This window comes from Thermoactinomyces daqus (genome assembly GCF_000763315.1).
Lineage (GTDB): Bacteria > Bacillota > Bacilli > Thermoactinomycetales > Thermoactinomycetaceae > Thermoactinomyces_A > Thermoactinomyces_A daqus.
This window is the reverse complement of the sequence record NZ_JPST01000018.1, coordinates 1-42,998: the sequence shown is the minus strand read 5'-3', so window position 1 is coordinate 42,998 and position 42,998 is coordinate 1. Positions and strand designations below refer to the sequence as shown.

The 42,998-nt window shown below is 44.4% G+C and carries 56 protein-coding genes and 2 pseudogenes; 7 read left to right on the top strand and 51 right to left on the bottom strand.

Annotated features, from left to right (window positions below; genetic code table 11):
• Positions 1-281: 281 nt before the first annotated feature.
• The 5 genes and pseudogenes from JG50_RS21060 to JG50_RS0109140 all read right to left on the bottom strand — a co-directional run.
• Positions 282-542, bottom strand: a pseudogene (locus JG50_RS21060) (VVA0879 family protein); the annotation flags it as partial.
• A 26-nt stretch (positions 543-568) separates the two neighbouring features.
• Positions 569-841, bottom strand: coding sequence for a hypothetical protein (locus JG50_RS0109155; protein WP_033100818.1), 273 nt, complete (start codon positions 839-841; stop codon positions 569-571).
• A gap of 62 nt (positions 842-903) precedes the next feature.
• The gene (locus JG50_RS0109150) at positions 904-1,221 is read right to left on the bottom strand and encodes a hypothetical protein (protein ID WP_152568532.1); all 318 of its coding nucleotides are present in this window, start codon (positions 1,219-1,221) and stop codon (positions 904-906) included.
• 100 nt (positions 1,222-1,321) lie between these two features.
• On the bottom strand, positions 1,322-1,528 hold the full coding sequence (locus JG50_RS0109145) for a hypothetical protein (protein WP_033100816.1): 207 nt from the start codon (positions 1,526-1,528) through the stop codon (positions 1,322-1,324).
• A gap of 96 nt (positions 1,529-1,624) precedes the next feature.
• Positions 1,625-1,921, bottom strand: a complete 297-nt coding sequence (locus JG50_RS0109140) for a hypothetical protein (RefSeq protein ID WP_033100815.1) — start codon at positions 1,919-1,921, stop codon at positions 1,625-1,627.
• 256 nt (positions 1,922-2,177) lie between these two features.
• Between JG50_RS0109140 and JG50_RS0109135 the strand changes: the two genes are divergently transcribed.
• Entirely contained in the window at positions 2,178-3,608 is a 1,431-nt protein-coding gene (locus JG50_RS0109135; protein ID WP_033100814.1) for a helix-turn-helix domain-containing protein, read from the top strand.
• A gap of 293 nt (positions 3,609-3,901) precedes the next feature.
• On the opposite strand, the gene JG50_RS0109125 is transcribed toward JG50_RS0109135, so the two are convergent.
• The 16 genes from JG50_RS0109125 to JG50_RS20050 form a co-directional block, all read right to left on the bottom strand.
• Positions 3,902-4,627, bottom strand: coding sequence for an N-acetylmuramoyl-L-alanine amidase (locus tag JG50_RS0109125; protein WP_052154148.1), 726 nt, complete (start codon positions 4,625-4,627; stop codon positions 3,902-3,904).
• Entirely contained in the window at positions 4,624-5,046 is a 423-nt protein-coding gene (locus JG50_RS0109120; protein WP_033100832.1) for a phage holin family protein, read from the bottom strand. The genes JG50_RS0109125 and JG50_RS0109120 overlap by 4 nt, the downstream gene beginning before the upstream one ends.
• A 56-nt stretch (positions 5,047-5,102) precedes the next feature.
• Positions 5,103-6,020: a hypothetical protein gene (locus JG50_RS0109115; protein ID WP_033100812.1), complete on the bottom strand. Its 918-nt coding sequence runs from the start codon at positions 6,018-6,020 to the stop codon at positions 5,103-5,105.
• 4 nt (positions 6,021-6,024) lie between these two features.
• Positions 6,025-7,173, bottom strand: a complete 1,149-nt coding sequence (locus JG50_RS0109110) for a siphovirus ReqiPepy6 Gp37-like family protein (protein ID WP_033100811.1) — start codon at positions 7,171-7,173, stop codon at positions 6,025-6,027.
• 1 nt (position 7,174) lies between these two features.
• A complete protein-coding gene (locus tag JG50_RS0109105; protein ID WP_033100810.1) occupies positions 7,175-8,053 on the bottom strand; it encodes a phage distal tail protein in 879 nt (292 codons plus the stop codon).
• 11 nt (positions 8,054-8,064) lie between these two features.
• The gene (locus JG50_RS0109100; RefSeq protein WP_033100809.1) at positions 8,065-9,552 is read right to left on the bottom strand and encodes a phage tail protein; all 1,488 of its coding nucleotides are present in this window, start codon (positions 9,550-9,552) and stop codon (positions 8,065-8,067) included.
• An 8-nt stretch (positions 9,553-9,560) separates the two neighbouring features.
• Entirely contained in the window at positions 9,561-10,883 is a 1,323-nt protein-coding gene (locus tag JG50_RS0109095; protein ID WP_033100808.1) for a phage tail protein, read from the bottom strand.
• A gap of 15 nt (positions 10,884-10,898) precedes the next feature.
• Complete coding sequence (locus JG50_RS0109090; protein ID WP_033100807.1) at positions 10,899-11,171, bottom strand: hypothetical protein; 273 nt, start codon at positions 11,169-11,171, stop codon at positions 10,899-10,901.
• A gap of 14 nt (positions 11,172-11,185) precedes the next feature.
• Positions 11,186-11,683 carry a hypothetical protein gene (locus tag JG50_RS0109085; RefSeq protein WP_052154147.1) on the bottom strand — a complete coding sequence of 166 codons (498 nt, stop codon included), beginning with the start codon at positions 11,681-11,683 and terminating at the stop codon, positions 11,186-11,188.
• Positions 11,684-11,696: 13 nt separating this feature from the next.
• Entirely contained in the window at positions 11,697-12,503 is an 807-nt protein-coding gene (locus JG50_RS0109080) for a hypothetical protein (protein ID WP_052154150.1), read from the bottom strand.
• Entirely contained in the window at positions 12,503-12,700 is a 198-nt protein-coding gene (locus JG50_RS0109075) for a hypothetical protein (RefSeq protein ID WP_152568531.1), read from the bottom strand. The genes JG50_RS0109080 and JG50_RS0109075 overlap by 1 nt, the downstream gene beginning before the upstream one ends.
• Before the next feature lie 5 nt (positions 12,701-12,705).
• Positions 12,706-13,062: a hypothetical protein gene (locus tag JG50_RS0109070; RefSeq protein ID WP_033100804.1), complete on the bottom strand. Its 357-nt coding sequence runs from the start codon at positions 13,060-13,062 to the stop codon at positions 12,706-12,708.
• Positions 13,059-13,502 carry an HK97 gp10 family phage protein gene (locus JG50_RS0109065; protein WP_033100803.1) on the bottom strand — a complete coding sequence of 148 codons (444 nt, stop codon included), beginning with the start codon at positions 13,500-13,502 and terminating at the stop codon, positions 13,059-13,061. Before JG50_RS0109065 ends, JG50_RS0109070 begins: the two co-directional genes overlap by 4 nt.
• A complete protein-coding gene (locus JG50_RS0109060) occupies positions 13,489-13,866 on the bottom strand; it encodes a hypothetical protein (RefSeq protein ID WP_152568530.1) in 378 nt (125 codons plus the stop codon). Before JG50_RS0109060 ends, JG50_RS0109065 begins: the two co-directional genes overlap by 14 nt.
• On the bottom strand, positions 13,851-14,306 hold the full coding sequence (locus tag JG50_RS0109055) for a DUF3199 family protein (RefSeq protein WP_081943809.1): 456 nt from the start codon (positions 14,304-14,306) through the stop codon (positions 13,851-13,853). The genes JG50_RS0109060 and JG50_RS0109055 overlap by 16 nt, the downstream gene beginning before the upstream one ends.
• A gap of 155 nt (positions 14,307-14,461) precedes the next feature.
• A complete protein-coding gene (locus JG50_RS20050) occupies positions 14,462-14,632 on the bottom strand; it encodes a hypothetical protein (RefSeq protein ID WP_160173835.1) in 171 nt (56 codons plus the stop codon).
• Between the two features lie 111 nt (positions 14,633-14,743).
• Here JG50_RS20050 and JG50_RS20880 point away from each other — a divergent pair, with 111 nt between their 5' ends.
• Positions 14,744-14,965: a PQ-loop domain-containing transporter gene (locus tag JG50_RS20880; protein WP_258560262.1), complete on the top strand. Its 222-nt coding sequence runs from the start codon at positions 14,744-14,746 to the stop codon at positions 14,963-14,965.
• Between the two features lie 43 nt (positions 14,966-15,008).
• Here JG50_RS20880 and JG50_RS0109050 read toward each other — a convergent pair whose 3' ends face one another.
• From JG50_RS0109050 to JG50_RS20975, 27 genes are all read right to left on the bottom strand, one after another.
• A complete protein-coding gene (locus JG50_RS0109050) occupies positions 15,009-16,049 on the bottom strand; it encodes a phage major capsid protein (RefSeq protein ID WP_033100800.1) in 1,041 nt (346 codons plus the stop codon).
• A gap of 16 nt (positions 16,050-16,065) precedes the next feature.
• Entirely contained in the window at positions 16,066-16,464 is a 399-nt protein-coding gene (locus JG50_RS19710; RefSeq protein WP_033100799.1) for a hypothetical protein, read from the bottom strand.
• Between the two features lie 6 nt (positions 16,465-16,470).
• Positions 16,471-17,661, bottom strand: a complete 1,191-nt coding sequence (locus tag JG50_RS0109040; RefSeq protein WP_033100798.1) for a hypothetical protein — start codon at positions 17,659-17,661, stop codon at positions 16,471-16,473.
• A complete protein-coding gene (locus JG50_RS18800) occupies positions 17,658-19,889 on the bottom strand; it encodes a phage minor head protein (protein ID WP_052154146.1) in 2,232 nt (743 codons plus the stop codon). The genes JG50_RS0109040 and JG50_RS18800 overlap by 4 nt, the downstream gene beginning before the upstream one ends.
• Before the next feature lie 4 nt (positions 19,890-19,893).
• The gene (gene terL / locus JG50_RS0109030) at positions 19,894-21,312 is read right to left on the bottom strand and encodes a phage terminase large subunit (RefSeq protein ID WP_081943807.1); all 1,419 of its coding nucleotides are present in this window, start codon (positions 21,310-21,312) and stop codon (positions 19,894-19,896) included.
• Complete coding sequence (locus JG50_RS0109025; RefSeq protein WP_033100797.1) at positions 21,284-21,823, bottom strand: hypothetical protein; 540 nt, start codon at positions 21,821-21,823, stop codon at positions 21,284-21,286. Before JG50_RS0109025 ends, terL begins: the two co-directional genes overlap by 29 nt.
• Before the next feature lie 2 nt (positions 21,824-21,825).
• Positions 21,826-22,758, bottom strand: coding sequence for a ParB N-terminal domain-containing protein (locus JG50_RS0109020; protein ID WP_033100796.1), 933 nt, complete (start codon positions 22,756-22,758; stop codon positions 21,826-21,828).
• A complete protein-coding gene (locus tag JG50_RS0109015) occupies positions 22,722-24,029 on the bottom strand; it encodes a putative antirestriction adenine methyltransferase (RefSeq protein WP_033100795.1) in 1,308 nt (435 codons plus the stop codon). The genes JG50_RS0109020 and JG50_RS0109015 overlap by 37 nt, the downstream gene beginning before the upstream one ends.
• A 68-nt stretch (positions 24,030-24,097) precedes the next feature.
• Positions 24,098-24,394 carry a hypothetical protein gene (locus tag JG50_RS0109010; RefSeq protein ID WP_152568529.1) on the bottom strand — a complete coding sequence of 99 codons (297 nt, stop codon included), beginning with the start codon at positions 24,392-24,394 and terminating at the stop codon, positions 24,098-24,100.
• 187 nt (positions 24,395-24,581) lie between these two features.
• Positions 24,582-24,995 (bottom strand): DUF488 family protein, encoded by a 414-nt coding sequence (locus JG50_RS20455; protein ID WP_052154145.1) that lies wholly within the window; start codon positions 24,993-24,995, stop codon positions 24,582-24,584.
• A complete protein-coding gene (locus tag JG50_RS0109000) occupies positions 24,995-25,375 on the bottom strand; it encodes a hypothetical protein (protein WP_033100793.1) in 381 nt (126 codons plus the stop codon). Before JG50_RS0109000 ends, JG50_RS20455 begins: the two co-directional genes overlap by 1 nt.
• A gap of 590 nt (positions 25,376-25,965) precedes the next feature.
• Positions 25,966-26,112: a hypothetical protein gene (locus JG50_RS20040; RefSeq protein ID WP_160173834.1), complete on the bottom strand. Its 147-nt coding sequence runs from the start codon at positions 26,110-26,112 to the stop codon at positions 25,966-25,968.
• The gene (locus JG50_RS0108995; protein WP_033100792.1) at positions 26,109-26,369 is read right to left on the bottom strand and encodes a DUF3846 domain-containing protein; all 261 of its coding nucleotides are present in this window, start codon (positions 26,367-26,369) and stop codon (positions 26,109-26,111) included. Before JG50_RS0108995 ends, JG50_RS20040 begins: the two co-directional genes overlap by 4 nt.
• 82 nt (positions 26,370-26,451) lie before the next feature.
• Positions 26,452-26,802, bottom strand: a complete 351-nt coding sequence (locus JG50_RS0108990) for a hypothetical protein (protein ID WP_033100791.1) — start codon at positions 26,800-26,802, stop codon at positions 26,452-26,454.
• 548 nt (positions 26,803-27,350) lie between these two features.
• On the bottom strand, positions 27,351-27,626 hold the full coding sequence (locus JG50_RS0108985) for a hypothetical protein (protein WP_152568527.1): 276 nt from the start codon (positions 27,624-27,626) through the stop codon (positions 27,351-27,353).
• Positions 27,627-27,700: 74 nt separating this feature from the next.
• Positions 27,701-28,132: a RinA family phage transcriptional regulator gene (locus tag JG50_RS0108980; RefSeq protein WP_033100789.1), complete on the bottom strand. Its 432-nt coding sequence runs from the start codon at positions 28,130-28,132 to the stop codon at positions 27,701-27,703.
• Positions 28,133-28,302: 170 nt separating this feature from the next.
• Positions 28,303-28,668, bottom strand: coding sequence for a hypothetical protein (locus JG50_RS0108975; protein WP_033100788.1), 366 nt, complete (start codon positions 28,666-28,668; stop codon positions 28,303-28,305).
• Positions 28,669-28,673: 5 nt separating this feature from the next.
• Complete coding sequence (locus JG50_RS0108970) at positions 28,674-29,990, bottom strand: replicative DNA helicase (protein WP_033100787.1); 1,317 nt, start codon at positions 29,988-29,990, stop codon at positions 28,674-28,676.
• Positions 29,962-30,777, bottom strand: a complete 816-nt coding sequence (locus tag JG50_RS18795; RefSeq protein ID WP_200880750.1) for a helix-turn-helix domain-containing protein — start codon at positions 30,775-30,777, stop codon at positions 29,962-29,964. Before JG50_RS18795 ends, JG50_RS0108970 begins: the two co-directional genes overlap by 29 nt.
• Positions 30,778-31,065: 288 nt before the next feature.
• Complete coding sequence (locus JG50_RS0108955) at positions 31,066-31,614, bottom strand: host-nuclease inhibitor Gam family protein (RefSeq protein ID WP_052154143.1); 549 nt, start codon at positions 31,612-31,614, stop codon at positions 31,066-31,068.
• A gap of 82 nt (positions 31,615-31,696) precedes the next feature.
• On the bottom strand, positions 31,697-31,873 hold the full coding sequence (locus JG50_RS20035; protein ID WP_160173833.1) for a hypothetical protein: 177 nt from the start codon (positions 31,871-31,873) through the stop codon (positions 31,697-31,699).
• Complete coding sequence (locus JG50_RS0108950; protein ID WP_033100786.1) at positions 31,870-32,070, bottom strand: hypothetical protein; 201 nt, start codon at positions 32,068-32,070, stop codon at positions 31,870-31,872. The genes JG50_RS20035 and JG50_RS0108950 overlap by 4 nt, the downstream gene beginning before the upstream one ends.
• On the bottom strand, positions 32,057-32,515 hold the full coding sequence (locus JG50_RS0108945; protein WP_033100785.1) for a hypothetical protein: 459 nt from the start codon (positions 32,513-32,515) through the stop codon (positions 32,057-32,059). The genes JG50_RS0108950 and JG50_RS0108945 overlap by 14 nt, the downstream gene beginning before the upstream one ends.
• A 57-nt stretch (positions 32,516-32,572) precedes the next feature.
• Positions 32,573-32,755 (bottom strand): hypothetical protein, encoded by a 183-nt coding sequence (locus JG50_RS0108940; protein WP_033100784.1) that lies wholly within the window; start codon positions 32,753-32,755, stop codon positions 32,573-32,575.
• On the bottom strand, positions 32,727-33,734 hold the full coding sequence (locus JG50_RS18790; RefSeq protein WP_052154142.1) for an ERF family protein: 1,008 nt from the start codon (positions 33,732-33,734) through the stop codon (positions 32,727-32,729). Before JG50_RS18790 ends, JG50_RS0108940 begins: the two co-directional genes overlap by 29 nt.
• Before the next feature lie 218 nt (positions 33,735-33,952).
• Complete coding sequence (locus JG50_RS0108930; RefSeq protein ID WP_033100783.1) at positions 33,953-34,255, bottom strand: helix-turn-helix domain-containing protein; 303 nt, start codon at positions 34,253-34,255, stop codon at positions 33,953-33,955.
• The gene (locus JG50_RS20975) at positions 34,246-34,512 is read right to left on the bottom strand and encodes a helix-turn-helix domain-containing protein (RefSeq protein WP_052154149.1); all 267 of its coding nucleotides are present in this window, start codon (positions 34,510-34,512) and stop codon (positions 34,246-34,248) included. Before JG50_RS20975 ends, JG50_RS0108930 begins: the two co-directional genes overlap by 10 nt.
• Before the next feature lie 219 nt (positions 34,513-34,731).
• Between JG50_RS20975 and JG50_RS20030 the strand changes: the two genes are divergently transcribed.
• From JG50_RS20030 to JG50_RS0108910, 3 genes are all read left to right on the top strand, one after another.
• Positions 34,732-35,106 carry a helix-turn-helix domain-containing protein gene (locus JG50_RS20030; protein WP_052154141.1) on the top strand — a complete coding sequence of 125 codons (375 nt, stop codon included), beginning with the start codon at positions 34,732-34,734 and terminating at the stop codon, positions 35,104-35,106.
• 130 nt (positions 35,107-35,236) lie between these two features.
• A complete protein-coding gene (locus JG50_RS18780; RefSeq protein ID WP_052154140.1) occupies positions 35,237-35,683 on the top strand; it encodes an ImmA/IrrE family metallo-endopeptidase in 447 nt (148 codons plus the stop codon).
• A gap of 267 nt (positions 35,684-35,950) precedes the next feature.
• Complete coding sequence (locus tag JG50_RS0108910; RefSeq protein WP_033100782.1) at positions 35,951-37,120, top strand: site-specific integrase; 1,170 nt, start codon at positions 35,951-35,953, stop codon at positions 37,118-37,120.
• 440 nt (positions 37,121-37,560) lie between these two features.
• On the opposite strand, the gene JG50_RS0108905 is transcribed toward JG50_RS0108910, so the two are convergent.
• The 3 genes from JG50_RS0108905 to JG50_RS0108895 all read right to left on the bottom strand — a co-directional run bounded on the left by JG50_RS0108905 (position 37,561) and on the right by JG50_RS0108895 (position 41,250).
• Positions 37,561-38,076: a hypothetical protein gene (locus JG50_RS0108905; protein WP_033100781.1), complete on the bottom strand. Its 516-nt coding sequence runs from the start codon at positions 38,074-38,076 to the stop codon at positions 37,561-37,563.
• Positions 38,077-38,109: 33 nt separating this feature from the next.
• Positions 38,110-39,897, bottom strand: a complete 1,788-nt coding sequence (locus tag JG50_RS18775) for an HNH endonuclease (RefSeq protein ID WP_052154139.1) — start codon at positions 39,895-39,897, stop codon at positions 38,110-38,112.
• A 282-nt stretch (positions 39,898-40,179) separates the two neighbouring features.
• Positions 40,180-41,250 (bottom strand): hypothetical protein, encoded by a 1,071-nt coding sequence (locus JG50_RS0108895; RefSeq protein ID WP_033100780.1) that lies wholly within the window; start codon positions 41,248-41,250, stop codon positions 40,180-40,182.
• 335 nt (positions 41,251-41,585) lie between these two features.
• Between JG50_RS0108895 and JG50_RS0108890 the strand changes: the two genes are divergently transcribed.
• Positions 41,586-41,930 (top strand): hypothetical protein, encoded by a 345-nt coding sequence (locus tag JG50_RS0108890; protein WP_052154138.1) that lies wholly within the window; start codon positions 41,586-41,588, stop codon positions 41,928-41,930.
• Between the two features lie 803 nt (positions 41,931-42,733).
• Positions 42,734-42,829: pseudogene (locus JG50_RS19305) on the top strand (NucA/NucB deoxyribonuclease domain-containing protein); the annotation flags it as partial.
• Between the last annotated feature and the right edge of the window lie 169 nt (positions 42,830-42,998).

Below are 42,998 nucleotides of genomic sequence, written 5' to 3'. Positions count from 1 at the left end.
GGACTTTTGGGGTTCATTAAGAGAGTATAGCCCGTGTACCATTTGTATAAAAATTTTAGATATGCCTCATAATTGATTTTAAACAATAATGTCATGGTTTTTTTTCGGATCAAAGTCAACATGAATACTCTCCTATCTCTGCTCTTTTATGGAGACATAACGAAAGAAAAAGAATTTTTACTGGGATAGAGTATAGGAACATACAGAAACGCATGTTCCTATATATTATTTCTCTTCTTTACTAGCCGTTCCCTGCGAATAGAATTAAATTTCTGTAAATGCTAGATAAAATTAAACACCTTAAATTCATTGCCTTTTCGATCCACCACTATCCGAACATTATCTAATAAACATGCTCCGTTATCTACTGTAAACTCACAACCGAAATTGATTACATATCGTCCCAGACAGTCCTTAAAAGCTCTGGTTGCATCGAGATTGAGATTAAGAAAATCCTCTATTGACTGAACGTGACCGCACTGTGGACATTCAAAGGTCGCTTTTCTCAAATTCGGAAATCGCTGACTCATCTCAAGTAACCACTCATCTTCTGTTTTGCTTGATCATGTTATCGAACCCTTTTCATTATTTTTCTGGCATAGTAAAAGGTCATGATTGTATTTACAATCCCAACAAGGAGAAAAATATCAAGGAGAAGAAACTGAATGACGGCGTCCATGTCAAATAAAAAAATCAGAACTGCGGTCGAGATTAAAAAATAATCAAAAAATGAGGTTTTATCAGCGATTTCATATAAAAGACGATCTTTACTTTTCCTTAGTAAGAAAATAATTTTCCCTAGAGCACATAAAACCCCAATCACACCTAAGCCAACCATCACGAGTGTTACCTCCTAGTACGTAAGCGCTAATAACCACGTTTTTTGTTATGAACCAATGGTTGCTACTCCTTCAACAGCCCAGATACAGCCCTTCCCGTTACTGAAATCGTATCTCCATCCCGAATAACGTACCCACTCAGCAAATTAAAGTTTAAATACTTCCCATCTTTGGTTTGAAACGTAACGGAAATCGGTTCATTGATCTCGCTCAGCGGGAAATGCCTGAAATGGCAAAGAATCTGCACCTCACCTTTTGCCAATTCATCATCTTCGTAAGGTACTGATGTAGCCAATACTTTATGTTGCGGAAGGATGGAGAACTCCTTCAAAAAAGCTCTCACTTTCTCTTCCGGTCCCTCTACCGTTAATCGCAACACCATCTGAACACCCTTTAACAGCTGGATACCCGGCATTTTGATCCGAGTATCCAAGCCTTTTGTGATGTGTTTACCGCTTACCCGTCTTTACAATCCGTTTTTCCTACCACCAGAATTTCCTGAACAGCCCCAGATGATCAAAATCCCAACGAACTCCCTTGCACTCTTCCAATGCGACCTGATGCACTTGCAAAAAACGTTCGATCTTTCCCGGATTTTTAATCCTTTTTCGTCTATTTATGGAAGGACAAATGACAATGAGTGCCTGTTCCGACTCATCCCACCAGTAGAGGATTCTTTCCTTCTTCATTTAGGGAACCCCTTCAATCCATTCCCTCCATCTCCCATCCATGTTATAATGGGGCTAATAGCTTAAGTTGTCTGAGCCATTTTTTTGGCTCTTTTTTTATCCAGAAAAAATGTCAAATGCCTTACCCGCAAGAATTGTCTTCCCTTCCTCTATCTCTGCATGAATGACATCCAGCAAGGGCATCCGAATTTCCCCACCGTCTTGAGTTCTAAGATGAACAATCTTTAGCCGGCGTGATGGTTGCAAATCGACTTCACAAGTGACACAAATCTGATTGTCATCAGACACTTCTTTGACGTGTTCCTGATGAAGGGCGATTTGCGGTCGTTGCCTTAGGTCATAGAGAAATGGCTCAACTTGATGTGCTTTACCTTCGACTTGAAGCTTCAACATTGCTCTCCTCCTTCCAAAATCATTTGTATAGAAATATTGCCAAACTTGTTGTTTGTATTATATAATATTCAGAAAAATTATTGCAAATTTCTGAAGTTATACTCCAACCAAGCAAAATATTCGCCAAATAACGGTTTAATACAAAAATTTTGGTCATCACTCACCCGAAATAGGCGATATATTCAGTAAACCGACAGCAAAGTTCTGATTTTTCCACCGGGTAATAATAAAAAATTTTTTAGGAGGCCCATGTTCAATGAATAGAGTGGATAGAATCGAGTTCGGAAAGTTTATTCGTCAAGTAAGGAAATCAAAAGACTTACGCCAAAGTGATCTGGTAGATTCTTTTTTATCTCAGACGGTACTAAGCAATATAGAAAGCGGAAAAGGACAGGTTAGTGAGGATAAAATGAAATACGTATTGAAAAAATTAGGTTTGAAAGAGAATATTTCTGAATTTTACATACACGAGAAGGAAAAGGAACAAAAAAATCAAGAAAACAGCTTAATGGAAGAATTGAAATTAAAATTGATTTCTATAGAAAATATTATTGACTTAGCAAACTGCGAAGAAGGGTTAGATCATTTAAGAGAGTTCCCTATCCCACAAAAACATGCATATCATGCTATTATTGAGTATCTCAAAGGTAAGTGTTATTTCAAAAAGAAGAATTGGAAGAAATCGTATAACCATTTTTTTAATGCAATTCATTTAATCGACCGACAATTTCCTGAAATGAAATACACGAATTTAAAAAGTGCTTGTTATCAAGACTTAAGTACAATAGAGTACGTCCAGAATAACTTTAATCAGGCGCTTCGATATACTGAGGAAGCAGAAAAATATTTTATTGAAAATGGGGAGAGAAAATATTGTAAACATTTAATTCTTATCAGTAAAGTGATCTATCTTGAAAAATTAAACCGCCTTGGTGATGCACAAGCAATACTTGACGAACTTTCAATAAACAATCATTCATCCAGTACAACGAATCTTTATATAAGCGAAAGTAAAGAATCTGCATTAAATATGTATGAAATGCAAGCAAAACTGTTATTTAAAAGCAAAAGGTTTCCCCAAGCCATCAATTATGCGCTTAAAGGCATTGAACTGGCCCGGATCGATAAGATGTATGAACGTTCTCTGGAATTATGGACAACGCTGGGAAGTATTTATATTGAAATGAGCAAATTAAGTATGGCTGAATGTTGTTTTACAACAGCATTAAAATTAAAGAAGAAAATTACTAAGGAATATCTATTAGCTTACGTTTACTCACAGCTAGGAAAGTTGTACTATAAACAAGGGGACATTAAACTATCTGAAAAGGAATTTCTAGAATCCTTGAAATATAGTAGAAAAACAAATGATGTTTTTCTTGAAATACAAGCTCTTATGGGCTTAGGAAAATGCAATATTAGCATTAACAAACATGATAAAGCACTTGATTATCTCAATGAAGCATTAAAACTAGCCAAACAGCACGCTTTTACAGACCAAAAAAACGAGCTTCTTCTCATTACAGCAAGTTTCCTACGTGAAATTGGAGACCCCACCTTTAAAAATTATGCGCTTGACTTCTTTTATTCGTATGCAGAAACATTTAACAAAGGGGGTGAAGTGCTCATGCTAAACGAATTCGAAATCAATAAACGTCGTTCTGCAGGTGATCCGCCAAACACCTAAGATGGTTTCGTTATTCGCGGCTAAATTTTGCCCTAGTATACTCAAATAAGTATACTAGGGCTTTTTATTGAGTAGTAGTAAAAAATATTCCCAAATATTAATCATTTTAATTATACACCACGCGACACCAATTATAAACATTTTTCTCATTTCAAGACATGTCCCGATTACATCTAACGCAGTCGCTACGCCTTCAACAATCGCCCTCCAGTTGAATCCTCTCAAAACGACCAGGTAAAAAACAGGGGATAAATGCCTCCCCTGTTTTAGTTGCTTTTTTGCAATCTCAATCATTAAGCCTTTGTAAGGTTAATTTCCCTAGCTTGCTTTTGTATAGCCTTAGTAACAGCATCCACAATTTTATCCTCATAAGCCGTGTCAAAAATAACCTGACCATCCACAATTACTCTGTACATTGGCTTCGGCTTGTCCTCTTTCAATCCAAAAGCAGTTGCTACACCCTTAACAATAGCTCTAGCTAATCCATCCAAGAACCGATGATCCCGCAACAGCTTATTTTCCCTGGCGTTATCAATAAACAGACATTCCAGCAAAACCGCACTCATCTTGGTGTCCCTCAAAACGGCGATCCGGGAATGGGCCCCTTGAGTGTCATTTTTGGTCGCATTGCCGTGTGGACCAATCCCATAGCCTTTGAGATAGCCCAACACGCTTTCATTAATTGCCTTTTGAATCCGTTGTGTCCGGGCAGGAGATCCTTTGGCAATATAGCTCTCAAACCCTGAACCACCCCCGGAATTGCAATGAAGAGACAAGAACAGATCGGCATTTTTATCATTTGCGTATTTAATTCGTTTATATAGTCCATCTGGCGGTCCTGGATAAGAAGACGAAGTGTTCCGGTTCCGTGTGAAGCTGACCGCTACGTCTTCAAAATTCCCAAAGTGTTGTCCAACCATCTCCGACAATTGCAGCGCTATATCTGCCTCACGCAAACCAAAGCCGGTCGCACCTGTATCTGGGCCTCCATGCCCAGGATCGATTATAATGGTCTTCATTTTTTCTTCTCCTCTCCTTTACCACGTAAGATTTCAATTCCTTTTTGCAGTTCTGACGGAATCGGCAAGCCCATTCGTCCAGAGTTCTCCACAATGGATAAGGCCTCATTCGTCAAATAAAAAAACACCGCCCCGTCCCGAAGTAGATGTCCATCACCAAGTAACGTATCGAGAAGATGAGCTACGGCGACGATCGCAAAAATCATCACCTTTGTCATGATTCCAAAAAAACCCGTTGTACTGGAAAGTCTACCTTCTTTTCGGGCTGCAAGAAAACCAGTGACATAATCGATGCCTATAAAAAGCAACAGTGTTTTTAACGCGGCGGACCATCCCCCAAAAAATTGGGCCGTGATTCCTCCCAATACCCCAACACTAAACTTGAGGAAAAATTCTCCCCATTCGTCGGTGGTCAACATTTGGCTCCACACCTCCGGAAAAAGAAAAAACCGCTTTGCCTCAATCAGCAAAACGGTTAAAGTCCCTTGGATTCCCCCAATTTCATACACCAGAAAACCGGAGAATATAACCCCGATGCCTTAATATTCAACGTCGCTCCACTGTCATTGTAAGCAGTCACATAGACATAGTCGTCCTTCTGCAAGTCAATCACCCGTCGGGCAGAAACCCCCACATCCACACCGACAACCCCTGCTCCACGACTTGAACCATGCGCAATCGCATCGACCGTTCCCGCGCGGTTCCGAAAAAGAATAATCCGCCTCAGGTTATCCGAATTAGCCACGGTTTCCCATACAGTAGAACAGCCCACTTCATAAACTCCGTCTTCCCGAATCGTGATCCGGTCACTAACCAGATGCATTCCAACTGGATTCAGTTCTTCCGTATCCCATGAGAGGGTGGCATTGGTTCCGGTCGCCAAACTTTTACTGGTGGAGTTCCGCAAAATACAGATCGGACGAAATCCCGCGTGGTTCGACGTCACCCTCCGATCCTTAATATCCGTCGCGGAAATGCTACTGGCATTGTTTTGCACCGTCACTTCTGCAAGCGGAAGATCCCAGGTTGTGGAATTGTTAATGGGAACCGCATTCGGTCCTTGGATGACGGTATACGTCATGAAATTGTTCGTAAAGTCAGCCCGAAGTACAATCAAATCGGTTCTCGGAGCCCCCAATGTATTTGCATTGATCGGCAAGTAAATATAGTCCGCGGTATGTTTCCACATATGCCCTTTTACCCATGCTTTTCCCGGTGCAACCTTTACTTGCAAACCCGTTCCCGGAGAGACCGCGCAATCCCCGGTTGACCCATCCATAAGCGACCCCTGAACAATAATCCCGGTGGATCGCATATTCTCCATCATGTCGCGCCAATCCGCTTCATAGCTTGGCGTATCATCCCAGGGAAAGGAGTTCACGATGGCTGGCATAGACTCACCTTCTTTCCAGATTTCCTACTCTTGCTTCGAGATTCCGGTACTGGTCAAACAGTCGGAACTGGGTTCCGACATTCGGCGTTCCCACTGTTGGAACAATTTTTTCACCGTCTTTTCCCAAGGTAATGGTAATAACCCGGATCACATCCTGAATGATTTCCCCTTCCACCTCGACGGTACATCGATCCCCCAGATCATAGTTCTCCAAATAATGGGTGGGGTGGACATCGAGAGGGGAAATTTCCAGGCTGGTCTTCTCCGTGTTTTCCACCAGTGCATTGTTTAGTGCTTGCAGAAGTTCATTGTTATCCGTTGTGCTGCGTTGATCGACAAACATTTCAATCGTCCCGTACAAAGTCCGGCTCGGTTCATCCCCGCTATACATAAACGTTCGCTCTTCCCCTTCTCTCCCTCCCCCGACAATCACATAATTGGCTGCCGGAGCCTCCACGGAATACCGATAGGAACCCAAGTTCCCCCGCTTGCGTGAAAAAACAAGATCCTGCGCACGATCTTGAGGGATGTAGACCTGAAAAATCATGAAGTTGTTCAGGAACTGCAACACGCGAAAGCCAAGGTTTCCGTCCGCCAAAGCCGCTTCTTGCAATTTGTCCATCAAGGGGTCCAATCGCGAACGAATCGTCACCGTTTTCCCTTGCTTCATGTCAATATCCGTATATAGCCCCGGAATCCTTCGATAGGCCGAAGCCAGTTCCGCACAGTTCCGCTGAACGAGATGATAGAGGGCACTTTCGGCAGGACCCGTGAATACGTCATATCCGTATCCGGTTCCGGCAATCGCATAATAAGGCGGAGGAAGCGCCAGACGTGTCGCTAACAAGCCATTGTCATCCGTGCCATAGAAGGTATATCCACTATTTGAACTGAGGTCGTTATTGACTTCCACATTTCGAATCGGGCCTGAAAAAATGGGATTCCCGTCTCTGGTGACAAGAATCCCTCCAATTCCACCCCCTTGTTTCCGAACTTCTAACAGCATTCCCACATCGGATGAATCAAGCGGTAAATCCAATGTCCATTTCCCCACATCATTGAATTTCATGGTCAATTCCAATTGCCGAAAGGTCGTGATCGAACCAACCAGATTAAGCTCCCGGTCACGCACCCAAATTTCATAAAGTGCCATGCTATACCCCCAAATATCGCTCCCGATACCAAACGACGATTTTTGAATCCGAAGAAGCTCCGTCCATCTCCATATGGACAATATTGACCCCGGCATTTAATCTCCATAAGGTCGAACCAATGCTCAGTTCCGGATAAAGATTGGTTCCGTCATCCTTTTCAATGATGCGCTTTTGGGTATCGATGGTCACAAATTCATTCACATCTAAGGACAGATTCTCAAACATCAGGTAATAACCAGTTGTGAGATTCAGAAGAACGGGATTTTGGCCTGGCCCGTAGATGGTCCAAACCGGAAAGGTTTCAATATCTCCTTGATTGTCCAACTGAATCTCTGTGCTGATGGCATCTCCACCTAACCGTAGGGGGAAGAGAGGAAACCACTTCGGGGGATTGGTATTTAACTCATACGTATTGGTAAAAACTTGCGTGGAATAAAAAAACGGATCAAAGGCCCGAAATGTCAGCACCATTTTTTTATACCGGTCTCCTGATTCTCCGGTCTTTTCCCGTCCCTCCATCCCACTTTTGTACCGGCAAACCAATTCTCTTTCCACACCATCAGCTGTCAATACCCGCAGTTTTCCGTCTCCGCGGAGAGGATTAAACAATTTCTTAAACCAGCGAACGTTCCTCTGCAAATCGGCTGAATTGTTTCCACGGAACATGACAGCCATATCCACTTCCCGCGGTTCCACTTGAATATCTTGCAGAACGGAACCAGATTGAAGCGGGATTTTTTCTTCTGCAAAAGAAAAAGAAGGCATTTCAAAGCCTTCCCGGTCATATAACAGGAGGATCGTATTTTCCACACCCGGTTGGTAAGAAAGAACCGTTTCGACTCCACTTTGATCCACCCAGGTTATCCTTTCTCTTGCCATGATTTCACCTCCTACCGCAACCAATCCATTCGGCGGAGATAGCGGGTTAACCGCTCTTCGGTTAAGGGAGCCTCTTGCGCGTAGATATGGACTTCATTGTGCACTTGTTGCACCGATTCGCTGGTGGAAGCGGAAACGATTCCCGCTCTTTGCAGGGTTCCCCCGAGATTCAACCCATTAATGATGTTCAACTGCTGTGCGGCATCGAAGACGGCCGCACGCAAATGTGGAACCCGGATGCGGATGGAATCTTCCAGCATCTCCATTAAGTTTACAAACCATTTGTCTGCATCGGCTCCGGGGCCTTTTTTGGCGGGACTGTGAAATCCAAGGTAAGCAGCCACGGTCGCTGCCGCATCTTTCACGACCCTAACCAATGCGGAGAACCGGCTTTTGATTCCGCTAATAAAGTTATTAAGCAAATTCCGTCCCCAAGCGGCAGCCTGATTCGCCAGTCCGGACAACGTCGATTTAATCGAGTTCCAGATGCTTGTCACCGTTGATTTCACGGAGTTGAAAGCGGAAGAGGTGGCCGATTTGATACTGTTCCAAGCCGAAGTAACCACGGACTTGATGCCGCTGACCACGCTAGAAATCACACTCTTGATGCCATTCCAGACGGAAGTTGCAACCGATCGGAGACTATTCCAGATGCTCACCAGCCAGGGTTTCACGGAATTCCAAACGGCCATGATCACCGACTTCACGCCATTCCAAGCGCTGGCAGCAATCGATTTCATCCCATTCCAGGTGAAAGAGGCGATGGATCGCAACTGATTCCATACACTTGTTAAAAAAGAAGTGATGGCATTCCACGTGTTGATCGTCCATTGTTTTGCGGAATTCCATGCCGCCACAATCGTATCGACCAGCGCCTGGAAATAGTAGTTGTGATTGTACATCCATGTAAAGGCGTTCACAATGGCTGCAGTAATCGCATTCCAGACCGCCGTGGCGATCCCAACCAACCCATTCCACAGCCCTGTCAAAAAGGCAACGAAGCCAGTCCAAATGGAGGTGGCCGTTGAGACGATCCCGTTCCAGATTCCCGCAAAGAATGAGACGATGTCTCCCCAGATCGAGGAGGCGATACTAAGAATCCCGTTCCATAGGCTCGTCAAAAGAGAAGAAATTGCCCCCCAGATCGAAGTGAAGATGGTCAAGAGAATCTGAAAGCTGGTCGAGATACTGGAAGCAAGGATGGTCACGAAACGACCTACAATGTTTTGCAGATTCTGCCATGCCGCCGCCCAGTTCCCGGCAAGCAAATTGGAGAACAGCTGTAGCACATTTAAAATGATACTCAGTGCATTAGAAATGACAGTCTTGATATATGTCCAGACCTGCTGGATCACCGAAATAACCGTCGGATTGGAGAAGATCGTTTCAATTGCAGTCCAAGCGATTTTGATTTCGGTTCCCCAAACCGTAACGGACACTTTGATGATCTGGTCGATCAGTTGAAAAACCTGCCCGATAATCTGCGATACTTGCTTCATGATCGGTTTTAAAAAGGCCAGGAAAGACGATCCTGAATCATGGGGGTAGCCTTGTTCGCCCGTAATCCCGAAAAGAACCCCTGCAGATAACGAACCGTTTGTTCAATAACCGGTTGCAATGCCTGAAATCCTTTGATCAGCCCATCGATGATGCCACCCAAAACGATTGAGATGATTTTTAAAGCCCCCTGAAGGAGCGGAACCCCAACTTGAACGATGGCATGAATCACCCGACCAATCCAATCTCCAAGACTTTTCCAAAAGTCCCCTATCGTGGTTCCTCCACCCGTGAACGCGTTCAGCAATTGAACAAAAGCACTCCACAAGCGCTGGAGACTGGGGATCAGAGGTTGAACCGCGCTCATCACCGCATTTTTAATAGCATTCCAGCCATTGATGACCGTATTGCGAAAGACCACCGAGTTTTGCCAGAGGCGAATGAGAATCCCACCCAATACCACCAAGGCAGCTGAAATTAGGGAAGCCATCCCTGCAACCCGTAAGAAACCAAGGATTAGCGGTTTAAATGAGTTGAACAAAACGGTAAATGCCGCCCGCATGCCAAGCGCCCGTCCAATCCCGATCGCCATTGGCGAAAGGAAAAGGGTAATCGCGGTAAAGAGATAGAGGAACATCCCGATCATCTTGGTAATAGCCGGGTTGATCTGGTTCAACCGTTCAATAAACCGCCCGATGGCCGTTCCCGCTTGAATCACTTTCAGAGCAAAGTCAGTCCAAATTTGAGCGAACGGCTTCAAGGCCGAAAGCCATACCCGTTTGAACACCTGCGCTAACGGTACAAGTCGGCCATCGACGGTATTGGAAAGCTTCACCATGCCCACGGTAAACAGGCTCAAAACGATGGCGGATGTTGTTGCTAATGCTTGCATCCTTGCTAAGCCTTGGTTGATTAGCTTGATCCGGTCGAGAATTTCCTTTAAACTGGCGTTTCTCCCTAACATCGTAATCGCTAAGTTCGCCGCCGTTCCCCGTTTGGCCATCTGCTCCAGCCGATCCCCGATCCCAAGAAAAAAGCGATCGATTCGCTGAATGCTACTGGTCTCCGGCAAAATGTCCATCATCTTTTTGGACTGCGTCGCCTTCGCATTCATCTGATCGATCGCCGATAAAAACCGGGCCTTGTACCGCTCAAGGAACTGGGTCGATTGATCGGCTCCTTGCTCGAGGGCTTCAAAAGGATTCGCCCTTCGCATGGTCTGTCCGATTCGCTGACCGGTGTGTTCCAAATCCCGAAAAAAGCTGCTGATTGTTCGACGGGCCTGCCGGTCGGTCGCAGTGATCTCGATGTTTGATCTGCCTACTGTGGTCATGGATTTCACCTCCCCTTACTCCGACTTCCACCAGATCGTCTCCATAAATGGGCTGTCAGACGGGCCGGAATTCATTTCTTTCTTTTGGAATGGTGGCAAAATCTGCTCTACTTTCCGTCCTTGATTAAAGGCCATATCGATGAAGAGAGCCAACCCTTTGAAACCTTCCACAATCCGCATGTGATGGGCATCGATCTTCTCTTGGGCCGCCTGCCTGCTTTTTCTCATCAACCATTCCGGTGTATGTGAGAGAACATATTCCTCGGTATAGCCGAAGTGGGAAGCCACAAAGCCGATCTGCTCTATCCATTGCTCTGTGATTTCGGACCAGCTTGTGTGGTCTCGTTCTCTTCTACCGGCGGAAACAAAAAGCCCAGAAGCGTCTGAAGATCAGGAATATTTTTGCCCGTCATTTTCTTCATCAACTTCTGGACTTGAGTAAAAGTTTGGGATAGATTGGTCTTCTCTGCATAGACCAGTAAGACTTCAAGCATCTCATTCAAATCCAATTGAAGGGCAGTTTGGTCATCCACATCAAGCAGAATAGAGAGAATACGGACGAGTTGCTCTTCCTTCAATTGCTCCAATACCAAAGCGATTTTCTCCAGATCCGATTGCTTATCATCCAACAATACCTCACGCATCTGATCATAAATCCGTACTCCATCCACGCCAAGAAACTTTACGATCCGAATGAGCTTCTGCAAAGATAACTTGGGTACGTCCAGTTTGGTTCCATTACTCAGCGTTACCTGTCCAATCACATTTTCAATATCGAGGGATCTCAACGCTTGTTCCATTCACCTCATCCTTTCATCGGACTTGTTCAATTTCGTAATAAACGTTTTCATCCTGGGACAGGCTGTCTTCCGGAAAGGCCTGTAACTTCAGGGGCAAAACCCGCTTGTCTTTACTGTAGGTCTGCTCCTTCTCATCTCCGGACACTTTTGCTTTGCAAATGACACACATGTAAAGAGTCCCGTCTTTCTTTTGGCTAATGAGGGCATAGGTCATAAAGGGAACATCCGAAACCGTTCCATAACCAATTCGTCTTGTCCCCAGTTCATTTACTGGACTCACATCCGTATTCGCCGGGTAATCCGTTCCAACCGGTTCCTTGAGATAGAGAGAGGTTTCAGCAACTTTGGAAATAGGCAGGGTTTCCGAACCAATTTTTAACCAACCTCCCTCCTTAAAATCGGTGCTCGCAGAAGAGAGGGTTAAAATCGTTGCTCCCTTGGTCACCGCATTGGATAACGGAACCGCAGTTCCAAGCGTTGGGGGCGAATCGATAATCGTTCCTCCGATCAACGCCAATTGACGATTTTCCAAGGAATTCTCCGCCAAATTCGTTTCCAGCGTATGCTCCCATTTGGAAATGGTGGTATCAATGGGGCCGCGCTGATCCACTTCAAAATCATCGGTATCAAAACTGCGTGAAGTCTTGATTCCTTCCGTGGTCGCCCCCAAGTCTCGCCAACCCGGTTTCAAATCGTAGGGAGGGAACAAATCCATGACCTCACTGATCTTTTGCGGAAACAGCCCATCATAGGGTTTGACGACCAGTCGCCCAGGCCCGCCGACGATTTTGGAAGAATCGACTTTATAGATATCCGCCATCATTCACTCACCTCTTTAAAGATCCATGTCGGGATGGATTGACGAAGTCTCGCCTCGTCTTCCGACACTTCTTTTCCTACCGTTAAGACCTGTCCCGGAACGATATCGAGTGTACCCATTCGTAAAAGGACCACTCCACTTGCTGGTTCAACCGGTCCCACACAACGGATGCGTCTGGTCTTTTCAGTTTTCGCCAATCCCCTCACCCTTCCACGTGTTCCAGCCTCATGTAACACCAAGCCTCCGGTGTTCCGGTATCCTGATCCACCGAGGGAAGCGGATTACTTTCCCGCCCGCACCAAGTAACCCGGATGCCCTGGATTTGATTCGCGTACTGCTCCAACAGCATCATGGTTTGAATGAGCAACTCCATCGCTTCAAAATCTTTTTCGGCCCTGGCTAATAACTGGATACGGGAAAACCCCGATCCCCCTGCACTTTTGACGATCAATGCAGGCAAAACGGGGTTCTTCGCGATGTTGCCATAGACCGAAATCCCATTCAACCGAACGGAAAGAAACGTGACAATCGGTGGAATCGGATCAACATACTGGATCAATTGCCCAGCACCTTCCTCACTTGAAACTCCACCACTTGTTTCATTCTTGATTCTCCTTGATCTAAAGCTTTTGCCATGATGTGATACCTTTTTTCCAATTCACTTGCATAGGAAACATTGGAGCCAATAGCCAATCTAGTGACATCCTCCCTTTCCTCCAACTCATAAACGATATCTTCTTCGGTCACTTCACGAACGCCCCGACCACTCTTATGCCTTGGTGGAAAAGAGGTTCGATAGCCAATGCTGTTGATATAAAGGCCCGTGTCAATATGATCTTCATCGCGGATAATCCGCTTCGCTTCGTCTGACCAAACCATCCCGGCCGCTTCGACCGCTTTTTGGCGAGCCTCCTTTAACTTTTGAGGGGATTCCTTCTTAAAAAAATCATAGGTATTGGCATCGATTTGAACTTTAAAGGATATCTCACTTTTCGCCATCCTGATCTCCCTCTTTCTTCAGAAACACCTCATAATGATGAAGCCCTTTACGGTCAAAGACAGGCCGGATTCGCTGAAACAAAAAAAGACCTGGAAAAACCAATCGGCCCTCTTTATCCTTGATATCTCTTACTTTCATCGATTCATTTAAAATTAGGTCTGGCCCTAAAAATAAAACATAGCTTACCCCATACTCGAAGCCAAAATCATCCCACCGCGCCTCTTCATTGAATTGGTCCACTCTGCAAGGAACGTCCGGCTTCAAAACCTCTTCAAAAATCGGACGACCGTAAGGATCAACTCCTGTTTGTTGCCCTTGACTTACCAACGTGCACTGATGGATAAAATTCATTTCCATTCGCATTTCTTCTCCACCCTTGATGGTCCAGATACCGAGAAAAACATCCCTGTCGCGAGTGGCTTCGGGATCAGGGATTGCAAGATGGAATCCAGTTCCTTCATCCCGGTCAGTCCCGATTCCTCACCGGTATCATCCTTCAGTGTATAGGAGTAAGAACCGATACTTTCTTGCTTGATCCCACTCATGACCTGCTCTTTTCCTTCGTTATGATCCTGAACCCACAGGTATTCCACCAGTAGCACACTCGCTGTTTTAAGATCAGTTAGGAGATCCGGATCAGTCTCATTGTAAAATTTTCTCTGAGCCATACGATGTATCCAGGCTGTGGCTCGATCAAGATATAGCTGGAGTTTCTCGTCAGGAAGCACTGCTACTTCCTCCATCGAAGTTCGCTCCCTCAGTTCTTGAATTGTGATGTAAGGCAGGGAAAATCCCCCCTTCATACTCCATGTTTAAATTGATTCATCGTTGGCTTATACTGGTGTCTAGCGGGTGGCACCTTTATATAAATTGTTCAACCTACCATCTCTTCTAGGGCAACAAAGACCCCACTTTCCACTTCGAAAGCCAAGGATCTCCTGGTCTCCTTGGCTTTTTCTTATTTCACTTCCACAATAAAACCGGAACGGATACGGGCCAACAATTCGGGAGAAGGATTATCCGGTAACTCTTTTTCCTGATTCCCAACCAATGAAAAAGACCCTTCCCCATACTGAGTAGAAGGATCTTTGAGCCTCACTTTCTTTTTCTCTTCTTTTTTGGTTGCCATTTCATATCCCTTCAATCTTTTAATGTAAAATTGACTTAGGATAACCCAGAAGGGAGAAGTGGTAGATTGATTTTTGCTATTATGCAGTTATTGGGTGGAATTATCTAATCACTGGGCTGGATACCACAGATTGTTCAAATCTGGCGGACGAAGTCCGTGAAGGATTTGAACATAAAATCCTATTTAATGGTTTTGTTGGGTATTAGCCTGATGGAAGTTTATGCCCTAAGTCTAGCGACAAAAGGTCTAGGATATGCTTTTTTGATTACCAACACGTTATCTTTAGTTATTATCCTCGTTCTCGTAATCCTAATTTTACGATATAAGAAGTAAACTTGTTCTAAGTTAGAAACACTGGAAGATTTCCAAATGCCCCTTATGCTCGTTGTTGGTCTAACGTAATAATTAAGCGAGCATTCTTCTCAAACGGAACGAACTCTGATATTTCTGTTCCATAGGAACCCTCCAACTGGGTCTTCGCCGACCGTTCAAACTCGACACCGAACTCTTTATAGGAGTAGCGGATCAGGGCAAAGGCAGTGTCCACGAGGATAATCCGATTATCTGGAACAAGATTGGTAATATGAATCGGTGCTCCCAGTGGTGAAGGCCACTCTCCGCTCTTTAAGTTATCGATGAATAAGTAGTTGCCATCGCCGTTTTTCAACTCAGCAATCGAAGAAGCCATCTTGCGATTCATAACGAGCCGTTTTACGTTGTAGCCCAGCTCTTCTTCCATATACATGGCTGCATAAAACAAATCCCCGATGGTCAGGTTGTTGGCGGTCTTTACGCCAATTACAGGCGGGGAATCTGAACCGTCCGGAAAATAACCATTCAACAACCGGTAAATCGCCGTATTTTCATAATCGCGCCCCAGCTTTTTCCCTACTTTCATCAGAAACAGGGATACCAGTTTAATATTCATGTCTTTCGCTTCATCGGTCCATTCAATGCCACGTCCTCGTTTATGCAGTCGGATCGATTGATCTCCAACCTTGAGAATACCAACTGGAATCGGAGCTCCTTGCCCAATTTCACGCAGGGCGACTTCATCCTCATCATAGTCGAGAAAATACCATTCTTGGGCCATTTTGGTGGCATCCACCGTATCCGCCACCAGCACTTGCCAGTTGGATTCCTTCTCAAACCCCATTCGCAAGCCATCTTCGATCGCCGCATTGAAAAGGGGCTTCATGCCGTCATTCTGCAGCACCGTGCGAACTTGGACCTTTCCGATGTCCTCGATTCCAAATGCCCGGAACACTTCGTTCAGTTGAACTTGCTCTGCTTCTAAATAACGATTCACGGCATAGGAATCGGTTCGCTTATATCGCTCCTTTAAATGGGCAATTAATGATGACCCCGTTTTCAGCTCGACATTCTTCCCACAATGATTCCTTACCAAGATTCCCATTGATCCATCCTCCTTTTTAAGGCATGGCGACTTCGACAATATTCCTACTCGAGTCCACAAAGAGTACAAACGTCCCATTGTTTTCCGGAGAAACCTTTACAACGCCATTTCCGGCAGCGACCACGGATGCACCGATCGTGGGTTCAGCCCCTGTAAATTTGAATTTGTCTACACGGGAAAACCCATATAAATGGCAACCCACAGGCGTCGTATCATCGGTTACTCCACCGTGGATGGCCTTTAATTGAACTGGATCTCCATCTGCACATGGTGCCGCACTATAAGGAGCGGTCGTAATCAACTTGAGTAAATCCCCTTCATTCACCGGCTGTGTAGGGGTTGCACTTGGAACCAGAACGGTCACTTGCAAACCATATGCATGTGGCGTGACTCCGCCTACGCGCGTTCCATACATGAAACCTCACTCCTTATCAAAGATGTTTTCACGCTTAAAATCCGATGCTCGCGCCGCAGACTGACTATGAATCAGTTCAGGCTCTGTCTGGCGACCGGGTGTAAACCGCTGTTTTACCATCTGTTCGTACAAACGGATTTCTTCTTTCACGGAATCCAGATCATTTAGTTTCAGCAGCATGGAGCGGTAATTCTCCGCATCAAAGCTATCCCCAAAGGCACGAATCCGAGCCTTTACCGCTTGATCGATCGAATCCGCCAGATAGGCACGTCCCATCCGGACCTCTTGTTTCAATTGGCGCACTCCCTCGACGGTGGCGTAATCACCCAACTCATTTCTTAGTGCAATATCGTCAGATTGGCGGAAAGGCTCTCCTTCCGAAAGGATGTCGTACACCCGATTTTTTTCGATCTTGTTTTCCTGAATCGCTTGCCGCAGCTGTTCCAATAGATTCACTGTCTGTTCACTCCCTTTTTGAGATATAAAAAAAGAGCGCTGCCCATCGTCCAGCCGGACATGGTACTGGCGCTCCAAGCGAGCAATATTCTGTTGGGACAATTGCCCCTGTGACACATATTCGCGTGCTTTCTCGATATAGGCTCCCGGTGTGGCTCCTTTATAAACCGTTGATACTTCCCTTAATTTTGCATCCATCACCCATGCAAAATTGATCTGACCTTCTTCATCCTCAAGTCCAGGGATATGGTGACATTCCCAATCCCAAAGGTTCCGACCACACGACCCACAGCGGTACCACATGTCGGAGCCCCCGAAACCAACGGACAAATCTCTGATCACTCCTGTTTGGATCGCGCGAATCATATCGTTGGTATTGGCTCCGTTGATGTGCAAATCTCGGATAATATACCAGTAACCTCGAACTGCATGTCCACCCTCTTCCGTCGAAATGAGTTCACCGTGATAACTTCGCCCATAGGGATTCCGTGTAATATCATGGGATTCTTGAAGGCTGACCCCGGTTTGAAGATCCTCGACATAATTCCGAAGCGTGGTAGACGTATCCATCCGGGTAAAATAAGCGTCTGGCTGATCATTGGAGCAAATACCCGAAAAGGTAAAGACTTCTTCCGCTGTCACCGGCTCCAGCGTATGGCGGTTAATCAAATCCAAATCCATCTCCCGATTTTCCCCTATCAATCGAACAGGCAAATGGAGAAGGTTTGCTTGCTGGCTCATTTATTCACCCCTTTCTCTCCCCCCTCCAGTATCCGAAAGTAGCCGCAACGACAGTTCACGATATTATCTGCCGTTGCTCCAAGAGATGTATCACCCGGAAACATTAGCTTTTCCCCATTTACCACAAATGGCTCATCCAGCTGCTTGATTTGACCATCGGCCTCCAAATGCCAGGGCCGAGTCCGCTCCGGTTGATGGGCCGCAAACCACTCTTTGCCTACGACAATCCCCGATTGTTTATCCGCATAAAATTGCCCGGCCCTTGCCGCAGAAATCATTTCCGTTCGGGCAATCGTTTTAGCCCGTTCTTTGCTAAAGGTAAAGGAATTCCGCAGTGCCTCCTCTGCTTTATCGATTGAATACTCCCCCTCATTTACCACATCCCACAGGTCCATGATCACCTCATGGTCGGTTGTTTGCTGAAGGAGGTTTGCCGATTCGTAAGCCCGATTGGACAGCCATCGAAGCAATTGCTCATCGCGCGCATCGAAATCCATCTCCACCTCTAATTCCAATAGTGTCGCGATTCCAGCTTCTTCTGCCGTCTGTTGAATCCATTCCATTAATAATGCTTCCCAGTCATCAATCTGTACATCGGCATCATGGAGAATGATGCTCAAGACCCACTTTTCAAACTCTGACGAGGGATCAGCGTCATCTTCGCGTCTCGGCAATAAAAAACGAGTGGGGATTGGCTCCGCCTCCCGTAATCGCTGGACATAAGTTTTGACTTGAGATTGTAATTGGGCTTCAATTGCCTTTATTGCCTTGCTTGTTAACCGAGCCACATCGGACGCCCATGGGGTTTGGATCTCATTGACAAACTCATCGTCCTCCTCTTTTCGCGTTTTAGGCACACGCTTGATTTGCATGCGGCGTGACCTGCCCCCGACCACCGTTGACGAAGGGGACATCTGCGGCTCATTCACTGCTTCATGCCCGACCATTTCCATCGCAGCTTCATCGCTGGTGATCCATCCTTGTTGAATTTGTGCAATTTTCGTTTGGGTTTCAATCTGTTCAGCTTGCGCTTCGGCTAACCGATCAGTTGTTCGCAAGGGGTTGAAGGTGATTTTCGCCTTACTTTGTCTCCCCTGGATTTGCAGTGCTAAATTATATCCCTGTTCCAAGATTCGCTTTACACCGCGACGAATCGACTCGATCCCGGCAACATAGATTTGCCACTGAATAGAGCCATGCGTTTCGGTCGTCCCTTCATTCCTTCCGAGCAGGATTGGAAGTTGCTTCAACGCTGTTACCACCTGCTGGTTGATTACATCAATGATTTGCGTCACATCGATCGATTGCCCATTGGTTCCGCCTACCATCGAAACGGTAACCGAATCCGGGTGAAAGAAATTATCATCGGGCTGTAAATCCTTAAACCCTTGCTCAATTTCATAGATGTAATTCATCACAAAGGCACGAACTGCATCGGGTCCCTGTGCGATGATCGAGGGAGGCAAGTTTTCCATAATCGCTTTTTCAGCGATGGAAATATCAAAACGTGCATGCCCTTGATGGTGGGCAACCGCTTTGAGATCCCGTAATACCTCTACCTGAAAGAATACGATTTGCAGGATTGGAAGAATTGGGCTACGGCCATAGGGATCACCAATATCCGGGTCAATCGGATAGTAAAATATCTGTTCCTGGTTCAATACCTTGTATGTCCCATCCGATTGTCGTTGTACCAATTCGACTTCCCCAACTTCGTTCCGTCTAAAATCTAGGGAGGAAGGATCGATCGCATGGAAATCCACCACATCATCCAGCTTTTCATTTAACTCTATCTCTAACGCCAATGCTCCCTGGGTAAATCCGGACAGATTCAATACATTCACCAGTTGATCCGTTCCTCCGGCATAAAGCTTCCCTATTCTCCTCGACAAATCATTCAAATAGGCCAGCCCTGTTTTATCTGGCGATCCCGTTGGTTTTACACATTCCAGCGTATGCCCTTGGTTCGACAGGCGTAAAAAATTCCAGATCGCCATACTTGCGTCTGGATTAATGTCACGAATCAGCCTCAGCGTTTCTATGATATTCTTCTGGCGCAACTCATCCCGCTTAATCAATCCATCATACCAACCAAACTGCTTCTCCCATCGATCTCCAATCTGGCGACCGCCTTCCAAACGCTTCGTCAGTGATTGCCGAAGGTCGGCAAAATACTTCCTTACCTGTCTTCTGACCCGCCATAATTTCCATTTTTCGATGATCCACACTTCTTCATCCCCTCATGGTCCATCCTTTAATTGTAGGCAACACCACATGTTCGGGCGCTTCAAACTGTCGGAACCGGATCATGGCCTGAGAAAAAGCGTCCACTTGGTCATCGTTTTTCCCATTGGGAAAGGCCGCACACTCCTCCACAAAGTCATGAATCCACGGGGCAATACTTGGTTCGGGAATAAATACGTTCCCCGCTTCCAAGTCAACGGAAGCGGCTGCCGCTCGGGATTCCTTTCCACCTTCAGGATTCACCGGTATCAGTCCCGGAATCTCGTGTTGAAGCATTTGAATCACTGCTGGGCCGTTCGCTTTATCTTCAATCAGTTTGGTATAGGCATACGGATGTTTGGCAGATAATCCCCGAATCGCCTGCATCGTTGCCGGTAAATCCATTTGCCCCCGAACCTGATCGATCAAATATTTGTCTGCTCCGATCCGTCCCCATACTTGTCCGACCACATAGTCGCTATCTTTCTTATCCTTAAAAGTACAATCCCATGACTGGATAACCTCATCAAATCGGTTTGGCAATTGGCGATAATACTTCCACCACTTCCGTTTCAATATCGCTCCTTCTGCGGGGGAAGGTCTTTGTTGAAACAGAGCCGCCCATGTTTGGGAACCAACGGATTGTCTTGTTTCTTCCACCCATTTCTCATCGAACCCGTACTCCGGCCATAACGGTTCCCCAATCGCCCTGGCAAGGGGGTCATTTTCATTCTCACAGACCGCTGGCAACAAAAGAATTTCCCATCGACTTGGCTCAAATTGAAGTAACCGACCAGCTAAATCATCCTCATGCCATCGGGTTTGAATCAAAATCACTTTTCCTCCGGGTTGTAAACGGGTTCTGAGCGTGTTTTGCCATTCATTCCAGATGTTTTCCCGGTACGTTTCCGATTCCGCTTCTTGCTTATTCTTGATTGGGTCGTCAATAATGAGAAGATCCGCACCTTGACCGGTGATGGCTCCTCCAATGCCGACGGAAATCATTCCACCTCGATGGCCTTGAATATCCCAGTTCGTAACCGAACTGTTGTCTTGAGATAACTCGATTCCAAAAATCTTTTTTCCAAACTCAGCGATTTTATGTTTGTTCGCTCTTCCGAATTTCCTCGCCAACGTTTCCCCATAAGAGGTTAAGATGACACGTCTTTCGGGATTTCTCCCGATGAACCAGGAAGGAAATGTTTCCGAAACGGTCATCGACTTGGAGTGGCGCGGAGGCATAAAGATCATTAGACGATCCACTTCGCCCCTTTCCACCTGTTCAAGTTTCTTGCAAATGAGATCGGAATGGCGAGAGGGGATATACTGCCCGTAATGAACATATTCGATGTAAACGGAATAGTCATGACGAACCATTTCCATTTCGAGGGCGGACCAATCAATTTGATTCCATTCGTTTAAGTTCATAGACTCTCCGAAAAAGCTGTTTAACCAGCTCCCTTGATTCCGGATCGGTAAGGATTTCATGCTGTATTCTAACATTTCTACGCTGATCCACCTGCCCACTATGCTCCACTTCATGAATTTCGGTTGACTCTCCTCTGGCTAATCGCTCCACTTTTACCGCAATGTCAAACCAGCGAATCAAATCAGCAGGAGTCAATCGATTCGGATCAAGTATCCGCAGCCGTTCCAAGATTTTGTTTTGAAACATCATGGCCTGTTTCGCATGACGTTCTGCCATTTTTCGCCGCTCTTCCTCTTGGTGAAGGCGGTGTTGCCGATCCATCTCCAGATCATATTCTTTGGCCCGTTCCACCCAATTCCAATTGGAACTCCACCGATATAGCAACGTTTCCGATTTCCCCAACTTTTCCGCTACTTTCCCTATACTCCGGTTAGTTCCCATGTCTCGGTAAATAGCGAACGCTTCAAATGCTTTCTGGCTCTCACCCCTCTGCCTTTCCCACAACTTCATGATTACTCACCACTCAAATATTCGGCTGCCCAATACTCCAACGCTTGCCATTTGTTTTTGCTTGTAATGTCACCCGCGGACATCATTTTTTCAACTGCCCGTAGAATGATCTCTGCGGTGGGAGCAGGAATCATGTCCGTTCCGATCACACTGGAAATAGGCACAAAGTTTTTGTGGATAACTTCTCCTTCTTCGTCCAACCAACCGGCCTTTAAATCTTCTTGGTGTCGTTCAAACACATCAAGGATCAACATGATTGCTGTTTCTCCGTTGTGGATGTTGTACGCTCCCTGCGTTTTTGCCACAGTATCCAGCAGGCGACTGTATTCGGTGTTACGGGCAAGGATCGCATCAGAAGCAAGCTCGTTTTTCACCTTTTCCAATACTTCTACCAGCCGCTCCGCTTCCTCCGGCAAAAAGACAAAAGAGAGAGACAAATAATCCAATTGCGCTTCGGTCAATCCCATGACTTGGACTTTTTCAAGCTGTTCCAAGACCTTGTCATCCAGTCCCGAATAGTATTTAAGGGTCAAGTCCTCAATCTCGTTGTACAGCTCCTGCAAAATGACCGGATCATCTTCACCCACCAGCGAATTATGGGCAAGCTGGACCGCGATCTGCTCGTCCCTGGTCATAGGCTTGTCTGTGTATATCACCAGTAGTTCAGTGAATCCCGCCACTTTCGCCGCCTGTACCCGATGGTTGCCGCTCAAGACACGGTACTTTCCTTCTTCCGTGAGATAACAAAACGGGATAGAGGATAATCCCCCGTCCCGTTTGATATTATTGACCAGATTTTGAAAGGTCTCGTTTTTCATGTATCGAGCGTTCTTTTCAAGCAGTTCACACTCGTCAATAGAAATTACCTTTAACTTGAAAGGGCCAGGTATCCGCTCATTCAGTTGGTCGACTTGCTGTGTTTCTTGAGCCACCATTTTAGCCCCTCCTCCAGCGACCATTTCCCTGCATTCCCCCAATAGTTGAGCCTGCTCGGATTCTCTTTTCGGCTCTGCAACCAAAATAACCCCCGGTACTTCATTGAAACGGGTTTGTCGGTAAAAGCGGTCGTAGCAATGATCTGAACCCGACTGTTGATGCCCTGCTCAATCATCAGCTTGACCTCGGTACTTAGAACGGCTGCCAAAATAAGTTTGGAAAGCCGCTTATATCTCACGGGCCGGATCACGAAGTCGGTCATCAAATAGGCTCCACCTTGCCCATGCTGGGGACGGGACAAACCGATCGCCCCGATCAACTTACCATCGATTAATACTGCCAGATTTAACGTCGCAGATGCAGGCGCGATCCCGGGGTTTAAATACAAACTCCGCAATGTATTCATCTGTCCCTGGGTGATCTTCATGATTGACAGCTTTGAATTCTCCATGATCACGTCTTTCTCAGTAAACCTGGGAATGTTCACGACTTGCGTTTTCTGGTGCGGCATGGTGATCCGCAAAGGCGCTTTGTTTGCATAGACAATCACAGGCTTGCTCCGAAGCGAGGTCTGCATCCGTCCGACTTCATATTCCTCCAGGCCTTCAATCGGCTCATCACGAGCCATCATCCACCATTTTTTCTGTTTCACATATTCAACCATTGTTTTCAATCGATCTTTATCGAAAATCTCATAGGCCGGTTCGTTCCAGTGAAATACTTCATTGAATGCCTTATACAACTTTTCATATCCGCCTTTATAGGTAGGGGGGAAACTGATAAATCCGGCCTCTCTTGGTGCGATAAGAGTCCACTCTACCACGTCACCGGGCCAAAAATCAGCCAGGTGGACTCCCTCGATCCCTTTCAACACCCTCTCGCAAGTTTCCGTAAGAAGACGATCCCATTGTTTCCGGTATGCTTCGCGCCTCCGCATGAAAAAAGGCTCTTTCCGATTAAATCCATCTAACATCGTTGTGCATAAGAGCAACGTTGCGATCCGGCTCACTCCATCCTGCATGTACTCCTCCAACCACTGCCAATCGTCGTGTTTAACACAGATATCCCAATCTTTCCCGGCCAGATGATGCCCAATCGTGCAGGTATATAAACTCACATCATTTCCGTACAGATTAAATCCTCGATCCTTTAAGATTCGCTCAATCGTGAAGTTGCCCGAGCAGCCGATATAAACATCTTGGGTATCCCATCCTCTTGTAACCTCCGACACCAAACAGCGCAGATCTTGGTTAATACTGCCCACAAACATCCATCCACACCCTTTGCCCTTAACAAATAAGAAATCCCTGAGAATTGATCCCAGGGACTTCCCTTTATTTATATTGAAAGAGCCGCATAAACACTTGACGATTCATATCGAATCACAATTTTTCCGTCTCTGATTCCACCATACATCGGCCCGTTGAAACCCGACAACGTCGGCTGATAGTTTAATTCTTCACTTGTTACTCGCGATTCCCAATAACCGGATCGTTCATATTTCGCCGTTAACTCATCTGCTGATTCAAATGTCTCTACCCTAAAATCCGAAACCACTTCATAAAGAAATTGATTTTGCATATTATCCGCTCCCTCAAAGAATTTTTTCCTCGAAAACCCGTTTGCCTTTCTCAATCTCATCCTCCGGGGACTTCCCGAGCATGAGGTAAAAATCGGGATGAACCAAACACTCATATGCCCGCACGATCTTATCCCGATCATTTTTGGCTCAGACCAATCCGAAAAGATTTTGCGATCCGTAACGCTTCCTTCACATTGCCGCTCATGTAGGCTTCCCTCGCCAGTTCCGTTTTCTTCTTCATCAGAAGAGACTCCCTTGAATATCTGAATCATCGTCTTTCTTTTTAGTACCGCACTGGCAATAAGGAAGCGTTTCACTTCTATCAAAACCAAACTCAGGAACCACAATGCCAAGTTCCGACTCGAACCATTCTGCCACCAAACGCCGATGACACCAGTCGTTATGTTTTTCAAAACAGAGAAGCACAGCATCTTCTCCCAATGATTGATATAACTGAACCGGATCAAGACTCGCGAGTTTCTTGAGAAAGAGCCGATCATATTCTTCACGCGGCATTTTCAACATGGCCCAGGTTGGGGCCAACCGGAACTCATGTTCGCCTTTATACATTTTAGGAAGGCCGATGGAGATTGCCACCGGCCTCAGCCCTGCTTCAATGATCTTTTGCACGTTTGCGAAGTTGGAGGTGTACATTAAACAGCTTCCTCCTCTTCAAGCTCTACGTCCGTATATTCAAGCCGCCTGCATTGTTCGAGCGTTGCTTTTTCAATACATTTCAGGTTGTAAAGAAACTTTTCTTTGCCCATCGCACTTACCGTAAAGGATTCAAAGGGCTGGTTCTGTTTGATCACCAACCATTCGTCCCCGCCATCGATTTGATTGATGAAGCAAATCTCGCCCAAATGGAAGCCCTGTCCCAAGCACCAGTTTCCGTGAGACAAATTCTCCCACAAGTCTTCGTGATCCTTACACTCAGCCAGCATGTCAACGGAGAATTCCGGGTCGTACGCTTCGCTGATCCAAGGATTGTCCATTCCAACCTGATACCAAACTTTCTTCCAATCTTTTTTCATCTTTAACACCCTCCTCAGTGTTGGGAAGCGGAAAGGGTGACCACTCCCTTCCCGCACTTTTTACTTGGCTACTTCTCAGGACGATCAGGCCGTTCCGTTACGAAATCGAACAATCGTTACCTGGAATTCTGATCCGTCTTTCGTCCGAATGACCAGCCCTTTGTTGTAGGTTAAAACCCCTGCATCTTCGAAACATTGGATGTGCAGTTCATCTTCTGCTTCCTCCAGTAAGGAATGGCAGATGAGCAATTCGAGTTTTCCGTCATTTTCAACACCCTCCTACGTGTTGCCCGTTGACCAGGCCGTTTCACCGATTGATTAACGGTTTGGTAAATCGATCTATTATCATCCTACTTTATTACCGCTCTATTTAAAAATTTCATACACATAGATACTCATAGGTAACTCGTCATACACTGTCCAACTCTATCTACACTTTTGATATACTTAAAATTACGAAGCCTAAGCGGGCCTGACCAACCCGCAGACATGCCTTGGTCCTCCTACCAAGGCTGGCTTCTTTTTATTTTAAGAAACCGACGGCAACCGCCATCGGCCTGAAATCCACATTTTTTCGTCTGGTCGAACCCTCACCAAACAATGATATGAGTTTCGATATAGTCATCCGGGTCAATCCGTTTGTTTTCTTCTTCAGTAACAGAGTGAAAATGAATCGGTAATGTCGATAACAACATCTCGATCTCGTCATCCGTCAACGATCGAAACTCATCATTCATGAAATAACAGTACCAAAGAACACATCGTTCACACCGGGTTTTCTTGGTTTCAGATTGGCTGGCTTCCGATCCAGCTTTCCACAATCATCAATGGCCATTGTCAATCCAGCACCCAGATTGATAAAGTCCAAGTAAGTGCAGCCAATGATTTCACGAAGCCGCTCAAAGTTCCCTTTTGGAACTTCCATCACTTGATACGTTTTGAATGGCTCCTTGACCACGATCCGGACCAATTCACCTTTTTGATTTCCGCTCATCATGACATTCCCCTCAGGTATGAAAATGCCGTTCTATTGAAAGGAGGACGGTGGAATCCCACCGGCCCCCGTTCCCGCGTGTTTATCTCCAGAATTCTTCCAGCGTTTCGGTTTCAATGCGTTGAATGAGTCTGTAAAAATCGTACTTGTCCATATTACGAGGAGGCGTGTAATATTCCAAATACACATCCCCTTGTTTCAAGACCATCCAGTCAAAACCGTCGCCTTCCATTCCGACATTGATAAAGCAAATGTCATCGTAGTAAAAAGCAGAACCGGTTGACTGCCTGCTTTTCACCCATTTGAACAGTTCATCGAGACCGTTGCACTCATAAAAATCGTCTTTGAGCAACGGATCTTTCGCGTGCGCTTCCCGAACCCAAGTATTTTGAAGCGCAGCTTGGTACCATACATCAATCCATGATTGGTTCATCAACAACACCCTTTCTGTGTTTTCGGAAACAGTTGACTAGGCTGTTTCCGTGATGATTTGGTCATTTGACCTATTATCATCCTAATACATAGTTAAACTTTTTAAAAAAGTCATACATAAGGGTGTTATTGAATACACTATCATTGGTTGAATAACGCCAACATTCACTATTCCGCTCTTAAAATTACTATTTTTACTGTATAATAAAGATTGAAGCCAAGCGGGCCTGACTAACCCGCGCATGCCTTGGTTACCTTTCGACCAAGGCTGGCTTCATTTTCGTGATCACCATAGCAAAAGAAAACGCCGCCCTTCCGAAATAAAGAAAGTGGCGACGTATGTATGCAATGGGTTTACCGCTACTCCGACTTCCAATATCATATTACAACATTTTATAAGCCCAAAAGTGCAATCAAGGTGCGAAACTACACCATCTTTTTAGAGATATAGGGGACAGAGCGATTTAGAGCATCAACATTTATAACTGTTGCTGATTCTGTGCCCTGGCTTCCCTCTTCTACACGTTCCAGTTCATGCATACCCCCGGGTTATTCCATGTTCAACCCATAAAGGAGAATCATAGTTCCCATAGCTATAAATCGTTCCGGAAACACCCAACTCCATCCAACATAGAACACAGGATGATACCCAAGAGAGATTAACTGTGCTGCGATTTCCTCTAGTGTCAAAACCGCATGTCTTCCACCCAGCTCATGCCATTTCAACTCATCTTTATTCACCAATACCTCTTTTTCGCCTTTACGTGCGATGATTCTAAGAGAACTTTCGCTTCCCGCATATATGTTTTTCTCTGCCAATTTCATTCGCCCAGCCTCCATATCTTTGTCTCCAACTTCGCTTTTTAGGTATTTATCCTTTGTCAAAATCATATCTTACACTATCTCCAACCCAGTTGATTCGCAATTTGCAACACGATTTCATCTCTCCAGGCAATAGCGGTTCGCCTGCTCACAGGAATTTGTCTGGCAATCCCTTCCCATGTAAGTTCTTGAGGGGTTGTCCAGTATTTCAGTTGAACAAGTTTCTTTTTCTCTTCGGGTAATCGGTCATAAACGGTACGGATCGCCTCTACAATTTTTTCTAACTGCTCAATCCTCCGGTGGGCGATCAATAGAGTAACGGTTTTGCCCGTTGGGTCACTGGGAAGAGAGGTTCTCCCACCGCCGATATTCTCAAAATACGGGGTTGAATGTAAAATCTCCGCTCTTAATCTTCTTACTTCCTTTACCGTATCCCAATAAGAATAAAGCTCAGACTCTATATGTTTGAAGGTTCCTGTTTTCAATTTTTCTTCTCTCGGCACTCCCATCCTGCTCCACTCCCTTGGTTCAAGAAGTTTTGTATCGAACAAGTGTCCAACCTTCCTGCTTTACACAATGATGGAACATGCAGACCTTCCCGGTAAGAAGCCATACACAACCCGCACAGAGATGCTTCTTCTTTTTGGCTTCTTCCAGTTCTAAAAGCTGTTTGATCCTTTTATGTCTTTTCCCCATCGTTCCCCACCCCTTTCCATCTAATTGAGTTCTCGAACTCGGCAATTCCCTCGTCAATCTCCTCTGGAGAGAGTTCCGGAAAAGTGGATAACACTTCGTCTCTTGCCGGCTTAACATTGGAATTTAAAAACCGATATTTTAACCAGTTATAAACATGCCAACGATTCAAATGATCTCCCCCGTATTGCAAGACTCTTTCACAAAGAGCGTCATACAGCTTCATGCCTTTTGCGTAATCCTCCGGCTTAATCAGTGGATTTTCTAAATACTGTGCCCCCTTTACGATCCGTTCCAAGTATTCAACATATTGCTCATCTGTTGTAATCGGCGGAATATGAAATCCCGTCATATCGTTCACTCTTTCTTTAATGGTGGCAAATCAACAAAGTCCTGAATCCAACCTTTGAAAGCATATCGAAACTCGTTTACTCCAATATCTCGCCCTTTCGCAATGAAAGACTGAACGACCCTGGCTCCGATCAAGTGTAATCCGGGATTCATGTCCTCCGGGTTCTCCCAAAGAAACTCCACGACATCTGCATCTTGTTCAATATCGCCACTTTCCCTAAGGTGTTCTAACGATGGTTTCAGCGCTTTTTTGCCCTCCCGATTCATTTGGGCGAGCATAATCAACGGACAATCCACTTCCATTGCTAAGTTCTTGGCTTTTTTGCTGACTTCCCCGACCGCCTGCGCCCTTGTCATCCCTGTTGGTTGAGGAATATTCATGATGCCCAGGTAGTCGATGAAGATCGCTCCCAATCGACCGTATTTCCTTTTCAATTGCCGGGCCATCGACCGGACTTCATCGATTGTGACGGCTTTCCCATCGGCAATATGAAGCGGCAACTGTTCAAGCTGATTAAATGCTTGATCCACTTCTTCAAATTCCGTGGGGGTTAGCTTTTTCAACCGCAACCGGTTAACAGGGATTCCCGTGATGGAGGCAATCATACGGTTATAAAGGGCTTCTTTTTTCATTTCCTGGCTGATGATTGCCACCGCTCCATGATCTTGCGCTGCGATTCCTCTTGCCATTTTCAGCATTTTTGCCGTCTTCCCAACAGATGGCCGTGCGGCAAGGATATAAAGCCATCCTCGCCCCAGTCCACCCATCCATTCATCAAATTGCTTGAAACCGGTAAGAATCAGGTCATCTTTTTGTCTCAAGTAGTCCATATAGTCTTTCCGGGTATCCTTGATATGAACCAGGTCATTTCGGATACCTGGCCTGACAGAATCGGCCAACTGCTCAATTCGCCTGAACAGATCTTCATTATTCTCAAATTGATCCTGAAGGACTAATTGTTTGATTTGTTCACCGACGGTAGCGACACGCCGCCGGATCGACCGCTTTCTCACGATCTCGGCATAGTGCTTGGCATTTGCGGAAGTCGGGACGGCTGCGGCCAGTTCATTCAAGTAAGGAACCCCTCCAACTTCGTCCAAACGTTTGTAGATGACCAGCATTTCAGTAAGCGTAATCGGGTCGATCACTTTATCGTTTGAATGCATGTAGAGCATGGCTTTCCAAATCATTTCATGGGCAAAAGTGCTAAAATCCCTCGCTTCCAACAGAAAAGCCAGATCATCCATTACTTTGTTGTCAATCAAGACCGAACCAATCACAGCTTGTTCGGCCTCAATGATTTTTAGCTGTTCCAAGTTCATTTGGATCAGCTCCCCTCTCTAACCATGCGTGAAATCCCTTTATATCTTCAGGACTGTGTCCTGCCGCCACCCACCGATTAAAGGCAATAATCCTTGCCTGTTCGCTGATTTCCTTTTGCTCTCTGGCACGATCTCTCTCAGGAAATCGAACGACATTGCCGTTTCTGCTATTCATCTGCGCCAGTAAGGTTTGAAATTGTTTTCTTAGCTTTTCGGGTGAAAGAATATTGCTTTGCCAAAAGTGGTGACTGGTCGCCCAATCAATCACAGCAACAATCGTCTTTTTATCCCGTTTATCGATGGTCAATATCTTTCGGCAATCATCCGCCCATTTTTGCATGTTCTTGGCTTCATAATCTGGATTCCATTCATGGATCTTCCTCAGCAGGTACTTTGCCATTTTCATATACTCAGAATCATCATCGTACTTGCGACGATGATCTTTTTTTTGTTTCGTTTTGTTTTGTTTATTTAATATGGAAGGATTGCCGGAAACACTGTCGGAAGCAGAGCCGGAAAGATTGTCGGAAACACTGTCGGAAAATTTGTCGGCAATATTTGCAGACAAGCGGTTTAATTTGTAAATGGCTGATCGGTTCCCCGATCGGGATTTGAAGTCAATAAACCCCTTTGTTTTCAACTCGTTTCTTGCATTTGCAACACTTCGTTCTGATAGTCCGGATTTGTGAGATAGCACCGTGACAGCTACGGAAAACTCTTCTGCCCATCCGGTTTTATTGCATGTGTGCATCAAGGCGTGCCACAGTGCAATCGCGGATGCGGACAATGGTTTTACCTCAAGCCGGTCATAAAATGCCCTAATCTCCAACAAATAGTTCATGTCTAAAACCCCTTTAAAATCACGCCATGAGCGAATGTCACACCTATCGGATCACCAGCATATCTTAAAGTTCCTCCAAACAATCCTTTCTTGCTCCGTACTGTACTCAATGAGGGTCGGCTATCTTTCCCCCCAGAGGCAGAGTGTCACCGGGGGAAAGAACCATCATCACTGGATGTAACCCTCCGCTTTCAAAGGACGGTGGTTAGTCCGTCCCTTGCCAAGATATCCCGTCTATTTCACAATCTCGATTTTCAATTCATCCTCCCGATGTTCTACCGACACCCCGTCGATAACCATACCGGTTTCCGGGTCCACAACTCGATTGCCCTGAATTTTAAATGCTTTTCTGAGCCCGTTTTTATCCGGCTCCTCTTTGATACGAATTAAGTCGATGCGGCCCAAATCTTTGAGCGATTGAACCAAGGTTTTCTCTTGATAGTTCCATTTAGGCTGCTGCTTGCGGAATCCAATCTTCCCGTTCGGCAAATTCATTGATTTAAATTCAGGGTCTTCGTGCCTTAACTCATTTGCATAAGCCGTCAACAATCCAGTCAAGTAATCCAAATCCCAGTCAATTTGTCCGTTCACCATTTCAAGCCAAGCATAAATTTTTTCGATCTCTGATTCAGCCAGAGCGATGTTGCCAGCTATTTTGCTTTGAAGAGCTTTGATTTTTCTAAGTACCCAATTGGCTTTTTCCGGTGAGTCAACCACGAAATGCTCTTTGATTTGCTCTTGTTCCTCCAAGAAATCATGCAAGCTGATTTCATTGATTACCATTTTGGTTCACATCCTTTGATAGAGGGCGGCACAAAGACCACCCCAAATCGACAGACTAGTCAGACACATATGTCGTCAGCTTTTACCCAATCACGTTGAAGTCGATGGACTCTTTTTTTACTGAGTAATTCTTACCTCGATACTTGATGTAAATGATGCTCTCCTTAACCCGGAGGTCAATCATCAACTTGATCTCGAAAAAATCGAACTGAACGTCTGAACCGTCAACCAACTTTGCTTTCATGATGATCTTTTTCACAGACGAACCACCAAATCTTCGGCAAAATAGCAACCAAAGTTTTTTGTCTTGATGACCGTTCGCCCGTTAACCGTAAAGATCGAAGCAATGGTGTCCATTTGTTTTTGGGCACAAACGATGGGATCTCCCTCTCGCAGATGATCAACCGGTTTATTGACAACAGCTTGAAATACAATGCGATCCTTATTCTTTTTCATCTTCATCACCTGCGGATTGGAGTAATTGATTTCTTTGATCTTCCAGTGCTTCAATCCCTTTCAGAAGCCGTGCAACAACGGGGTTGGTCGAAACAAGGACGGATTCGGTTGATTTTGGGGATCGAATAAAGGTGTTGCCTTTCCCATCGCAGAACCACAATAAATCTGATTCCGACTTGATTCTCGTTAAGTCTTCGACTTTTTCCCATTTCAAATCAATCTGCTTTTGAACCTCATTTGCCTCACGATGCTCATAAAACCAAATGGAGGCAATTTGGCTTCCTGGGATGAAAATCCGTTTTTCTTCCCTTTCAATGATCAAGTTCGGGAATTTGTACCCTTCTTCATGGTCAAGTGAAATTTCGAAGACCCGTTGGGAATCTTGACCCAACACTTCAATGGTTTTATTGTCAACCATGCAAATTTCAGCTTTTCTGATGAACATCTCTTTCTCCCTTTCTTGGGAGCAAACCGGGCAGGCCAGCCACCCGGCTGCCCGATTTTATACAGACTGCTTGATTTGACGAATGGTGTAAACCAGGTCATCGTCCAGAATGCGACGAATGGCTTCCGTATGTCCGAGGTCCAATGCTTGGAGAATCTGAATCCGAATCCGTTCCAATTCCTCCACCTGTTCCGAGTCAATCACATGATACTCAGGAAGTCGCAGATAATTGGTTTCCATCTACTCCATCCTCCATCTCCACATGGATTTCCTCATCCAATCGCTCATTGTCCAGTCCCAAATCCTGATTTCCTTCTTGGTCTGAGGCAATCTGCTGGTCCCTAGAGGATGTGGTTTCAACTGGTTCTCCAGCTTCCAAATTGTCATCAGATTCTTGACTGGAAGATGTCGCTTGTTTTTCTTTGAATTCATTGACGGCTCTCACGATTTCAATTTCTGTTGCATTGCTCAAGGAATTGTTCTTATCCTTGCTCAAGAACTTGTTGATATCCGCGAATTCTTCATCCGTGACATCCGCTCGACTCGATTTTTTCGTGAAGGCGTACACGATGGCTTTTTGCCTTTTGGTGGTGATCTTCTTTTCACCACAAATTGCAAAGAAACGTCTTCTCTGCGCTCCATTTCCTTTTTGTTGTTTCGTTTCTTCTTGGTTCTCTTCCGCCAGTTGGTTCCACGCAGCCAAGTCTTTTTGCTTGGAAGGCTGTTGCTCGTGTCGATTCAGCTTTTTGAACTGGGATTTTGGTTGCTTCTGTTTATCACTTACGGGCTGAACCGGAACCGCATCACTATCCTCATCTGCTGCAAGTCCTAAGGCCAGGCTTAGAGAGTACCGTCTGGCGTAGGTAATGGCTGATCCTTGCTTTTGCGATGCCGTATTGGTTTGATTCCTCTCGTCTTCTTTCACCGGGATTGGTTCAAACTCAATCATTTCTCCCGATTCGTGAACCAGAATCGTGTAAATTCCAATAACCTTGTTGTTCTCATCCCGTACAGCGTTTTGAAACCAACCTAAGCCACTTTCTTTCATAGGTTGACGAATCACATCTGCAATGTGGGCCAAATCTGCATACTTGTACGAGTAAGATCCTCCGTTCTTGGTATGAATCGTAGCTGTTTGATTTTTGGGCGGGTTTTTTACCAGTCCTTGAAACTTCACAAAGGCCGCGAGAATATTGGTGTTGTTTTCGGCGAATTTCATTACTCGCTCACCTCGTTTTATTTGGCACATGTACATCAGCCAAAATACCGTCCGTTGGAGGGATAACGATTCCCTCCGTTGACCTCCAGTCTGTCGATCTGTTAGACTAGAGGTATCCAAATTTCTTTTTTAAGCTCGCTTGTCGCCACAAGCGGGCTTTTTGCTTTCACCATCATCTCTCTTAAACCACAAAACCACCCCCTTTCAGTACCCAAAATCTAGCCATGATTTATCGAAGCTTGACTATTCAGCCATTCCTCCAAGGCTTTCCGGGGAATCAGAAATCTCGTTCCAGCCCGAACCTTTGGAAAATCCGGACGACAAAGGAAATGCTCTCTTAACGTAGGTACAGATACTTGCAGTTGCTCAGCAGCTTGTTTAACCGTTAAAGCTAAAGGTTTATCTTCCATCTCCTTGGTTTCAACAATTTCGATCATCCGCTCAAGAATATGTAATAGTTCACGCGATTTATCCAATTGCGAATTTGACGATGATGGGATTGTCATTTGCCCTAGTCGCAATGTACCTCACCTCTCTGAGTTCCTGTGGAACGTAACGGATAGACTTTTACATAGAGCTCGTCCAAACTCACTTGAAACAAATCAGCGATCATGATTAAATGCTCCGCTTTCATCTGGCATCTGCCTTTTTCAAGGTAGTGGTATCCAAGCACACTTTTATATCCTAGAAACTTTGACATAAACTCTTGGCTAAACCCCTTGTGAATCCTAAGTCGTTTGATCTTTTTAAGATCAATCAGGACATCACAGGTTTGCATAGGTTTACTCAGAACAATCACCACCCTTCCATTAAGGAATGTGGATATTTCCGTTTTGTCATTATATCTATATCCTACTTTCCGTTATGGCAAATGTCAAGTAAGAAAACTTACGTAATGGCATTTGTCTCTATTGATTTTACCTTTTCGGTTATGTATAATTGCCGTATCGAAATTACCAAAATGGCAACTTCAATCCGATCAAGGGAGGTGAATACTATGTCAATTTTAGGGGATCGCCTCAGACTGGCTAGAAAAAGAAAAGGTTGGACACAAGCTCAACTCGCATCTGCACTTGGTGTGAAAGAATCCACGGTAAATCGCTACGAAAATGGTGGAAGACAGCCAGATTTCGAGCAGCTTACCAATATCGCAAATCTTCTTGAAGTATCTCTTGAATATCTTGCTGGTCGCTCTGAAAATCCAAAGATTCCTGAGAGAGAGAATGACAAGGACCATGTATTTGATGAAATCGATACTTTATGCCTTCATCAACTTGGCGATTACACGAAAAAACTGCCCCCACAAGCGCAGGAGCAGTTACGCGAAATCATTATTGCCTATTTGAAGACATATCCCAGAAAGGTTGATTAACAAAAAACTTTAATCAATTGGACAAAAAATCAACAAACGCTCCGAATAAAAGTAGTAATACCTGTTTGTATGTAATATTTTATATACAAACGGTATCTATTACTTTTACTGTACAGGAGGCGGATATCGGATGTCATTGGACTTATTTAACATTGCGAATCAAGAAGGCATTGAAATTTGGTACAAAGAGTTAGATCCGCCCCTGGAAGCTATCTATTTGAATTCATTGAATCGCCCACCCTTGATCGTATTTGCCAACAGAATTGTTCATAATGACCCGTATTTCCGATGTATTTTTGCGGAGGAACTGGGACATCACTTTACATCTTGCGGCATAGCCGTCTGCCATCAACGGCTTAACAACCGGAAAGCAATAGAGATCGGTCGGATCGAGTTTAGGGCTATGCGTTGGGCTGCGGAATTCTTAATTCCATTCAAAAAGCTCATACGTGCTTATTCTAAGGGGATTACCACCTTCCATGAATTGGCTGATTATTTCCAAGTAACTGAAGAAATGGTTCAATTTCGATTTAAGTTACTTAACATCCGAAGAATGGGTTCAACAGATGTTTTATAGTCAACAAAATAGATATTTCTATCAGCAAAGATAAAGAAAAACTATCCGGGGAAACGATCATGATTCTTTATGCATGTGATCAATGTGAGAGAAAGAAAAAGAGCTTGGTTTTACCGGAGAACTGGATTACAATGCTAACCAAGCTCCCCAACACCTATGCAGAAAACCACTTTTGTTCTTGGGAGTGCCTTGCAAGATACAGAAATAGTGAAAAGAGTCTGAGCCATAGGTAGGGGAGCTTAGTATCTGATTGGTAGGGGGAACTGTATGAAAGGACATGTTCGTAAGAGAGGGAGTAAATGGTGCTTTGTATTAGATATTGGACAAGACCCACAAACAGGCAAGCGGAAGCAGAAATGGTTTAGCGGGTTTAAAACTAAAAAAGAAGCCGAAAAAGCACTGATCCAAAAAATTCATGAACTTGAGCAGGGGACCTTTGTTGAACCTGCTAAAACAACCTTAAAAGAATATATGGAACGGTGGCTAGAAGACTACGCAAAGACTGCTTTGAGACCATCAACGCTTCAAACGTACAAAACCTATATCAATGCACATATTATTCCCACTTTAGGTGCGATCACTTTACAACAGCTTCAACCTATGCATTTGCAACGCTTTTACAATGAGAAGCTCACAAATGGAAGGGTTGATGGGGAAGGGGGTTTATCACCGCACACAGTAAGATACCTTCACGTAATTCTTAAAGAAGCACTAGGTCATGCAGTAAAATGGCAATTGCTCAGTCGAAATGTTGCAGACTTAGCTGATCCTCCAGCTCTTGGAAAAAAGGATATCATCACATTGGAACCTGAAGAAGTCACTTTGTTCCTTGACCACGCAAGAAAAGATCGATTATATATAGCATTTCTTCTCGCGATCACAACCGGGCTACGAAGAGGCGAAATCCTTGGGCTACGGTGGAAAGACATCAATTTTGAGGCTAAAACTGCAAGTATAAGAAAGAATTTAGTAGTAGTGAATGGGAAGCCAGTATTACAAGAGCCTAAAACCAAAGGCAGCATTCGTTCAGTTTCCCTTCCGTCTACTACGATCGAAGAGTTAAAGAAGCACAAAAGAATACAGAACCAAGAAAAATTACTAGCAGGTGCGGGTTACCAGGATAATGATCTGATTGTGGCAACATCGGTCGGAACCCCGGTCAGCCCAAGAAATCTTCTAAGAAGCTTCTACAGAATCATAAAAAAAGCCAATCTACCTGATATTAGGTTTCATGACTTGCGGCACACACATGCCACCCTAATGTTAAAACAAGGGGAGCATCCGAAAATTGTGTCCGAAAGGCTAGGCCATTCAAATACACGAATCACAATGGACATTTACAGTCATGTTCTCCCTAATATGCAACAGGAAGCCGTTGATCGATTCGAAAAAATGTTCCTCGAAAATAGCAAGATTTCCAAAGTAAATCGCCATTGAGTGTATGTTTGCAAAATGTTTGCAATCAGCACTCTCCTCGACTATCCCCCGCCTTACATAATAAGAAAAACCCCTGAATTCTCAAGGGTTTTGGTTGGTGGAGCATAGCGGGCTCGAACCGCTGACCTCTACACTGCCAGTGTGTCTTCGCCCGATTATCCGGGTGAATTTGAATGTACTTTCGTTGAAAAACCCGCATGAAATTGGGATTCTTCGCAGTTCCATTTCTACTCTGGTTCACCCTAGTTACTATTAGTGTGTGGTCAAAATGTGGTCAAGCAGTGGTTCTTCCTTACCACCATTTTTTCTTTAATTTGCCTGGTTTCTATTGGACACGTTTATTACTCTTGAAATCTGACACTAATGGGAGGTTTCTGAGGATTTTCACTCAAATTACTTGACCGCTGTACCAATAATAGTAGAATAACACATGCCCTACATTATGTGTTTTTAATTTTTGCATTAAGTTCCGCTTCTTCATACCAAGTTCTATCTTGGAAATAAAATGCTTTTGAAGAATCAGTTTGTTGAAAAACAATATGATAGGGTAAATTCTTACCCCCTAATTGAAAATATAAATCACATAAGTAATTTGCGTAATAATTTCTTGCATAGTCCATTACTTCATCTATTAACTCGTAATCATAATCCTCATGATCTTCAATCCAGACCAAGTCAAGCCCCTCAAAGGGTTCGCAAGCAAAAACTGCACTTTCCAAAGAAGAATCACTTATTTGATTTCCATTTTTATCGACGGAAATAATTTGTCCAAAAAAGTCATCTTTAGGTAGCGGCCTTGCCTCATAAAAAAGTTCATCAATGTCAAAGTAGAAGTGAATCACTTTCGTCATGGGATGGTAAGGAAAAGTCACCACGGTTTTCATGTTTTCTTCAAATTCCGTATGCTCTTGCTTTATATTCGTTTTAATCTTGGACTTAATATCTTCTAAATTCATCGTCTTCGCCTCCACTATCTAATATACTATTTTTTATCTATGGTCGCCTCCCCATGTTTTTCTTCCACCAAGGTGAGGATTTTTCACATGAACTTTATTTTCTACAAGTTGCATAGTTCCTGGGTCCTTTGATCCTTTATCTTTACCGAGACCTTCATGATGATGCCACACATAACCAATAGGTGTATTACCATCATTAATATACTCCTCAAGTTTATCCAAAAATTCTCTTTTTAGTTCAGGGTCATGATTTAGCTTGTTAACCAAAGTCGTAGATCCTTGTCCTCTTATTAATGTATCATACTCTTCTTGTGTCAACTTGCTCCTTAAACCGCTCACCCTAAAGAACTTCTTTAATTTAGTAGCTGGGTTACCAGGACCAGTACCAAACTCTAGTGTTTCAATGAAATGGTTTTCGATATCATTTTTAATTTTCGAATCTGTCCTCATCACATAACCAAGGGATTTATTTAGATAATCAAATTGAGTTGCATCGCCTTGGTACCATCTACTCTTATGTAAAACTTCCTCATAAACAGTAAAATCATCAAAATCAGGAAACCCTTCTCCAATATCATTATATGTTACCTCTACTTCTTCTCCATCAATTTCTACTGTCTGCGTTTTTCCGGCTTTACCAGAAATATTAAAATAGCGTTTATTACCTTCAATATCAATTACGTACCTTCCGTTACTGTCAACTCCAGTTTCACCATAATTGGGATGTATTTGTTCAGGAGGTTTTCGTCCTCCAGTGGCTACCGGATTAGGTCTTTCTCCGCCACTTTTACCCTCAGCTGCATACAAGCAACCAAATAGTTCGCTCCCGGGTAACTTAAACGACGCAAAATATTTCCGCACCGGTTGGTAACCAAAACATTTTTCCGCATTTTTAAATGCCGTTTTGACTTCAAATTTCTCAGCGGTTACCGTGATTTTGTTAAACGCCTGGACGACGGCCTCAGGATCAAGGGCAAGAAGACCAGTAGTGATGCTTGCAACGGTGATAACCGAAGCGGCGATCTTGTTGCTGAGGATCGTCTTCCGCAGTGTGGAAAGTGCACCTCTCACCTTGGAGACGGTCTGCGGGATACGGAGTTTTCGAGCTGTTTCTTGAACGAGGTTGATCCCTCTTCCGATCCGGCCCAATTGCCCCAGTTCGGCTGCTCTGCTGACCTTGGAGACTCTGCTTACCAGTGCCACTTTAGCCAGTTTGGTAAAAGAACCTACGCCTTTTGTTCCTGCTACAGTCCCGGCGACATACCCAGCCCATTTGTTGCTACTTATTTGATCACCATTGATGACATCCCGTTTAAACGAATCAAAAATGCTTTTCCATATCGCCTTTAGCGTTTGGATAGGATGCAAGATAAAATTTAATACCCCATTTAATATCCCGATCACAGTATCAACAGGGTGGAGGATCATGTTTACAAAATCCATCGCAGATTTTGCGATCCCGCTCTTGTAGCTTGCTCGTGCAATCAGAATAAAGAGGACAGTCCCAAAAAGGCCAGCCCGCCAATCACCCTTCTTTGCTTTGTTGAAAGCTTTGTGCTCAATTCCTTCTAACCATTTCAATTTGCTGAGGAATGCTCTTCCTAACCATTTGAGAGTACTCTCAGCCTGGTTCAATGATTGCTCTTTCGTCGGTGCCGGGCCCTGTTGAACCTTTTCAAAGTGATCATTCACGTGGGGAACATTAAAGCTGCTTCCACTGGCAAAAACTTGACCGCTACCCAAAATACTTATGCCAACAAATGCGAAGAGAAAAACGATGATGAAGAGTTGAAAAACTTTACTTACATCAAATCGCCTCAAATTCCCCTCACCGTCCGCTTATGTATTTTTTATAGCAATATATTATGTCAAGCGGGAATTGATGGAAAGCAGGGTTCATTGTTTATCACAAAAAGTTCTAATCATTTCACATTGATAACCTTCTAGCTCAGTGGAGCTAGTCTTAATCTTACATTAATTAAACAAACCCACGATCTTCTTAAAAATTGTGGGTTTGCTGATATCTTTTCGAACAATCTTTTAACGACTATTATGTCCTTAACAATAACACATACTCCAACTTGGCGTTTCATTCAAAAGGATCTATTTGAGGTCTCCGCCCAGCCATAACTTAGGTATATTACTATCATATACAGAAGGCTCTCCGAAACGATCAAAAATTTTTAGCTTGCAGGTCTCGCACTCGGCCATCAATATTTTCCACCATCCATCAATCATTTCCCCATTGTCATCGTAATCCCAGTCTTCCTCTTTAAATAGAATTAAAGATTCATATCCACATACAAAACATTCCCTAATATCATAGATATCGCCACTTTCTTCTATCAAGGCCTTTGCTTTCAATACACCTTTACTTCTTTTATAACTTTTAAATAACATCCTACCTTTTTTGGGAATATTATAACATGCTCTTCCAATAGCCTTATTTAAAGCTATCTGATTGTAGTCAATCTGATCTTTTTTCGTCAGATCAATAATGTTCTGTATAGGATCTATTGATGCAATCGGCTTCTCGTACATCCAAGATCTCTCAAAGCCTTTATAGAGAGAATTATTAATTGCCTCCAAGACCAGCGGCAAAACTCTTTGGCCAATAAACTTATCTAATTCAGTGTACCTAAGAACCCAAGTTCCTTTGTGCCAAGCCCTATTTCGACATTGATTTAAAAAGGTCAGGGTTCTATGATTGTAATCATTTTTGAACAATTCACATAGAGGCTGATTATAATCTGTTCTCGTTAAGCTTACTAGCCTACTTAAAGCAGTTGAAAACTCCACTGTTTCATCTCGGAATATAGCCCTCGTATTATTCATTACTTCAATAATCTTTTTACTGTTCTTATCATCTAGCTTAGACAGCTTAACAGGAAGTAACGGATGGACTTTTCGTAATGTATCCTTAATTAAGAGTTCGAAAAAATGATGAAAATGGAAGATTGTTTGCAAATAAATTTCCTGATATCTAAGTAAAGTTGTAAGATATTCATCGTGCTCCGTGTCTACATTTATTCCATCCAGATCGTGATGGTGGACAATATCTGTTGAAAAGTAAGCTTTAAGTGCTAATTTTAATGATACAAAAGCCGATTTTGTTTTATCCTCATCCTTATAAGGAACTTGCATACCATACCTTTCAAGTTCATCTCTAGGCATAAATCAACCTCCAATTGCTTCAAGCTCTTTGTATTCACTTTGATATAACAGGCAAAAGTGGAGTATTGCTTTTTGTGACTTCACGTGATGATAACAGACACCCAAAGCTAAATTAATAAGCAATTTATTAATAGACAAAGCATACTCTGTACATTCGGATAAAATGCAATATCAGCATATCTAATTCGAGCTAGTCTTCTGTTTTCCTTTATCTTCAACAAAAAAACATTAGTAGACGTAATTCTTGTATAAATCATTTGTTATATATCATGTTCACACTGATAGGTAGCCTTATTAATTATTGATAGAATTTTTTGATAAATTAGAGGGACGATATGCTCAAACTCCTTCACTATTTTGTGTTTGCTGTGACGTTAGCTTGTTCTACATTTGCCGCTTTTCCTCATAGCATTTTAACCAACCCTATTCAGTCCTATAGCGATTATGATGTTGTACTTTACTTCCCACTTGATCATTACCCGGAGACTGGAGATCACATTCGGGATGCCATTGTAGCTGGTCATCCCGATATTTGTACCATTGACCGGGACGGAGCAGATGAAAGACGGGACGAGTCATTGGCTCATTATCCCCCGATCGATGGTTATGATCGAGACGAATGGCCAATGGAAATGTGCCTCGAAAGTGGTACGGGTGCTGATGTCCGAGTGCGCCTGTAAGGGCGGAAATCACCTGTGGGCAAGGTGCAGGCAAAAGGTCAGAACAAATGTCATCATCCAACTTATACGCTAGGGAAACCGAGTGGAGAGTGTAGCATGTTGGAAAAGCCATAAGTTACTGAGTTACCACAGTACGACTGAATGGCGAGATGAAAAGTCATAAACAAGGATGAAGGCTAAACTGCTTGAACGACAGTGCAAGGGGACGGCGTCAACAACGAAAGGTAGCTAGGAACGTTGTTTAGTCATGAAACGTGTGTTTACCGGATACACATATCCTGTAGTAACGCTTTAGCGTACGGTGTTACTAGCGTGACCCATGACTAACCGACCTCTGTAAGAGGTAAAGGACGAACGTCGCATCCGAAATTATGACAAGCCCTTTCCTAATTGTCTAAACAGGGATCACCTATGTTGGAATGCCACTTCGTGGCTATGGCACGAAGGTGTCTGAATATCCAATATGGTGACGGAGTTCCCGTAGTAGTCTGAGCTAGGGAAAGCCTAGTACATGGCGAAGGGGAACAGCTTATCAGTCTAACACCAAATTGGGAGGAAGCGTGAGGCTCATGAGAAGTCCAAAAGTGGTGTTAGATAGTCTAGCCTCAAAATCAGAAGCCTTGCCACTTTGACTTACACCAAGGCAGGCTAGACTGATATGGAGAGCCGTATACATCGAGAGGTGTACGTACGGTTCGGAGGGGAGTTCTTGGAAACCTGTTGTTAGGAACGTCTAACCGGGGTTAAGCAATCTATGGTTAGGCCTAACTCAATAAGGCGCCGGGTTCTTACCTTACCCTACTATCTCTCCTTCTGACAACAGAGGAGCTGGCGCATGGGTTGGAAATCAATTAGAGGATTATCCAGATGGAACATGGGTAAAATTTATCGCTCAATGAAGAAATTGAGTAGGAGGGGGCGACTAACCCCCGTCCTCTCACACCACCGTACGTACCGTTCGGTATACGGCGGTTCACTCAAGTCTGACGACACAGGAAATATCGTTCACCCATGCTCTTCAAACCCTGACTCTGCCAATAGGCAGAGTGAGGTTGTTGACAAAGAAGG

What these genes read in the sequence shown, in the direction of transcription:
- JG50_RS0109150 (WP_152568532.1), bottom strand. Translation starts at nt 1,221, where the DNA reads ATGGTGTTGCGATTAACGGTAGAGGGACCGGAAGAGAAAGTGAGAGCT.
- JG50_RS0109145 (WP_033100816.1), bottom strand. Translation starts at nt 1,528, where the DNA reads ATGAAGAAGGAAAGAATCCTCTACTGGTGGGATGAGTCGGAACAGGCA.
- JG50_RS0109140 (WP_033100815.1), bottom strand. Translation starts at nt 1,921, where the DNA reads ATGTTGAAGCTTCAAGTCGAAGGTAAAGCACATCAAGTTGAGCCATTT.
- JG50_RS0109135 (WP_033100814.1), top strand. Translation starts at nt 2,178, where the DNA reads ATGAATAGAGTGGATAGAATCGAGTTCGGAAAGTTTATTCGTCAAGTA.
- JG50_RS0109125 (WP_052154148.1), bottom strand. Translation starts at nt 4,627, where the DNA reads ATGAAGACCATTATAATCGATCCTGGGCATGGAGGCCCAGATACAGGT.
- JG50_RS0109120 (WP_033100832.1), bottom strand. Translation starts at nt 5,046, where the DNA reads ATGTTGACCACCGACGAATGGGGAGAATTTTTCCTCAAGTTTAGTGTT.
- JG50_RS0109115 (WP_033100812.1), bottom strand. Translation starts at nt 6,020, where the DNA reads ATGCCAGCCATCGTGAACTCCTTTCCCTGGGATGATACGCCAAGCTAT.
- JG50_RS0109110 (WP_033100811.1), bottom strand. Translation starts at nt 7,173, where the DNA reads ATGGCACTTTATGAAATTTGGGTGCGTGACCGGGAGCTTAATCTGGTT.
- JG50_RS0109105 (WP_033100810.1), bottom strand. Translation starts at nt 8,053, where the DNA reads ATGGCAAGAGAAAGGATAACCTGGGTGGATCAAAGTGGAGTCGAAACG.
- JG50_RS0109100 (WP_033100809.1), bottom strand. Translation starts at nt 9,552, where the DNA reads ATGAAGCAAGTATCGCAGATTATCGGGCAGGTTTTTCAACTGATCGAC.
- JG50_RS0109095 (WP_033100808.1), bottom strand. Translation starts at nt 10,883, where the DNA reads ATGACCACAGTAGGCAGATCAAACATCGAGATCACTGCGACCGACCGG.
- JG50_RS0109085 (WP_052154147.1), bottom strand. Translation starts at nt 11,683, where the DNA reads ATGGAACAAGCGTTGAGATCCCTCGATATTGAAAATGTGATTGGACAG.
- JG50_RS0109080 (WP_052154150.1), bottom strand. Translation starts at nt 12,503, where the DNA reads ATGGCGGATATCTATAAAGTCGATTCTTCCAAAATCGTCGGCGGGCCT.
- JG50_RS0109065 (WP_033100803.1), bottom strand. Translation starts at nt 13,502, where the DNA reads ATGGCGAAAAGTGAGATATCCTTTAAAGTTCAAATCGATGCCAATACC.
- JG50_RS0109060 (WP_152568530.1), bottom strand. Translation starts at nt 13,866, where the DNA reads ATGCGAATGGAAATGAATTTTATCCATCAGTGCACGTTGGTAAGTCAA.
- JG50_RS0109055 (WP_081943809.1), bottom strand. Translation starts at nt 14,306, where the DNA reads ATGAAGGGGGGATTTTCCCTGCCTTACATCACAATTCAAGAACTGAGG.
- JG50_RS20050 (WP_160173835.1), bottom strand. Translation starts at nt 14,632, where the DNA reads ATGGCAACCAAAAAAGAAGAGAAAAAGAAAGTGAGGCTCAAAGATCCT.
- JG50_RS0109050 (WP_033100800.1), bottom strand. Translation starts at nt 16,049, where the DNA reads ATGGGAATCTTGGTAAGGAATCATTGTGGGAAGAATGTCGAGCTGAAA.
- JG50_RS19710 (WP_033100799.1), bottom strand. Translation starts at nt 16,464, where the DNA reads ATGTATGGAACGCGCGTAGGCGGAGTCACGCCACATGCATATGGTTTG.
- JG50_RS0109040 (WP_033100798.1), bottom strand. Translation starts at nt 17,661, where the DNA reads ATGAGCCAGCAAGCAAACCTTCTCCATTTGCCTGTTCGATTGATAGGG.
- terL (WP_081943807.1), bottom strand. Translation starts at nt 21,312, where the DNA reads ATGAACTTAAACGAATGGAATCAAATTGATTGGTCCGCCCTCGAAATG.
- JG50_RS0109025 (WP_033100797.1), bottom strand. Translation starts at nt 21,823, where the DNA reads ATGAAGTTGTGGGAAAGGCAGAGGGGTGAGAGCCAGAAAGCATTTGAA.
- JG50_RS0109020 (WP_033100796.1), bottom strand. Translation starts at nt 22,758, where the DNA reads ATGGTGGCTCAAGAAACACAGCAAGTCGACCAACTGAATGAGCGGATA.
- JG50_RS0109015 (WP_033100795.1), bottom strand. Translation starts at nt 24,029, where the DNA reads ATGTTTGTGGGCAGTATTAACCAAGATCTGCGCTGTTTGGTGTCGGAG.
- JG50_RS20455 (WP_052154145.1), bottom strand. Translation starts at nt 24,995, where the DNA reads ATGTACACCTCCAACTTCGCAAACGTGCAAAAGATCATTGAAGCAGGG.
- JG50_RS0109000 (WP_033100793.1), bottom strand. Translation starts at nt 25,375, where the DNA reads ATGAAAAAAGATTGGAAGAAAGTTTGGTATCAGGTTGGAATGGACAAT.
- JG50_RS20040 (WP_160173834.1), bottom strand. Translation starts at nt 26,112, where the DNA reads ATGAATGATGAGTTTCGATCGTTGACGGATGACGAGATCGAGATGTTG.
- JG50_RS0108995 (WP_033100792.1), bottom strand. Translation starts at nt 26,369, where the DNA reads ATGAGCGGAAATCAAAAAGGTGAATTGGTCCGGATCGTGGTCAAGGAG.
- JG50_RS0108990 (WP_033100791.1), bottom strand. Translation starts at nt 26,802, where the DNA reads ATGAACCAATCATGGATTGATGTATGGTACCAAGCTGCGCTTCAAAAT.
- JG50_RS0108985 (WP_152568527.1), bottom strand. Translation starts at nt 27,626, where the DNA reads ATGAAATTGGCAGAGAAAAACATATATGCGGGAAGCGAAAGTTCTCTT.
- JG50_RS0108980 (WP_033100789.1), bottom strand. Translation starts at nt 28,132, where the DNA reads ATGGGAGTGCCGAGAGAAGAAAAATTGAAAACAGGAACCTTCAAACAT.
- JG50_RS0108975 (WP_033100788.1), bottom strand. Translation starts at nt 28,668, where the DNA reads ATGACGGGATTTCATATTCCGCCGATTACAACAGATGAGCAATATGTT.
- JG50_RS0108970 (WP_033100787.1), bottom strand. Translation starts at nt 29,990, where the DNA reads ATGAACTTGGAACAGCTAAAAATCATTGAGGCCGAACAAGCTGTGATT.
- JG50_RS0108955 (WP_052154143.1), bottom strand. Translation starts at nt 31,614, where the DNA reads ATGGTAATCAATGAAATCAGCTTGCATGATTTCTTGGAGGAACAAGAG.
- JG50_RS0108950 (WP_033100786.1), bottom strand. Translation starts at nt 32,070, where the DNA reads ATGAAAAAGAATAAGGATCGCATTGTATTTCAAGCTGTTGTCAATAAA.
- JG50_RS0108945 (WP_033100785.1), bottom strand. Translation starts at nt 32,515, where the DNA reads ATGTTCATCAGAAAAGCTGAAATTTGCATGGTTGACAATAAAACCATT.
- JG50_RS0108940 (WP_033100784.1), bottom strand. Translation starts at nt 32,755, where the DNA reads ATGGAAACCAATTATCTGCGACTTCCTGAGTATCATGTGATTGACTCG.
- JG50_RS18790 (WP_052154142.1), bottom strand. Translation starts at nt 33,734, where the DNA reads ATGAAATTCGCCGAAAACAACACCAATATTCTCGCGGCCTTTGTGAAG.
- JG50_RS20975 (WP_052154149.1), bottom strand. Translation starts at nt 34,512, where the DNA reads ATGCAAACCTGTGATGTCCTGATTGATCTTAAAAAGATCAAACGACTT.
- JG50_RS20030 (WP_052154141.1), top strand. Translation starts at nt 34,732, where the DNA reads ATGTCAATTTTAGGGGATCGCCTCAGACTGGCTAGAAAAAGAAAAGGT.
- JG50_RS18780 (WP_052154140.1), top strand. Translation starts at nt 35,237, where the DNA reads ATGTCATTGGACTTATTTAACATTGCGAATCAAGAAGGCATTGAAATT.
- JG50_RS0108910 (WP_033100782.1), top strand. Translation starts at nt 35,951, where the DNA reads ATGAAAGGACATGTTCGTAAGAGAGGGAGTAAATGGTGCTTTGTATTA.
- JG50_RS0108905 (WP_033100781.1), bottom strand. Translation starts at nt 38,076, where the DNA reads ATGAATTTAGAAGATATTAAGTCCAAGATTAAAACGAATATAAAGCAA.
- JG50_RS0108895 (WP_033100780.1), bottom strand. Translation starts at nt 41,250, where the DNA reads ATGCCTAGAGATGAACTTGAAAGGTATGGTATGCAAGTTCCTTATAAG.
- JG50_RS0108890 (WP_052154138.1), top strand. Translation starts at nt 41,586, where the DNA reads ATGCTCAAACTCCTTCACTATTTTGTGTTTGCTGTGACGTTAGCTTGT.